A 54187-nucleotide genomic window follows, 5' to 3' on the forward strand; every position below is an offset into this window, starting at 1 on the left:
GGAAGCGCGAAGCGGGAAGCGCGAAGCGGGAAGCGGCGGACCGAGGCCAAGGCTGCGATGGAAGAGCGCTGGGCCGCTGGCGATTGAGTGTGGAGCGGCGTTGGTGTTAGGCGGGCTGGCGGGGCAAAACGACCACGCCCAGGACGCCGGGGCCGGTGTGGGCGCCTACTACCGCGCCTACTTCGGAGATGACGCAGCCGTCGCAGCCGGGGATGCGTTCGTCCAGGCGGCCGGCCAGTTCCGCGGCGCGCTGTGGGGAGCCCAGGTGGTGGACCGCGACCTCTACCGGGCCCTGGCCCGCGGCTTCGGTGGCCAGGTCGACCAGGCGGGACACGGCGCGGCTGGTGGTGCGGACCTTTTCCAGGGGCAGGATTCGGCCGTTTTCCACGTGTAGCAAGGGTTTTACCGCCAGGGCGGTGCCCAGGAGGGCGGCGGTGGGGGTGATGCGGCCGCCGCGGCGGAGGTGTTCGAGGGTTTCCAGGCAGAAGAAGGTTCTGGTGTGGGTGGCGGTGTGGGTGGCTACCGCTTCGATCTCGGCTGGGGTGGCGGACTGGGTGGCGGCTTTGGCGGCGGCCAGGACAGCGAAGCCCAGGCCCATGGCGGTGGAGCGGGAGTCGACGACGCGGACCCGGTCCGGGCCCACCTCCAGCGCGGCCAGGCGGGCGGCGTCCCAGGTGCCGGAGAGTTCGCGGGACAGGTGGATGGAGACGATGCCGGTGGCGCCGGTGGCCAGGGCTTCGCGGTAGGCGGTGGCGAACTCGGCGGGCGTGGGGCGGGAGGTGGTGACGGTGCGGCGTTCGGCCAGGGCCGCCGCCAGTTCGCTGGGGCCGATGTCCTTGCCGTCCAGGCCGCTTTCGCCGTCCACCGTGACGTGCAGGGGCACCTCGTGGATGCCGTGGCGGGTCGCGAAGCCCTCCGGCAGGTACGCGGTGGAGTCGGTGAACACGGCGACGGACACGGGGACGCAGCCTACGGAAGCATCGGGCGGAGCAGGGCGGCCAGTGCCGTGCCGACCTCGGCGTGTGCGGAATATCCCCAGTGCATGCCGTCGGGATTGCCCTCATCGCCGAAGATGTGCGGGCGGACCAGGGCAGGCAGGTCGAGCAGGGGGACCTCGGTGCGGGCGGACCAGGCGCGCAGGGCCGCGGCCGCGGGGGCGTGGCCGGTGTGCACGTGGCCGTAGTCAGGTGAGTTGTGCACCGACGGGAGGATGCCGACCACCGGGAGCCCCGGGCGGATGGCGCGGACCGCGCGCAGGCAGCGGTCCAGGTAGGCCACGGTGAGGTGCGGGGGCAGGGCCACCGGGTGGCCGCGGAGCAGCCTGGCCAGGTGCGGCTGGGCGGCCAGGTAGCTCGATCGGGCGAACCTGCGGAGGGGGTCCGGGCGCAGGTGGCGCAGGCCCTCGCGCAGGTAGGTCGGCAGCGGGCTGGGCAGCGTGTCCATGCTGCCCAGCCCGAGCACCAGGGCGTCGGCGCTGGGCATCAGGGACCACAGCCGGGGGTCGCCGGTGAGCGCCCACCAGCCGTGCCGGGCGGTCCAGCCGAAACCGGCGAACAGCTCCGCCGCGCGACCCAGCCCGGCCGCGGCGATGTTCGGCCACAGCCGGGGATCGTCGGCGGGCAGCGCGTGTTCCGGGCCGTGGAAGGCCAGCGAGTCGCCCAGGACCAGCAGGCGTCCCCGGCTCAACCAGTCGCCCCCACGTTGTGGCTGATCAGCCGCCACTTGGTGTCGTCGGCGCGGCGGGCGAGCACGGTCCAGTGGCAGTTGTGCAGGCCACCGAGGGACGGCCAGACCTCCACCGGCAGCGCCAGCAGCCTGGCGATCAGGCCGGTGATCAGGCCGCCGTGCGCGCACAGCAGCGCGGTGCCGTCGGTGGTCAGGTCCAGCTCGGAGACCACCTCGACCGCGCGTGCGGCGACCTCCAGCCGGTTCTCACCGCCGGGCGGGGCGAAGGTGGGGTCGGCCCGCCAGCGGTCCAGCGCGCCGGGCCAGTCCGCCTCGACCTCCGCGCCGGACATGCCCATCCACTGGCCGACGTCGGTCTCCCGCAGCCGCTTGTCCATCCTCGGCGCCATGCCGGTGGCCCCGGTGAACGCCGCCGCGGTGTCCGCGGCCCGCCGCAGGTCCGAGGTGACCAGCAGGTCCGGTTCCAGCGCCGCCACCAGGGGCGCGGCCCGCTTCGCCTGGGCCAGGCCGATGTCGTTCAACTCCACGTCGAGCTGGCCCTGGAGCCGGCCCGAGGCGTTGTGGCCGGTCTGCCCGTGCCGCCACAGGATCAGCCTGGACAGGGTCACGCCTGGACGTCCTCGTCCGCGGGCTGGTGCGCCACCACGTCCTCGAACTCGATCCGGGGGCAGTCCTTCCACAGCCGCTCCAGGCCGTAGAACGAACGCTCCTCGGCGTGCTGGATGTGCACCACCAGGTCCACGAAGTCCAGCAGCACCCAGCGCCCCTCGCGGGCGCCTTCCCTCCGCACCGGCTTGCTGCCGGCCTCGCGCATCTTCTCCTCGACGCTGTCCACGATCGCCTGCACCTGGCGCTCGTTGGGCGCCGAGGCGATCACGAAGACGTCGGTGATCACCAGCTGGTTCGACACGTCCAGCACCACGATGTCGTGGGCCTTCTTGTCGGCCGCCGCCAGCGCGGCGACGTGGGCCAGCCGGCGGGCCTCCTCGGTCGCTGACACGTTGCTCCTCCCCGTGCGACCTTCGGGGTCCGCACAGGTCACTCAGGGTACCGGGCGGTCAGGGCGCCGGGTCGCGGTAGAGGTTCCGCTTCGAGATGTACTGCACCACACCATCGGGCACCAGGTACCAGACCGGCATGCCCTTGGCCACGCGCTCCCGGCAGTCGGTGGAGGAGATGGCCATCGCGGGCACGTCGACCAGGCTGACCGCGCCGCGCGGCAGGTGGTCGTCGTCGAGCTGGTAGCCGGGCCGGGTGACCCCGACGAAGTGGGCCAGCTCGAACAGCTCGTCCGCCCGCCACCAGCCGAGGATCTGCTCCAGCGCGTCCGCGCCGGTGATGAAGAACAGCTGATCGTTCGGATGCTGTTGGTGCAGGTCGGAGAGGGTGTCGATGGTGTAGGTGGGGCCGGTGCGGTCCACGTCGACCCGGCTCACCGAGAACCGGGGGTTGGACGCGGTGGCGATCACCGTCATCAGGTAGCGGTCCTCGGGCGAGGACACCACGTGGTGTTCCTTCTGCCACGGCCGCCCGGTCGGTACGAAGATCACTTCGTCCAGGTCGAACCGGGCCTGCACTTCACTGGCGGCGACCAGGTGCCCGTGGTGCACGGGATCGAAGGTGCCGCCCATCACGCCAAGTCGACGCCCGGACATAACAGGTCAGCGTAGTTGGCGCTGGTCACAAAAGGCAGATCGGGAGAGCCGGGCCACAGCGCCGCCCGCAGGAGGCCCGCCGGTCGCTCTCCCCGGCCGGCGGCCCTCCGCGCGACCGGCGGCGGTGGCTGGGGGTCCCGGCCGCCGGGTCGCGGGCTGCTCCCCCGTGGGAGCCCGCGGCAAGGAGACGCTCGATCGGGTGACGTGTGACGCGGTTCGCCGAGAAGTTTCGCGTTCACTCGTTCGGCCCTGCTTACGTCCGAAGGCCGGGACAATACTGTCCGCCATGAGGACATGGACCCCGTTGCACGGCCAGCCCTACCAACCGGTTCCGTACTCCCCCGCGCGGATCCCGGCCGAGCAGGCGCTGAAGATCTCCACCGAGCTGCGGCACCGGATGGACGAGCGGCGCACGGTGCGCAGCTTCGCCCCGGACCCGGTGCCCGAGGAGCTGGTGCTCAACGCGATCGCGGTGGCCAACACCGCGCCCTCCGGCGCGCACCAGCAGCCCTGGACCTTCGTGCTGGTCGAGGATCCCGAGGTGCGGGCGCGCATCAGGGCGGCCGCGGAGGCGGAGGAGAAGGTCTCCTACGACGGCAGGCTGGGCGAGGAATGGCTGGCCGCGCTGCGGCCGCTGGGCACGGACGCGGTCAAGCCGCACCTGACCGACGCGCCTTACCTGATCGTGGTGTTCCAGCAGCGGTTCGGCCTGCGCGCGGACGGCACCAGCTACAAGCACTACTACGGCGACGAGTCGGTGGGCATCGCGGTGGGCATGCTGCTGACCGCGCTGCACCTGTCCGGGCTGGCCGCGCTCACCCACACGCCGAGCCCGATGCGCTTCCTGGGCGAGGTGCTGGGACGGCCGCGCAACGAGAAGGCGTTCGCGGTGATCCCGGTCGGGTACCCGGCCCGCGAGGCGCAGGTACCCGACCTGGTACGGAAATCGATGGACCAGGTGCTGGTCCGGATCTGATCAGTCGGCGGGCGCGAGGACCTTGCCGCTGCCGACCTCGGTCACCTGGATCGCCTCGGCCGGGCACTGGTCGGCCGCGTCGGTCACCACCTCGGCCGGGTCGATCTCCGGGTGCACGGGTTCGGCGTAGCCCTCGATCAACTTGAAGAACTCGGGCGCCGCGCCCGCGCACATCCCGGACCCGATGCAGTCGTGGGTCACCTCGACCCGCCAGCGTTCACTGCTCACCACATGCTCCCGTCACCAGGCGATCGGCAGGGACAACGGGCCACGTGCCAGCAGCCCCGCCTTCCACGGTATCGCTTCAGCCGGGACGGCGAGCCGGAGGTCCGGGAACCGCTCCGCGAGCTGCCGCAGCACCAGCCGCAGCTCCATCTTGGCCAGCAGCGCGCCAAGGCAGTGGTGCACGCCGTGGCCGAAGCCGAGGTGCGGGTTGTGCTCGCGGTCCAGCTTCACCTCATCGGGGTCGGTGAACACCTTCGGGTCGCGGTTGGCCACGGCGAGCTGGATCAGCACCGTCTCGCCCGCGCGCACCAGCACCTCGCCGAGCCGCACGTCCTCGGTGGCCACCCTCGGGAAGCTGCCGGAGGTGCGCAGCGGCGTGGTCCGCAGCAGCTCCTCCACCGCGCTGGGCACCAGGTCCGGGTCATCCCGCAGCTGGGCGAACAGCTCCGGCCGGTGCAGCAGCACGTAGGTGAAGTTGGCGAGCTGGCTGGCGGTGGTCTCATACCCGGCGATCAGCAGGTTCACCCCGACCCGGACCAGCTCCTCCTCGCTGAGCCGGTCCCCCTCGTCGCGGGCCAGCACCAGCGCGCCGAGCAGGTCGTCGCTGGGCTCGGTGCGCCGCCGCTCGATCAGCGCCCGCAGGTAGTCCTCCAGCTGGTCGCGCGCCTGGTTGACCTGGGCCGCGGTGTACTTGGTGGTCGCGCCCATCACCTCGGTGAAGGCCCGGAAGTGGTGCTCGTCCTCGGCCGGCACGCCGAGCAGGTGCGAGATCACCGTGATCGGCAACGGCAGCGCGACGTGCTCGACGAAGTCCGCGGGCGAGCCGTGCGCGACCAGGTCGTCGAACAGCCCGGTGACGATCCGCTCGGTGTCCGGGCGGAGCTGGTCCACCCGGCGCATGGTGAACTCCTTGGCCACCAGCCGCCGCAGCCGGGTGTGCTCCGGCGGGTCCATGGTCAGCATCATGCCGCGCCGCAACGGCCACGGCGTGACCCGAGGGGTCTCCGGCGCGGTGGCCGCGTCCCCGCTGAAGCGCGGGTCCACCAGCACCTGCTTCACCTCGGCGTACCCGGTCACCAGCCAGGCCTCCGCCGGTTCGCCGTCCCGGCCGCCGTAGGGCAGGCGCACCCTGGCCACCGGCTCATCCCGTTGCAGCACCGCGTATTCCGGGTACAGGTCGAGCTTGACCGCCTCCCCGAACGGGTAAGCGGGACAGGTCCTCGGTTCGACGCTCATCTCCCCCTCCTCACCAGGTCACCGGCAGCGACAGCGGCTGCCGGGCGAGCAGTCCGGGCTTCCACGGGATCTCCTCGGCGGGCACCGCCAGGCGCAGGCCGGGGAACCGGCTGACCAACGCGGTGAGCACCAGCTGGAGCTCCAGCCGGGCCAGCAGCGCGCCCAGGCAGTGGTGCACGCCGTGCCCGAAGGCCAGGTGCGGGTTGTGCTCGCGGGCCAGGTCCCGCAGCTCCGGGTCCGCGAACACCCTGGGGTCGCGGTTGGCCTGGCCGACGTTGATCAGCACCGCCTCGCCCGCGCGCACCAGCACGCCGCCGACCTCGATGTCCTCCTTGGCCACCCGGGGAAAACTGCCCGCCGAGCGCAGCGGGATGACCCGCAGCAGCTCCTCCACCGCGGTCGGCACCAGGGCCGGATCGGCGACCAGCCGCTGGTACAGCTCGGGCTGGGACAACAGGGTGTAGCCGAAGTTGCCGATCTGGCTGGCGGTGGTCTCATGGCCGGCGATCAGCAGGTTCAGCCCGACCCGGACCAGCTCCTGTTCGCTGAGCCGGTCGCCCTCGTCGCGGGCCAGCACCAGCGCGCCGAGCAGGTCGTCGGTCGCCTCGGCGCGGCGCTGGGCGACCAGCTCGGCCAGGTAGCCCTCCAGCTCACCCCAGGCGTGGTTGATCTCCGCCGGGGTGTGCGCGGTGGTCGCGGTGAGCACGTCGGAGAAGCCGCGGAACCGGTGCCTGTCGGCATACGGGACGCCGAGCAGCTCGCAGATCATGGTAATCGGCAGTGGCAGCGCCAAGTGCCGCACAAGGTCGGCGGGTTTGCCCTGCGCGACCATCTCGTCCAGGAACTGCGCGACGTGCTTTTCGGTGTGCGGGCGGAGTTTCTCCACCCGGCGCATGGTGAATTCCCCGGCCACCAGCCGCCGGATCCTGGTGTGCTCCGGCGGGTCCATGGTCAGCAGCGGGCCGGGGCGTAGTGGCAGCGGCTCGACCCTCGGCGTCGCCGGGTCCATCGCCAGCGCCATGCTGAACCGGTGGTCACCGAGGATCTGGCGCACGTCGGCGTGCCGGGTGGCCAGCCACGCCTCGGCAGGCTGACCGTCCCGGCCGCCGTAGGGCAGGCGGATGCGGCTCATCGGCTCCTCGTCCTGGAGCCGGGCGTACATCGGATGAAGATCGAGTCGAACGGTTTCCCCGAATGGGTAAGTCCGTGCCATGACTGGAAGTTAGAGACCGCCTGATTTAACGGTCAACGAAGGAAAGCCACGCTTCAGGATTTCGGTAACGGCCGTCCACTAATTCGCCCGGGTGGTATGCGCGCGGCTCACTCCGCGGTCTTCTCCAGCAGCGCGGCCACGCCGAGGCGCACGTAGCGCTCGACCACGGCGGGGTCGGCGTCGGCGAACTGCTCGGACTGGAGCACCGAGCGGGCCAGCCCGATGCCCATCAGCCAGGACAGCACCAGCGCGGCGCGCAGTTCGGCGTCCGGGCCGTCGGTCAGCCCGGTCAGCGCGGCCAGGTACTTCGCGCCGACCTCCCGGCGCAGGAACGCGGCGGCCTCGTCGTGCCCGGCCGAGCGCAGCAGCGCGGCGAACGCGCGGGCCTCCGCGTCGACCTCCTTGTCCAGCAGCTGGCGCAGCATCCGGACCGGGATGTCCTTGGCCGGACCGGCCAGCAGCTCCTGCGAGCTGCCCGCGACCACCTCGCGGAACAGGTCCTCCTTGGAGCCGAAGTAGCGGAACAGCAGCGCCTGGTTGGCCCCGGCGCGGGCGGCGATGTCGCGGACCGTGGTGCGCTCGAACCCGCGCTCGGCGAACAGGTCGGCGCCCGCGGCCAACAGCGCGGCGCGGGTGGCGGCGGCATCGCGGCGGCGTGGCTTGGCAGGCTCGGTCACCCGGACATTCTGAGTGACCGGGCTGGAAAAAAGGTGCATTCCGACCTGATCGGAAAGTCAGGAGACGCCGCGCACGTGCCCTTCGCCGAAGACCAGCCACTTCGAGGAGGTCAGCTCCGCCAGGCCCATCGGACCGCGGGCGTGCAGCTTCTGGGTGGAGATGCCGATCTCCGCGCCCATGCCCAGCTCGGCGCCGTCGGTGAAGGCGGTGGAGGCGTTGACCATCACCGCGGCCGCGTCCACCCGTGCGGTGAACTCGCGGGCGGCGCGCAGGTCGCCGGTGACGATGGCCTCGGTGTGCCCGGAGCCGTGCTCGTTGATGTGCGCGATGGCCTCGGCCAGCGAGTCGACCACCTTGGCCGCGATGTCCAGGCTGAGGAACTCGGTGTCCCAGTCCTGTTCGGTCACCGGCACGGTGGCGACCCCGGCCAGCGCGGCGAAGCGCTCGTCGGCGTGCAGGGTGACCCCGGCCGAGGACAGCTCGCGGGCCAGCTGCGGCACCACCTTGTCCGCGATCGCGCTGTGCACCAGCACCGTCTCGGCGGCGTTGCACACGCTGACCCTGCGGGTCTTGGCGTTGAGGGTGATCCGGGTGGCCATGTCCACATCGGCGGCGGCGTCGAGGTAGACGTGGCAGTTGCCGACCCCGGTCTCCAGGGTGGGCACGGTGGCCTCGGTGACCACGGCGGAGATCAGTCCGGCACCACCGCGCGGGATGACCACGTCGACCAGGCCGCGCGCGGTGATCAGGTGCCGCACCGAGGCGCGGTCGTGGCAGGGCAGCAGCTGCACCGCGTCGGCGGGCAGGCCGTGCTCGGCGAGCACGTCGCGCAGGATGGCGACCAGCGCGGTGTTGGAGCGCTCGGCGGTGGAGGATCCGCGCAGCAGCACCGCGTTGCCGGACTTCAGGGCCAGCCCCGCGGCGTCCACGGTGACGTTCGGGCGGGCCTCGTAGACCATGCCCAGCACGCCCAGCGGCACCCGCACCTGCCTGGTCTCCAGGCCGTTGGCCAGCACCCCGCCGCGCAGCACCTCGCCGACCGGGTCCGGCAGCCCGGCGACCGTGCGCAACCCGTCCGCGATGCCCTCGATCCGGGCCGGGTTGAGCGCGAGCCGGTCCAGCAGCGACTGGGTCAGGCCCGCCGCCTTGCCCGCGTCCAGATCGGCGGCGTTGGCGGTGAGCACCTCCTCGACGCGGGTGGTCAGCGCCTCGGCCATGGCGTGCAGGACGGTGTCCTTGACCGCGCGGGTGGCCACCGCGAGCTCGCCCGCGGCGACTCTGGCCCGGCGGGCGGCGCCGAGCACCTGCTCGCGCAGCTCATCGGTGGCGGGGACGGCTTCCTGCTCGGTGCTGCTGCTCACCCGGACAAGCCTACGGGGCGGCGGCAACCGGGTTCGCGGGGCCGCCGCGCCGCTGTCGGGGGCATGCGGCAGGGTGGGGGTGTGGACGAAGAGCTGCTTGCAGGGTCGAGCGTGGACACGGCACAGGGCTTGCGCGAACTCGCGGAGCAGCGCCTCCGAGCACTGGCGGGGCCGGAAGCCCGGCTGCGCGAGGACCAGTGGGCGGCGATCCGCGCGCTGGTGGTCGACCGCAGGCGCACGCTGGTGGTGCAGCGCACCGGCTGGGGCAAGTCGGCGGTGTACTTCGTGGCCACCGCGCTGCTGCGGGAGCTGGGCGAGGGTCCGACGGTGATCGTCTCGCCGCTGCTGGCCCTGATGCGCAACCAGGTCGCCGCGGCCGCGCGGGCCGGGGTGCAGGCGGCCACCATCAACTCGGCCAACGCGCAGGAGTGGAACACCGTGCAGGAGGCCGTCGCCATGGGCGAGGTCGACGTGCTGCTGGTGAGCCCCGAACGGCTGAACAATCCCGACTTCCGTGACTCCGTGTTGCCGGAACTGGTGCAGGACACCGGTTTGCTGGTGGTGGACGAGGCGCACTGCATCTCCGACTGGGGCCACGACTTCCGCCCGGACTACCGCAGGCTGCGCACCCTCATCGGCGAGCTGCCCGAGGACATCCCGGTGCTGGCCACCACCGCCACCGCCAACGACCGGGTGGTGCACGACGTGGCCGAGCAGCTCGGCCTCGGCGACCAGCAGGCCCTGGTGCTGCGCGGGCCACTGGACCGGGAGAGCCTGCGGCTGTCCGTGGTCCGCCAGCCGAACGCGGCGCAGCGGCTGGCCTGGCTGGCCAAGACCCTGCACGAGCTGCCCGGCTCCGGCATCGTCTACACGCTCACCGTGGCCGCGGCCACCGAGGTGTCGGCCTTCCTGCGCGAGCACGGGCACACCGTGGCCGCCTACTCCGGCCAGACCGACCCGGCCGAGCGGCAGCAGGCCGAGGAGGACCTGCTGGGCAACAAGGTCAAGGCGCTGGTCGCGACCTCCGCGCTGGGCATGGGTTTCGACAAGCCGGACCTCGGCTTCGTGGTGCACCTGGGCGCGCCGCAGTCGCCGATCGCGTACTACCAGCAGATCGGCCGCGCGGGCCGTGGTGTCCGGCGGGCCGAGGTGATCCTGTTGCCTGGCGCGGAGGACCGGGACATCTGGAACTACTTCGCCTCGATGGCCTTCCCGCCGGAAGCCCTGGTGCGCCAGCTGCTGGACACCCTCCAGTCCGCGGGCGGCACGCTGTCCACCGCGGCGCTGGAGCCCAGGGTGGAGCTGAGCCGCAGCAGGCTTGAGGTGGTGCTCAAGGTGCTCGACGTGGACGGCGCGGTGCGCCGGGTGCGCGGCGGCTGGGAGGCCACCGGGCAGGAGTGGCGCTACGAGGCCGACCGGTACGCCAGGGTGGCCAAGGCCCGCGAGGCCGAGCAGCAGGCGATGCTGGACTACCAGTCCACCAAGGGCTGCCGGATGGAGTTCCTGCTCCGCCAGCTGGACGACCCGCAGGCCGCGCCGTGCGGGCGCTGTGACAACTGCACCGGCCAGAACTGGTCCGCCGAGGTGCCCGCGGAGGCGGTGGCCGAGGCCGGCGCGCGGCTGCGGCGGCCAGGGGTCGAGCTGGCCCCGCGCAAGCAGTGGCCGACCGGCATGTCGGCCATGGGCATCGAGCTGAGCGGGCGGATCGCGGGCGAGGAGTCCGCCGAGACCGGGCGGGCGCTGGGCAGGCTCACCGACATCGGCTGGGGCAACCGGCTGCGCGGGATGTTCGCCGCGGGCGCGCCGGACGAGCCGGTCAGCGACGAGGTGTTCAACGCCTGCGTCACGGTGCTCGCCGACTGGAAGAACCACTGGTCGGCCCGCCCGGTCGGGGTGGTCGCGATCGAGTCCCGCACCCGCCCGCAGCTGGTGGCCAGCCTGACCAAGCGGCTGGCCGCGATCGGCAGGCTGCCGTTCCTGGGCCGGGTCGCGGTGGACGCCGGGGTGCGCCGCTCCGGCGCGAACAGCGCGCACCGGGTGGCCGGGCTCACCGCGGCGCTGCGGCTGCCCGACGACCTGGTCGCGAACCTGTCCACTGTGGACGGTCCGGTGCTGCTGGTGGACGACTTCACCGACTCCGGCTGGACCATGGCGGTGGCGGCCAGGCTGATCCGCCGCGCGGGCGCGAAGGGAGTGCTGCCGTTCGCGCTGGCCAGTACCAGCTGATCAGCCCCGGAACAGGCGCCGCAGCGGTGGCACGGCGGCCGCGGTGCGCAGCACGGTGCGGAACATGAGGCGGCCGAACCGGCTGGCGGAGACGAACTGGTCGGCCGCGCGCAGTGAGTCGCGCACGGCCTGGAAGCCGTAGTCGCGCATCTGGTGCTCGTAGTCGCCCACCGCGTCGAGCAGGCCGCGCTCGCCCCGGTGCGCGGCGATCAGGTTGTGGCACAGCACGTTGGCGTCGCGCAGCGCGATGTTGGCGCCGATGCCGCGGAAGGGCGTCATGCTGTGGATGGCGTCGCCGACCAGGGTGATGTTGGTGGCAGGCCAGGGATCCACCGGCACCGAGGTGCGGATCGGCAGCAGGGACACCACCGCCGGGTCGGTCTCGGCGACCAGCCGCCGCAGCAGCGGGTGCCAGTCGCCGATCAGCTCGCCCGCCCGCGCGCGCAGCCCGGCGGGGTCCAGCTCGGCCAGCCCGGACTCCTTGGTGGCCAAGGCCCACATCAGGTAGCTGCTGGTGTTGTCGAACAGCGCCGCGTCCACCGCGTAGGTCTCGTCGTTGCCGCCGATGCCGGTCATCCGGTCGCCATCGAGCTCGTGCGGGGCCAGGAACATGCCGTGGTCCCTGGCCGCGGTGACCAGCTTGGGCCCGGCGAGCAGCAGCTCGGGCAGCCAGGCCCGGTTCGCCGGGGTCAGCGGCAGCTTGCCCGCGATGCCGCGCACGCCGGTGTCCACCCGTCGCGCGTGCGGCAGGAACTGGCGGCGCACCTTGGAGTTGGCGCCGTCCGCGCCCACCAGCAGGTCGGCGGTGGCGGTGCTGCCATCGGCGAAGTGGCAGGTGATCTCGCCGTCCGGCGCGCGCTCGTAGCGCTCGAACACCTTGCCGTGCCGGACGATCCCGTCCAGTCCGGCGGAGAGCACCTGGTGCAGGGTGATCCGGCTGGCCGAGTGGTGCGCGTCCTGCGGGGCGGGCGGTTCGGCCGGGCCGTCCAGTAGCAGCAACGGTTCCATGCGCTCGGTGAGGAACCCGAACCCGCCGCCGTCGCGGCCCGCGGTCTCCAGGAAGGCCTGCCAGATCTCCGGCGGCAGGCAGCCGTGCAGCGCCCGCGCGCCCTCCGGGTGGATGTGCACCCGGTAGCCCTGCAACCGCTCGGTGCGCGAGGGCGAGCGCTCGTACACCGCCACCTCCACCCCGGCCCGGTGCAGGCCCTGGGCCAGGCACAACCCACCGGTCCCGCCGCCGACCACCGCGACTCGAAACGCCATGACCATCTCCCCAGTCCTCGAACTCTCGATGCCACCGATAATCAACCAGTTGGATGATTAAGTCAAACGACTGGCTGATTAGCCGGAGCGAAGTGATCGGTTACCGTGGCCGGGTGGCAGATCCGCAGGAGCCCCAGCGCAGGTCACGCCGCTCCCCCGCGGCGGGCGAGCGGCAGCGCGACGCCGAGCGCACCAAGGCCAAGATCGTGGCCGCGGCCATCGCCGAGTTCGCCGCCAAGGGCTACGCCGCCGCCAGGGTCAGCGAGATCGCCGACCGCGCCGGGGTGAACAAGCAGCTGATCTCCTACTACTTCGGCGGCAAGGAAGGCCTCTACCTGGAGGTCAACCGGAGCTGGGACACCGAGAGCAGGCCACTGGCCGCCCCCGGCCTGCCACTGACCGAGGTGGTCGCCGGATTTGTCCGGCACAGCGGCCAGAACCGCGACTACGGCCGGATCATGGTGTGGGAGAACCTGTCCGCGGACTTCCCGGACGACCCGAAGCAGCGTGAGTTCTTCCAGGCCAGGGTCGCCGAGATGCGCCGCCGCCAGGACGAGGGCGAGATCCCGGCCGACATCGACCCGGACTGCCTGCTGCTGGCCCTGATGGCGGCCGCCAGCGCCAGCCTGACCCTGCCCAGGGTGGCCAAGATGATCACCGGCGAGGACCCGGACTCACCGGAGTTCACCGCCCGCTACGCCGAGCAGCTGACCAGGATCGTCCGGCACATCCAGGGTTAGAACGGCACCAGGTCGTCGGCGTGCACGACCTCGCGCCGCTGCTCAGCGGGCAGCTCGTGGCTGGACCGGCCGATCAGCGCGGGCAGCTCGGCCGCGTCGAACCCGGCCACGCCCCTGGCCACCACGTGACCGCGCAGGTCGAGCAGCTCGACCACGTCCCCGGCCTCGAAGTCGCCGTCCACGCCGGTGATCCCGGCCGCCAGCAGCGAGCGGCGGCGGCCGACCACCGCGGCCACCGCGCCGTCGTCCAGGTGCAGCCTGCCCGCCGCGCCCGCGGCGTGGCCGAGCCAGAACCGGCGGGCGGACAGCCGGGGTCCGGTGACCGCGAAGGCGGTGCCCACCTCGGCCGGGCCGAGAGCGCGCGCCGCGTCGGCGGCGGCGGTCAGCAGCACCGGGATACCCGCGGCCGAGGCCAGCCGGGCCGCGGCGAGCTTGGAGGCCATGCCCCCGGTGCCCAGGCCCGAACCGGCCGCGGTCACGTCAACACCGTCCACATCGGACGATCCGGCGATCTCACGGATCAGCTGAGCCCCCGGCTGCTGGGGGTTCCGGTCATACACACCGTCCACATCGGACAGTAAAACGAGCGCGTCCGCGCCGACCAGGTGCGCCACCAGCGCGGCCAGCCGGTCGTTGTCGCCGAAGCGGATCTCGTCGGTGGCCACCGTGTCGTTCTCGTTCACCACCGGCACCGCGCCCAGCGCGAGCAGCCGGTCGAAGGTGCGCTGCGCGTTGCGGTAGTGCGCGCGCCGCACCACGTCGTCCGCGGTGAGCAGCACCTGCCCGACCACCAGGCCAAAGCGGGCGAAGGAGGCGGTGTAGGCGTGCGCGAGCTGGAGCTGGCCGACGCTGGCCGCGGCCTGCTGGCTGGCCAGGTCCCTCGGCCGCCGCCGCAGCTGCAGCGGGGCCAGTCCGGCCGCGATGGCGCCGGAGGAGACCAGCACCACCTGGCTGCCCGCCCGCTGCCGGGTGGCCAGCGCCTCCACCAGGGCGTCCAGCCGCGCCGGATCCAGCCCGCCCTCGGCCGTGGTCAGGGAGGACGAGCCCACCTTGACCACGATCCGCCGGGCGGCCGCGATCTGGCTCCGCGCCCGCGACTGCGTTGCCACCGGAGTTCTCACTCCTTGTCGTCAGCTTCCTCGTCGCCGAAGTCCTCGACATCGACCAGCCCGCGCCGGACCCGCTTGGCGTGCTTGCGCTCGGCCGCGCCGATCCGGTCGTTGGGCTCCAGCCGGGTGTCCGTGCCACGGCCGCTGGTCGGCCCCATCGCGGCCACGCCTGCCGGGGTGGAGGGCTCCCAGTCGAAGGTCATGTCGCCGATGGTGACCGGGCAGCCCGGCACCGCGCCCAGCTTGGCGATGGCCTCCTCGACGCCCAGCCGGTTGAGCCGGTCCGCGAGGTAGCCGATGGCCTCGTTGTTGTCGAAGTTGGTCTGCCGCACCCAGCGCTCCGGGCGCTCGCCGCGGATGATGAAGCCGCCCTCCCGCTCCGGGTCCGCGACCACGGTGAAGTCCTTCTCGTCCACCGCGCGGGGGCGCAGCACGATCCGGGTGGCTTCCTGCTTGGGCTGGGCGGCCCGGTAGGCCTGCACCTCGGCGGCCAGCGCGAAGCTCAGCTCGCGCAGGCCCTCGCGGGTGGCGGTGGAGACCGGGAACACCTTCAGGCCGCGCGCCTCGAACTCGGCGGTGACCATCTCGGCCAGCTCCCTGGCATCCGGCACGTCGATCTTGTTCAGCACCACGATCCGCGGCCGGTCCTCGAGCTTGGTGCCCAGCGACGGCGTGTAGCGGGCCAGCTCGTTCTCCAGCGCGTCCACATCGGAGACCGGGTCGCGGCCGGGCTCGAAGGTGGCGCAGTCCACCACGTGCACCAGCACCGCGCAGCGCTCGATGTGCCGCAGGAAGTCCAGGCCGAGGCCACGGCCCTCGCTCGCGCCGGGGATCAGGCCGGGCACGTCGGCCACGGTGTAGACGGTCTCGCCCGCGGTGACCACGCCCAGGTTGGGCACCAGCGTGGTGAACGGGTAGTCCGCGATCTTGGGCCGGGCCGCGGACAGCACCGCGATCAGCGAGGACTTGCCCGCCGACGGGAAGCCGACCAGGCCGGCGTCGGCCACCGACTTGAGCTCCAGCACCAGGCTGCGGGTCTCACCCGGCTCGCCCAGCAGCGCGAACCCCGGCGCCTTGCGGGCCCGGTTGGCCAGCGCGGCGTTGCCCAGCCCGCCGCGGCCGCCCTGGGCCGCGATCAGCCGGGTGCCCTCGCCGACCAGGTCCGCGACCACCTCGCCGTCCTCGGTCATCACCACGGTGCCGTCCGGCACGTGCAGCTCCAGGTCGGCGCCTGCCGCGCCGTCCTGGTGCGAGCCCTTGCCGAACTTGCCGTTGCCTGCGCGGGCGTTCGGGCGGAAGTGGAAGTCCAGCAGCGTGTGCACGTTGCCGTCCACGACCAGCACGACGTCGCCGCCACGGCCGCCGTTGCCACCGTCCGGTCCGCCGAGCGGCTTGAACTTCTCCCGGTGCACCGAGGCGCACCCGTTGCCGCCGTCACCGGCCGCCGCGTTGATCACCACGCGGTCGACGAACCGAGACACTGCTCCTCCAACTTTCCTGTACTGCCTGTACACGACGCGAGGGGCGGGCCGGATATTCCTCCGGCCGCGCCCCTCGCCAAGGTCGTGCTGTGTCTCGAGACGAAGCCTCAGGCCTCGACCGGGACGATGTTCACGGTCTTGCGACCACGCTTGATGCCGAACTTGACCGCACCGGCGGACAGCGCGAACAGCGTGTCGTCCTTGCCGCGGCCAACGTCCACACCCGGGTGGAACTTGGTGCCGCGCTGACGGATGAGGATCTCCCCGGCCTTGACGACCTGGCCACCGAAACGCTTCACGCCCAGGTACTGGGGGTTCGAGTCGCGGCCGTTACGGGAGCTGGATGCGCCCTTTTTATGTGCCATGGCTAGTCAGATCCCTTACTTCGCGATGCCGGTGACCTCGACCTTGGTCAGCCGCTGGCGGTGACCCTGGCGCTTGTGGTAGCCGGTCTTGTTCTTGAACTTGTGAATGCGGATCTTGGGGCCCTTGGAGTGCTCCACGACCTTGCCGGTCACGGCGATCTTGCCCAGGGCGTTCGCGTCGGTGATGACGTCGTTGCCGTCCACGACGAGCAGCGCGGGGAACGAGACCTCAGCGCCCGGCTCGCCGGTCAGCTTCTCGACCTCGACGACGTCGCCGACAGCCACCTTGTACTGCTTGCCGCCGGTCTTGACAATCGCGTACATAGGTCCGGAAGTCTCCTGCTACTCGGTGTCGGTGTTTCCTCGCAGTCAGCACCCGGACCCACAGGTCCCAATCCTGACTGATCGGGCGCGCCTTACGCCCTGGGTGGTGCTCCTGGGCGGGCTGCGCTTCATGACCGAAGGCCATGATTCAGCCCGCCTGACGGCGGGCCGTACATCAGGTTACGGCCCCGCCGTCAATCGGGTCAAACCGGGGTGGCTCAGCCCTCTTTGATGCCGGTCACGGGCGGGCCCGCGGCCCGTCGGACGGCTCGCCGGGGCTGGCGCCGCTTGGCGGTCGCGGGGACCGTCACCGGCTCCCGCTGCTCCTCGTGCTGACCGCCGTGGCCGTTGAGCGCCGCGCCGGCGGGCTCCTGGGCGGCCACCGCGGGCTGCTCAGGGGCCTGCTCGGCCGCCGGGGCGGCCTGCTCGGCCTTGGCGGCCTCGCGCTTGGCCTCCCGCCGCTTGGCGGAGTCCTTCTTGGCCGGCTCGGCCTTGGCCTGCTCCGGCCGCTCCGCCTCGCTCTTGGCTGGCGCGGTGCGCTCGGTCTCGGCCTGCGGCGTGGTCACCGGCGCGGTCTCGATGTGCGTCTCGGTGGCGACCTCGGCCGCGGGCTGGTCCTGCCCACCGCCGCGGTTGCGCTGCCGGGACCGGCGGCCTTCCTTGCCGGAGCCAGCGGCGGAACCAGCGCCGGAGCCGGAGCCCCCGCTGGGCGCGCCGGCCGCGGCCCCGTTGCCATTCCCGCTGCCATTGCCGTTGCCGCTCTTGCTGTTGCCGTTCTTGGCCCCGCCGTTGCCGCCGCCGTGGGAGTGCAGCGGCTCGGTGGAGACCACCAGGCCACGCCCGCGGCAGTGCTCACAGGTGGCGCTGAAGGCCTCCAGCAGCCCGGTGCCGACCCGCTTGCGGGTCATCTGCACCAGGCCCAGCGAGGTGACCTCGGCCACCTGGTGCCGGGTGCGGTCCCGCCCGAGGCACTCGGTGAGCCTGCGCAGCACCAGGTCGCGGTTGGACTCCAGCACCATGTCGATGAAGTCGACCACGATGATGCCGCCCACGTCCCGCAGCCGGAGCTGGCGGACGATCTCCTCGGCCGCCTCCAGGTTGTTGCGGGTCACCGTCTCCTCGAGGTTGCCGCCCGACCCGGTGAACTTGCCGGTGTTCACGTCGATCACGGTCATCGCCTCGGTGCGGTCGATGACCAGGTAGCCACCGGAGGGCAGCCAGACCTTGCGGTCCAGCGCCTTGGTGATCTGCTCGGTGATCCGGTGCTCGGTGAACACGTCGTTGGCGCCCACGTGCTTGCGCAGCCGGGAGGCCAGGTCGGGAGCCACGTGCTGCACGTAGTTCTCGATCACCTCGCCCGCCTGGGCGCCCTGCACGATCAGCGCGGAGAAGTCCTCGGTGAACAGGTCGCGGATGACCTTGATCAGCAGGTCCGGCTCCTCGTAGAGCAGCTGGGGGGCCTGCGCCTTGGGCACGTCCGCCTTCTCCTTGATGATCTCCCACTGCGCGCGCAGCCTGCCGACGTCGCGGCCGAGGGCGTCCTCGCTGATGCCCTCCGAGGCGGTCCGGATGATCACACCGGCGTCCTCGGGCACGATCCGCTTGAGGATGTCCTTGAGGCGCTTGCGCTCGGTGTCCGGGAGCTTGCGGCTGATGCCGGTGGCCCCGCCGCCCGGCACGTAGACCAGGAAGCGGCCCGGCAGGCTGATCTGGGTGGTCAGCCGGGCGCCCTTGTGCCCGACCGGGTCCTTGGTGACCTGCACCAGCACGCTGTCACCGGTGGAGAGCGCCTGCTCGATCTTGCGCGCCTTGCCCTCCAGCCCGGCGGCGTCCCAGTCGACCTCACCGGCGTAGAGCACCGCGTTGCGGCCCTTGCCGATGTCGACGAAGGCGGCCTCCATGCTGGGCAGCACGTTCTGCACCCGGCCGAGGTAGACGTTGCCGACCAGCGAGCCGCTGCCGGCGGAGGTCACGAAGTGCTCGACGAGCACCCCGTCCTCCAGCACCGCGATCTGGATCCGGTCCTCGCGCTCGCGGACCACCATCTTGCGGTCCACCGCCTCGCGGCGGGCGAGGAACTCGGCCTCGGACAGGATCGGCGCGCGGCGGCGACCGGCCTCCCGGCCGTCCCTGCGGCGCTGCCGCTTGGCCTCCAGCCGGGTCGAGCCCTTGACGCTGCGCACCTCGTCGTCGGAGGACAGCGGTCCGGGCGGGGCGTCCTGGCGGTTCTCCCGCACCTCGCGGACGTGCACCACGGTGTTCGGCGGGTCGTCGGCGCGCGGCGAGGGCTCGTCCTCGCCACCGCCCTTGCGGCGACGGCGGCGGCGACGGCGGCGGGTGCCCCCGGCCTCGTCGTCCTCGTCGTCGTCCTCGGCCATCGGCTCCTCGGCCGACGCGGCGGGCTGCTGCTCGTGCTCCTCCGGCCCGTCCTCGCCGTCCTCGCCGTCCTCGGCGGCGCCCCGGCCACGGCCACGACCCCTGCGGCCACGGCGACGGCGGCGGCGGTTGCCCGCCTCGTCGTCGTCGGCGTCGCCACCGGCGTGCTCGTCGTGCTGGTCCTCGTCCTCGGCCTCAGGCTCCTCAGCGGGCACGGCCACCGGCTCCGGCGCCCGCTTGCGGGCAGGCGCGGGAGCGGGCTGGGCCGGGGCCATGAACAGCGGCTGCGGCGCGGCGAAGACCGGGGCGAGCGGGGCCGCTACCGGCTCCGGCTCGGCCTCGGCGACCGGCGCGTCCAGCGTCGTGTCGTCGAGGTCGACCTGGTCTTGCTCGGGCAGCAGCGCTTCGGCGACCCGTTCGGCCACGTCCCTGCTGATGCTGGACTGGGCACTGCGCACGGATTCGCCGAGCTGCTCGAGCGTCGCCATGACGTCCCGAGAGCTGGCGCCGAGCAACTTGGCCAGCGCGTGTACCCGCAGCTTGGGGGGCAGACCTGCCAGTTCCCCGGATGCGGTGCTATCCCCGCCGGTGTGGCCGGCAGGGCTTTCCATGTTCGACATGCAGCTCCTCCGCCCCCGGGCGCGTCCAACTCGGACGCGGCCGCGCAGGGGCCTTTCTGTTCAGTCACCGCCGCGCCGCTTGGGCAGCCCGGCAGGAATCCTCCACAACCCCCTGTGTCCCCGCACGTGTGTCCGGGCGCCAGGCGGTCAGGTCATTTGACGACGTTCTGCGCCGTCTTCCACTGACCTACCGCGGTGCGTCGAGCACCGGCGGGGTTGCCTCCCGGTCAGGGGCGAGCGGATCAGTGAGGTCACCGCGGTCGTCAAGCCGTCCTTGGGCCAGTCGGCTCGCTTTCGCGGGTACCGGTGACACGAGGTCGGCGACGACGCGCAGCGCGCTCAGCACGTCATCCGGCCGGACGGTAGGTGTTGTCTGCCGTACGACCGCTGTGAGTATCCCACACCGAAGGCCGGGTTGCGGCCCATCACCCACATGGGTGGTTGTCGTCTCAACTTCCGAATCCACCCGAAGATCGACCACCGCGGCCCTGGCGTCGATCATCCGGCGACCGTCCTTGGTCAGCCGTTCGACCTCGACCACGTCCCTGGCCAGCAGTTCCTCGGCCGCCTTGGCCAACTCGGCCGGGTCCACCCCGGCCAGTTCGATCCGCCACCGGCTGGCCTCGATCCGCTCCGGCAAAGTGCCCGGACCAGCCTCGACGGCCTCCAGCACGTCCAGTCCCGGCGGCAGCGCCGCGTCCAGCTCGGCGCGCAGCACCTCCGGGTCGACCCGCTGCACCACCTGGATCTCCACGTACTCCGCCTCGCTGGCCACCCCGGTCGGCGCGGCGCCGATCCAGGAGACCTTCGGGTGCGGGCTGAAGCCCTGCGAGTAGGCCATCGGCACCCCGGCCCGCCGGAGCGCGCGCTCGAAGGCGCGAGCGACGTCACGGTGTGAGGTGAAACGCAGCCTGCCCCGTTTGGCGTAGCGCAGGCGCAGCTTCTGCACCGCGGACGCGGAGGGGTTGGGCTGGTGCTGAGTGGACAGGTTCGCTCCTCGGGCGGGCTGTTGCGGTCTGACTGGTCGAAGAGGCTACCGGCCCAAGCCGGTCGACACGCTTGTCTGGCCGGTCCACCATGGCTACCGTCCGGGCGGAATCGGTAAGTGGGCACCCCCGAGAAGCCCCAATTGCCGAGACGACGAACACGATGACGGAGGTCCCCCCGTGCCTCTGCCCCTACGTGTCCGGTTGAGCGTGTCCCTGCTGGCCGCGCTGACCGGGGCGGGGCTGGTCACCGTGCCCGCTGGCGCCACCCCCGAGGCGCTGGAGCGGGCCGGTGAGTCGGCCGCGCCCTGCCGGACTGGGCTGACGCTGCGCTACCTGGTGCTCTTCGACGCGGGCACCACGCCCGCCGAGGCGGACGCCCAGGTCAAGACGCATTGCGGCAGCACGATCGCCTACTACCCGGAGATCGGCGTCGCGGTGGCCACCGCGGCCGATCCGGACTTCGTCAGCCGGGTCGGCGCCGACCGCGCGGTGAGCGCGGAGGCGCAGATCAGGGCCGCGCGCAAGAAGTCACCGGCCCGCGGCCCGGCAGGCCCCCGGCTGGCACTGGCCCCTGACCGCCGCCCGGCAGGCGCGGACCGCGCCGACGAGCAGTGGGACATGGCCGCGATCCGCGCGGACAAGGCCAACCAGATCGCGCTGGGCAGCAAGGACGTGCTGGTCGGCGTGCTCGACTCGGGCATCGACGCCGAGCATCCCGACCTGGCCGGCGCGGTCGACCCGGCCGCCTCCGCGAGCTGCCTCACCGGCCGCGCTGACCAGCGCCGTTCCGCCTGGCTGCCCACCGAGTCCCCGCACGGCACGCACGTGGCCGGGACCATCGCCGCGGCCAAGGACGGCAAGGGCATCACCGGTGTCGCGCCCGGCGTGCGGCTGGCCTCGGTGAAGGTGGTCGAGGACGACGGCTACGTCTACCCGGAGTCGGTGGTCTGCGGGTTCATGTGGGCCGCGGCCAAGGGCATGCGGGTGGTCAACAACAGCTTCCTGGTCGACCCGTGGGTGCTGACCTGCCGGGACCGCACTGGTCAGCGGGTCGTGCACGAGGCGGTCAGCCGCGCGGTGCGCTACTCGGTCGGCCGGGGCGTGCTCGCGGTGGCCGCGGTCGGCAACGACGCGGTGGACCTGGCCAACCCGGGCGCGACCGCGGCCAAGCTCGGGCTGCCCGGCGGCCGGGTGGACAACCGGTGCGAGGCGCTGCCCGCGGAGTTACGCGGCGTGGTCGCGGTGTCCTCGGTCGGCGCGGAGTCGGTCAAGGCCAGCTACAGCTCCTACGGCCTGGGTGTGGCGCAACTCACTGCTCCCGGCGGTGACCACCGGCAGACCCCGCAGGGCGCGGAGAACGGCTGCGTGCTCTCCACGGTCCCGCACGGCGGCTACGGCTATCTGTGCGGCACCTCGATGGCGACCCCGCACGTGACCGGGGTGGCCGCGCTGCTGGCCTCCCGCTACCGCTCGGCGACCCCGGCGCAGCTGACCAGGCTGCTCGGCCAGCAGGCGGTCTCGCTGGCCTGCCCGGCCGACTACGACCTGAACTCCGACGGCGCGCAGGACGCCACCTGCAACGGCTACGCCGGCTACAACGGCTTCTACGGCCACGGCATGGTGGACGCGCTCGCCGCGGTGCGGGACTGACCCCCGAACGGCTCGATTTTCCGCGCGGCTCTGGGAAAACAGGGTGCACCGTGATCAACTGTGCCCGCTTTTCCATGCTCGCGAGGAGGTTCGGATGTCGAAGCTCGGCCGCCTGGGGGCGGCGACGCTGGCCGTGACGACCGGGGCGGTGCTGCTGGCCGCCGCACCCCCCGCGGGAGCCGCGCCGACCGGCGCGCCGTGCGCCACCACCGGCACGTCGTACCAGTACGTGGTGGTGGGCAGGCCGCACGCCAGGGAAGCCAAGGTGCGGCGGGAGATCACCGGCAACTGCGGCGCCCTCGACCACTACTACCCGGAGATCGGCGTGGCGGTGGCCACCTCGGTGGACCCCTCCTTCGACCGGCGGCTCGGCCTGGATCGGGCCTACAGCGCGAAGAAGGCCAAGGACGCGCTGAGCGGCGGCCGCAGCCGGGTGGAGAAGCTGGAGACCCTGCGCTCCACCGTGGCTGACGAGGACTTGTCCGCGCAGTCCTGGGACATGCGCGCGATCAAGGCCGACCAGGCCAACAAGGTCAACCCCGGCTCGCGGGACGTGGTGGTCGGCGTGCTCGACTCCGGCGTCGACCCGGAGCACCCCGACCTGGTCAAGGCGCTGGACCCGAAGCTGTCCGCGGGCTGCGAGACCGGCAAGCCGGTCAACGAGGTCGGCGCCTGGTCGCCGCTGGGCTCCGCGCACGGCACGCACGTGGCTGGCACCATCGCCGCCGCTGACAACGGCAAGGGCATCACCGGCGTGGCTCCCGGCGTGCGGATCGCCTCGGTCCGGGTGATCAACGACGAGGGCATGATCTACCCGGAGTCCGCGGTCTGCGGGTTCATGTGGTCGGCGGCGAAGAAGTTCACCCTGACCAACAACAGCTGGTTCGCCGACCCGTTCTTCTTCTGGTGCCAGGACAAGCCGGGCGAGCAGGTCGGCTTCGAGGCCATCCGCCGCGCGGTCGCCTACGCGCACCGCGCGCAGGTGCTCACCGTCGCGGCCGCGGGCAACTTCGCGCTGGACCTGACCGACCCGACCTCCGACCCGGCCGCCGAGCACCCGGTGAACCGCAAGTGCAAGCTGCTGCCCGGCGGCCTGCCCGGTGTGGTGACGGTGTCCTCCACCGGCTACGACGGCACGCTGTCCAGCTTCAGCGACTACGGCCGCGACGCGATCACGGTGAGCGCGCCCGGCGGTGACTTCTCCCCCGAGCCGCCGCCCGGCGAGGGCCCCGGCTGCCCGCTGTCCACGGTGCCCGGTGGTCAGTACGGGTCGATGTGCGGCACCTCGATGGCCTCCCCGCACGCGGCGGGCGTGGCCGCGCTCCTCGCCTCCCGGCTGCCCTGGCGGTCCGCGGACCACCTGCGGTTCCTGCTGGCCGCCAACGCCGACCCGAAGCCGTGCCCGAGCGGCGACGAGCGCTGCACCGGCTCCCGCTTGAACAACTCGTTCTTCGGATCCGGGCAGGTCAACGCGTTGCGCGCGGTCCGCTGAGCCATCCGGCCGCTGTGCCGGGTGGTCTCCGCCTTCTAGGTTCCTTCTCCGGAAGAGTCACCTAGTTGGGGAGGCAGTGTGTCGGCTACTCGTCGATGGACCACCGCGTTGGCGGCGACGGCCTTGATCGGCGGCGCGCTGGGGGCGACCCCGGCCGCCGCCGATCCGGCTGGCGCGCCCTGTGACCCCAGCGGCACCAGCTACCGGCATGTCGTGCTGTTCGCCCCTGGCACGCCGGAGTGGGCGGCGACCAGGGAGATCACCCGGAAGTGCGGCAGCACGGACGCCTACTACCGGGAGATCGGCGTCGCGGTGGCCACCTCGGCCGACCCGAGCTTCGAGTCCCGGTTCACCCTGGAGCGCGCCTACAGCGCCGAGAAGGCCGCCAAGACCATCGCCGCGCGCTCCCGGATGGTGGAGACCACCGCGGAGGTCAGCGCCCGCGGCGCGACCGAGGACCTCTCGCCGCGGTCCTGGGACATGCGCCAGATCAAGGCCGACGAGGCCAACAAGATCAACCCGGGTTCCCGGCGGGTCGTGGTCGGCGTGCTCGACTCCGGCGTGGACGCCGACCACCCCGACCTCAAGGCCGCGGTCGACCCCGCGCTCTCCGCGGGCTGCACCACCGGCCGCGCTGACCAGGACAAGCCCGCCTGGATGCCGAGCAACTCCTCGCACGGCACGCACGTGGCGGGCACCATCGCCGCGGCCAAGGACGGGCAGGGCATCACCGGCGTCGCGCCCGGGGTTCGGCTGGCCTCGGTGAAGGTGGTCAACGACGACGGGATGATCTACCCGGAGTCCGCGGTGTGCGGGTTCATGTGGGCGGGCGCCAAGGGCTTCGAGGTCACCAACAGCAGCTGGTTCATGGACCCGTGGATGTTCTGGTGCAAGGACGTGGCCGGCGAGAAGGTCGGGCACGAGGCGGTCCGGCGCGCAATCGCGTACTCGGTGCGCAAGGGCTCGCTGCACGTGGCCGCGGTCGGCAACAGCGCGGTCGACCTGGCCAACACCACCAAGGACCCGGCCAAGCCGCACCCGGTGAACGAGAACTGCGACGAGGCGCCCGCCGAGTTCGCCGGCGTGGTCGGGGTGTCGGCCACCGGGTACGCGAAGAAGCTCTCCGGCTACTCCAGCTACGGCAAGGGTGTGGTGGACGTGACCGCGCCGGGTGGCGACGGCGCGCAGCCACCGCCCGCCGGTGAGGGCTCGGGCTGCCCGCTGTCTACGCTGCCGGGCGGCCGCTACGGCACCGCCTGCGGCACCTCGATGGCCTCGCCGCACGCGGCCGGCGTGGCCGCGCTGCTGGCCTCGAAGTACCGGGGCGCGCCGCCGCAGGCGCTGGCCTGGCTGCTGGGGCACCAGGCGGACGAGCTGCCCTGCCCGGCCGGTGACGCCCGGTGCACCGGCGCGGCCAAGGACAACGCGTTCTTCGGCAAGGGTCTGGTGAACGCGCTCAAGGCAGTCAGCTGAGCATGACGAAGGCCCCGGTTTTTCCTTGTCGGACAAGGGAAACCGGGGCCTTCGTATTGGCTCAGCCCTGGCTGAACGCCGGGTTGCGCACCGGGCTGCCGGTGCCGACCGGGGTGATCGGCAGCAGCACCTTGCCGGTCGGGCCGACCTGGATGTCGGTGTTCATCGCCGGGCACACGCCGCAGTCGAAGCACGGGGTCCAGCGGCAGTCGTCCTGCTCGCGCTCATCCAGCGCGTCCTGCCAGTCCGACCACAGCCATTCCTTGTCCAGGCCCGAGTCGAGGTGGTCCCAGGGCAGGACCTCCAGCTCCTCGCGTTCCCTGGTGGTGTACCAGGCCAGGTTGACGCCCACCTGCTCCAGCTCGACCTTGGCGGCCTCCACCCAGCGGTCGTAGGAGAAGTGCTCGCCCCAGCCGTCGAACTGGCCGCCCTCGCGCCACACCCGCTCGATCACCCGGCCCAGCCTGCGGTCACCCCGGGAGAGCAGTCCCTCGATCAGCGCGGGCTTGCCGTCGTGGTAGCGCATACCAATGTTGCGGCCGATCGAGCGGTCGGTGTTGATCTCGTCGCGGAGCTTGCGCAGCCGGTCGTCCACGGTGTCCGGATCGCACTGCGCGGCCCACTGGAACGGGGTGTGCGGCTTGGGCACGAACCCTCCGATGGAGATCGTGCAGCGGATGTCCTTGCGCCCGGACGCCGCCCGCCCAGCCTTGATGACCTCCTTGGCCATCCGGGCGATCTGCAGCACGTCCTCGTCGGTCTCGGTGGGCAGGCCGCACATGAAGTACAGCTTCACCTGCCGCCAGCCGTTGGCGTAGGCGGTGCTGACGGTGCGGATGAGGTCTTCCTCCGACACCATCTTGTTGATCACCTTGCGCAGCCGCTCGCTGCCACCCTCCGGGGCGAAGGTGAGCCCGGAGCGGCGGCCATTGCGGGAGAGCTCGTTGGCCAGGTCGACGTTGAAGGCGTCCACCCTGGTGCTGGGCAGGCTCAGCCCGGTCTTGGTGCCCTCGTAGCGGTCCGCGAGGCCCTTGGTGATCTCGGCGATCTCGGAGTGGTCCGCGCTGGAGAGGGACAGCAGGCCGACCTCTTCGAAGCCGGTGTTGGCCAGTCCGCGCTGCACCATCGCGCCGATGCCCTCGATGGAGCGTTCCCGCACCGGGCGGGTGATCATGCCGGCCTGGCAGAACCGGCAGCCGCGGGTGCAGCCGCGGAAGATCTCCACGCTCATCCGCTCGTGCACGCTCTCGGCCAGCGGGACCAGCGGCTGCTTCGGGTACGGCCACTCGTCGAGCTCCATCGTGGTCCGCTTGAACACCCGGTAGGGCACCCGGTCGCGGTTGGGCACCACGCGCTGGATCCGGCCGTCCGGCAGGTACTCCACGTCGTAGAACCGGGGGATGTACACCCCGCCGGTCTCGGCGAGCCTGGTCAGCACCTCGTCCCGGCCGCCGGGGCAGCCCTCGGCCTTCCAGGCGCGGATGATGTCGGTGACCTCGAGCACCGCCTCCTCGCCGTCGCCGAGCACGGCGGCGTCCAGGAAGTCGGCGATCGGCTCCGGGTTGAACGCCGCGTGCCCGCCGGCAAGCACGATCGGGTGATCCTCGGTGCGGTCCTTCGCGTGCAGCGGGATCCCGGCCAGGTCCAGCGCGTTGAGCAGGTTGGTGTAACCCAGCTCGGTGGCGAAGCTGACCCCGAGCACGTCGAAGGCGCCGACCGGCCGGTGCCCGTCCACGGTGAACTGCGGCACGCCGTGCTCGCGCATCAGCTTCGCCAGGTCGGGCCAGATGGCGTAGGTGCGCTCGGCGAGCACGTCAGGCTGCTCGTTGAGGATCTCGTAGAGGATCATGATGCCCTGGTTGGGCAGGCCGACCTCGTAGGCGTCGGGGTACATCAGGCACCACCGGACCACGGCCTCTTCCCAGGGCTTGACGGTGGCGTTCAGCTCCCCGCCGACGTACTGGACGGGCTTGGACACCTGCGGAAGCAGCGGTTCAAGCTGGGGGAAGACAGACTGCACACTCACGCGACCAGGGTAACGCCCATCGGCCCGTGCCTCCGCCCGGCCAATCCCAAGATCGCTACTTATCCACAAGTGACCAGTTGTCCACAGCCCGGCCGACACCCGCTGGCCCCACCCACCCCCACCCGGCCAAGCTGCCCTCATGCCCGCCCCCAACACCGCCCCCACCACCCCGAACGGCCTCCTGACCCGCCCCCTTGACCTCTCCGGCGCACGCCGCGGCGGCCACCCGCCCCGAGGCCCGCACGGGTGCCACCAGGACCTCCGCCAGACTCCCCGCCTGCGCGCCCGCACCGCTCTGCTGGCCACCGGCACCAGGGCCGCGGTGGCCAGCCACCACACCGCCGCCCGCCTGCACGGCCTCGCCCTGCCCTCGACCGAGGGCCCGGAGCACGTCACCGTCCCCCGCACCTACCGCTACCTGCGAAGACACGACCTTCGCTCGCACACCCGCGCCCTGCCCGGCCACCACGTCACCAGGGTCAACGGGCTGCCCTGCACCACCGTGCCCAGAACGGTCCTGGACCTGGCCCGCGAGCTCCCCCGGTTACCCGCCATCTGGCTCATCGAGGACGCCCTGCACCGCCGCCTGGTCACCCGCCCCGACCTGGAGACCTGCCTGGCCGAGCTGCCCCGCTCCCCCGGCGATCGCGACCTGCGCGCGCACCTGGCCGCAGCCACCGGCACGACGGGCACTTTCCTCCAGTGCGCGGCCAGAATCGCCCTCGCCGACGCGGGCCTGCCCCCGTTCACCCCGAGCTACGACCTGGTCGCCGACGGCGTCACCCTGTGCACGGCCGACGGCGCCTACCCGGAACAGCGGCTGGCCCTGGAGTTCCAGGACCCGGCCCGCGCCCCGCACTGGCGCTGGCTACCCCTCGGCTGGCGCCTCAAGACCTTCACCTGGCGCGATCTGGTGCACGAGCCGGCCCGCTTCACCACCGCGGTCAGCGAGTACCTGAGCGCTCATCAGGAGCCGGACTGAGCTCAGCGCAGCAGCAGCTTGTCCAGCCGCCGGGTGGTCACCCACATGCCCACCGCCGCGATCACCATGAAGTACCCGAGGTGGCCCAGCATGCCGATGCCGACGTGCCCCGTGGTGAGCCCGCGCATCAGCTCGACCGCGCGGTAGAGCGGCAGCCACTCCACGATCCACTGGAGCGGCCGGGGGTAGACCGACAGCGGGTAGAAGGTGCTGCAGAACAGGAACATCGGCATGATCGCCAGCTGCACCAGGTCGAAGTCCTGCCAGGACCGCATGAACGTGGTGCAGGCCATGCCGGCCGCGGCGAAGGCGAAGGCCACGAACAGGGCCACCGGCAGCGCCAGCAGCGCCCACGGCGAGGAGATGAGGTCCATGCCCAGCATCACCAGCAGGAACCCGGTGGAGTACAGCCCACCGCGGATCACCGCCCAGGTGATCTCCCCGACCGCCACGTCCAGCGGCCCGAGCGAGGTGGCCAGCACCGCGTCGTAGAGCTTGGCGTACTTGAGCTTGAAGAAGACGTTGTAGGTGGCGTCGTTGATGGCGCCGTTCATCGCCGAGGAGGCCAGCAACGCAGGCGCGAGGAACATCGCGTAGTCCATCGGCTGCCCGTCCGGACCAGCCACCTGCCCCACCATGCTGCCGAAACCAACGCCCAGCGAAAGGAGGAAGAACAGTGGCTCCAGAACGCCCGACACCAGATTGAGCCAGGACCGCCGGTTCACCAGCAGCGCCCGCTCGACCATCATCCGGCCCCGCCCGGCGTAAAGCCCCGCAGGCAGGATGCGCAGCAACGGCCCAGCAGACCGCTCCACCACCGGATGCGCACCGTCCAAGCGCTCACCGACCATCAGACCCCCACCCACCCGGTCACCAGCCCCGCGCCCACCACTCCGGCCACCACCAGTCCGGTGGCCACTACCGCCCACCTGCGCACCACCGGTCGGGGCGTCACCGGCCACGCCACGACTCCCGCGCGACTGCTCGCCGCCGACGCGGGAATCGCCAGCCGTCTGGCTGCTCCCGCGTGACCGCTCGCCACCGGCCCGGGCATCGCTGGCCGCCTTGCTGCCAGCGCTCGACTGCGCACCGCTGCTCTGGGCGTCGCCAGCCGCGTGGCCACCCCCACCCGGCTGCGCGCCACCAGACCGCGCGCCACCGGACTGGGCGCCACCGGACTGGGCGTCGCGGGCCGTGTGGTGGTCCGCGATGCCGTCCGCTGTCCTGTCGTCGTTCGTCATGTCAGTTCGCCAGCCTTCGGCGGAAGTTGCGGGCAGCCAGCGCGGCGCCGCCGGCCAGCAGGGCGAGCAGATAGGCGGCGTGGCCCAGCGCGGGCCACAGCTCCAGGCCGCCGAGGACGGTGCCGCGGGCGAGCTCGGTGCCGTGCCACAGGGGGGTGATCCAGGCGATCGGCTGGACCAGGTCGGGTAGGCGGTCCAGTGGGAAGAAGGTGCCTGCGAACAGGGTCATCGGCATCAGCACGAAACGGAAGATGTTGCTGAGGGACTGGCCCTCGTCGTCGACCGTGGCGACGTAGGCGACCAGTGGCGCCGCGAAGGCCATGCCGGCCAGCGTGGCGAACAGCAGGGAGACCAACACCAATGGGCTGCGGACTCCGCCGAAGAAGGCGGCCACCACCAGGTAGATGCCGCCGGAGAGCAGCAGGCGGGCCGCTGTCCACAGCAGTTGTCCGCCGACGATCTGATAGGGGGTGATGGGTGAGGCGTTGATGCCCCAGTAGACCCGCTGCCACTTGAACGAGGACAGCACCGGGAAGGTCGACTCACCGGTGGCGTTCTGCACCGCCGCGACCACCAGCAGCGCAGGTGCCAGGTACTCCAGATAGGACACTCCGCCGGGCACCGACCCCGGCTTGACCTGGGAGCCGATGCCCAGGCCCAGGGCGAGCAGGAACAGCAGCGGCTGTCCGACGCTGGAGAAGAAGGTGGCCCGCCAGTTGCGCTTGTACCAGGTCCACTTTCCTTCCACCACAAGGAAAGCGGCCCGCCACGCGCCGACCGGCCGTCCCGTGGCGCGACGGCGCGGCCGGGTGCCGATCGGTCCTTCGGCCGGGTCGGTGGCCGGGTACGCGGAGGCGGCGGGTGCCGGGTGGGTGGCGCCGGTGGGCGCCGGGTGGGTGGAGTCGCTCATCAGTCCACCAGCGTTCGGCCGGTGAGCCGGAGGAACACGTCCTCCAGCGAGCTGCGGCGGACCAGGCTGGACACCGGGCGGATACCGCGTTCGACCGCGGCGGCCAGGGCCGACTCGCCGTCGGCGGTGTAGAGCAGCAGGCGGTCGGGCAGGATCTCGACGCGGTCGGCCAGGTCGGCGACCGTGGGCGCGGCCTCGCTCTGGTGGCCGGGGGCGAAGCGGAGCTCGAGGACCTCGCGGGTGGAGTGCGCGGCGATCAGGTCGGCCGGGGAGCCTTCGGCGACGATGTGGCCGTTGTCCATCACCACCAGGCGGTCGCAGAGCTGCTCGGCCTCGTCCATGTAGTGGGTGGTGATGATCAGGGTGACGCCTTGCTGCTTGAGCCGGAACAGCCTGTCCCACAACAGGTGCCGGGCTTGCGGGTCCAGGCCGGTGGTCGGCTCGTCGAGCAGCAGCAGCTCGGGGTCGTTGACCAGGGAGCGGGCGATGGTGAGTCGTCGCTTCATGCCGCCGGAGAGGGACTCGACCTCGGCGTCGGCGCGGTCGGTGAGCTTGGCGAAGTCCAGCAGCTCGGTGGCCTTCTCCCGCACGTGCGCGCGGGAGAGGCCGAAGTAGCGGCCGTAGAGCTGGAGGTTCTGCCGGACGGTGAGCTCGTTGTCCAGGTTGTCCTGCTGCGGCACCACACCGATGCGGGCGCGGATCTGGGGGCCGTGCACGTCCGGGTCGAGGCCGAGCACGGACAGCTCGCCGCCGCTGCGCGGGGACACGCAGGCGATCATCCGCATGGTGGAGGACTTGCCTGCGCCGTTGGGTCCGAGGAAGCCGAAGGCCTCACCCGCACCGACCTTCACGTCGATGCCGCGGACCGCCTCGAAGTCGCCGAAACGTTTGCTGAGCCCGTTCGCCTCGACCAGCCAACCGTCGCCGTTCACGCAGGCGACGGTAACCGAGAGCACCGACAGAACAGAACGAGTTTTCCGCCGGACACAGCAAGGGCGCCCTCGCTGACCTGCGAGGACGCCCTGCCGAGTGCTACCAGGCCGGACTCAGCCGGCCAGGTTGGGGAACCAGAGCTTGATCTCGCGGGCGGCGGACTCCGGGGAGTCGGAGCCGTGCACGAGGTTGAACTGGGTCTCCAGGGCGAAGTCGCCGCGGATGGTGCCGGGGGTGGCCTTCTCGACCGGGTCGGTGCCACCGGCGAGCTGACGGAAGGCCGGGATGGCGCGGGTGCCCTCGACCACGGCGGCCACCAGCGGGCCGGAGGTGATGAAGTCGAGCAGGCTGCCGAAGAACGGCTTGCCGTCGTGCTCGGCGTAGTGCTGCTCGGCAACGCCGCGCTCGACGTTGCGCAGCTCCAGCGCGACCAGCTTCAGGCCCTTGCGCTCGATGCGGGAGATGACCTCGCCGACCAGGCCACGGGCAACGCCGTCGGGCTTGACCAGGACCAGGGTGCGCTCGCTCACGACGTACTTTCTCCTTGTTCGGGGTACCGGCGCGGTTCGGGGTACCGGCTGGGGATGCTCGCGCGCAGGGTACCTGGCGCGACCCGTTCAGCCCCGCCCGCTCCCCCGCTTCGCGCTCCGGCGCAGCTGGATGATGCGCGCGTACCCGGGCACCGCGACCAGCAGCACGCCCAGGATCGCCGCCAGCAGCAGCGCCACGCCCAGCGGCAGCGTGCCCGTGATGCCGAAGTAGGAGATCTGCACGTCCTGGCCGTTCTCCAGGATGAACACCAGCAGTAGCAACAGCACCACGGCCGCCACCACGAACACCGTCCACAGCCCGCCGAGGCGGTTCCGCTTGGGCTCGGTGGTGGTGCTCTGCGCGCCCCGCTCGGTGGCGGCGCGCTCGGTGGCGTGGCGGCGGGCCGCACGCGGGTCGGCGACCGGGTCGGGGCGCTGGTGCTCTCCGGTGCGGTGACCGGGGCTTTCGGGGATGTGGGCTTCGCTCATCGTGGTGCCTGCCTTCCAGCGCGGGATCTCCCCAGGTACTTCGGCTACCCACGGCGGGGACTCGATTCACCAGTTGGGCGAAACAGCGCTCCGGTCAGCGCGTCAGCACCGCCACCGTCCGCCCCGGCACCCTGGCCGCCTCGCCGCTGACGCTGGTCTGCCGCACCACCGGATCCCCGCCACCGGCCTGGATCTCGTGCAGCCGCCACCCGCCACCGGGCGGCAGCGCGATCTCCTGCGCCGCCGGATCCGGGTTGATCAGCACCAGCACGCCCCGCCGCGCCGGATCGAGGTCAGGGCCGACCGTGTCGTCCAGGTGCGCGACCACCACCCCCGGCGCGGACCTGGGGTCCGGGAAGGACAGCTTCTGCTGAACCAGGGCCTGCTCGGGCAGGGTGAACAGTGGGGAGGACTGGCGCAGGCGGAGCAGGTCCAGGGTGCGGTCCAGCGCGGTGCGCAGGTCGGCGGGGGCGGGTTTCAGGGCCGGGTTGGCCAGCAGGGGTTTGGCGTAAGGCCACTTGTCGCGGTTGTCGTGCGCGGGTGGCAGGCCGGAGCCGAAGACCGAGCCGCGCAGGGCCGGATCGTAGCGGTTGAACCAGTCGCCGGAGTCGTAACTGTTGCGGTCCAAGGACTTCGAGCGCAGGAACTCGGTGCCCGCGTGCACCAGGGGCTGGCCCTGGCCGAGCAGGGCGGGGGCCAGCGCGACGGTCTGCATGCGCACGCGGTCGGCCATCGAGGTGCCGGGCGGCAGCTTGTAGGCCAGCGCGTCGTAGAGGGCCTCGTTGTCGTGCGCGTCCACATAGGTGATCGACTCGGCGGGACCGGCGGTGTACCCGGCGCGGGCGCCGTTGTAGCGGACCTCGCGGCCGGTGACCTCGGCCCCGCCGGTGCCGCGGAAGCGGAAGTCGGCGGCGTTGCCTGCCAGGCCGAGTTTGACCAGGTCCGCGTAGTTGGTCAGCCGGGCCTGCTGTTCGGCCGGGGTGCCGTTGGCCGGGCTGCCGTTGGGATCGCCCGCCAGGCCGGAGCCCAGTCCCTGCACCCTGGGGTCGGCGTCGAACGGGCCGCCGCCGCGGACGCCGTCGCGCAGGCGGTCGTTGAAGGTGCCGACGCCGGTGCCCGCCATGTTCGCCTGGGTGGCCTGCTCGAACCGGGCGTTGCCGCCGACCTCGCCGAAGTCCCAGCCCTCGCCGTAGATCCGGATGTTGCGCCCGTCCACCCCGTCGGCGGCCACGGTCAGCCGGTCCAGCGCGGCGCGCACCGCGAGGATGTTGGCCTTGGGGTGGTGGCCCATCAGGTCGAACCGGAAACCGTCCACTTTGTACAGTCGCGCCCAGCGCAGCACCGAGTCGACCACCAGCTTGCCCATCATGGCGTTCTCGGTGGCGGTGTTGGCGCAGCAGGTGGAGTTGGCCACCGAGCCGTCCTCGGTGAGCCGCTGGTAGTAGCCGGGCACGACCCGGTCCAGCACCGACTTCGGGTCGTTGCCGGCGGCCGCGGTGTGGTTGTAGACCACGTCGACCACCACCCGGTTCCCGTTGGCGTGCAAGGCCTGCACCATCTCCCGGTACTGCCGGGCGCGAGCCTGGCCGGACTGGGCGTCAGGGGTGGCGTAGGAGCCCTCCGGCACGTCGTAGTGCCACGGGTCGTAGCCCCAGTTGAACCCGTCCTTGGCCGCGGTCTTGGCCACGCAGTCCTGCTGCTGCTCGGAGTCCGCGGGCAGGCTGGACAGGTCGCAGGCGGGTTTCTGCTGGTCGGCGCGGCGTTCCGGAATGGTGGCGATGTCGAAGGTGGGCAGCAGGTGCACGGTGTCCATACCGGCCTGGGCCAGCGTGCGCAGGTGCCGCATGCCGGTGGAGTCGCGGTGGGTGAACGCCTTGTAGGTGCCGCGATCCGCCTCGGGCACGCTGCTGTCGCCGATGGAGAAGTCCCGCACGTGCAGCTCGGTGATGGCGTGCCTGGCCGGGTTCGGGCCCAGGCCCTTGGCCACCTCGCGGTCCCAGCCGGGCGGGGCGTCGCGCAGGTCGGTGAGCTGGGAGTGGCTGGAGTCCACGGTCAGCGCGAGCGAGTACGGGTCGGTGACGATCACGGTCTCCACCTTGCCGGTGCGCGGCTGCCAGGCGGTGACCTCGTACTGGTAGTAGCGGTCCAGCCAGTCGCCGAACCCGGTCCACGCCCCGGAGGCCGGATCACGTTGCAGGGCAAGGGTTTGACTCGGTTGCGTGGTCGCGGCGGGCGGGGTGCGGTCGAACAGGCGCAGGCGCACCGACTTCGCGGTGGGCGCCCACAGCCGGAGGCCGACCGGCTGGGCCAGCGGGCCGTAGGTCAGCCCGGCCGCGGCCGGCGCGTAGTGCTCGTCGAGCACCCCGGCCAGCTGCACCCCGGTGGCGTGCCGGAGCGCGCCGCCCGCGTCCCGGTGCACCGCGACCACCTGCCCGCGCACCGCGTCCCGTCCACTGTCCACATCGGACGCTCGCAGCCGGTACACCGGTTTTCCGCGCAGGTGCGGGAACTTCGCGGCCAGCTCGGCGGGCAGTCCGCCGGGATCGGGCGCGAGGCGCAGCACCCGGCCGCCCTGCACCTGCCCGGCCACCACCGCGATCCGCCCGTCCGGGTCGTGCCGCAGCTCGTAGCCGTCGGTGTCGGCGGGCGGCACGTCCCACACCACCCGGTCCTTGCTGACCCAGATCGCCTTGGCCTTGCTCAGATCCGCGTCCGCCGGGGCCGCGGCCGTGGGTGGCAGCACGTAGGAGACCGCCCCGTCCGGCCGGGTGACCCCGCTGGCGTACCACACCTCGTGGCCGGTGGCGCCCAGCTGGATCCGCTGGTCCGGCCCCGGGTCCTTGGTGTCGCCGCGGTGCAGCAGGTAGCTGAGGCCGGTGGCGCCCTCGGCCAGCGGCACCGACCAGGTCAGCCCGAACCCGTCCCGGCGGTCCGGCCGCTGGGACTCCTGCCAGGACGGGCTGGGCGTGGCCGAACCACCCCAGTGGTACAGCGTCCAGTCCTCGTAGTCACCAGCGGGCCGGTGGTAGTGCAGCACGATCCGGCGCTCGGCCGCGGCGCGACTGGCGTGCACCGCCTGATCCCCTTGCCGCAGCCAGGCTTCCGCCCCGCGCGCGGGTTCGATCCGTCCGCTGACCTCGGTCGCGCCGTCCTTGAGCACGGTCAGCTCGACCGGCGCACCGGTGCCGTTGACCCGCACGGCAGCCCGCACGCCGTAGTCGTCCCTGCTATCCAGGGGGATCTCGGTCGGCTGGTCCGGCGCGATGCCGCCGCCGAGCCGCAGTCGCAGGCCGCCGTAGTCGCCGCCGGGCCGGTGGTAGCGGACCTCGACCGCGCCGGTGGCCGCAGCCTGCCCGGGGAACACCGGCGCCTGCCCCTGTTTCAGCCACACCTGCGGCGTGATCGAGGGATCGACGAAGCGATCACTCGCCACGTCCTTCTCCTCGCCCTTGTGCACCAGGAAGCCGACCTGTTTCGCGCCCGGCTTGAGCCGCACCCAGGCGAAGCGGCCGTAGCCGGTCTCGCCCGCGAACGGCAGCGGCCGCTCCCACGCGGTGGGTTCGGCGACCTCGCCCCAGACGTGCAGTCCCCAGCCGTCGTAGTCCCCGGCAGGCCGGTTGTAGTGCACCACCAGCCAGTCCGGACTCGGCTGCGCGCCGGTGCCACCGCCCGGCGCGGCGACCAGGGTGACCTCCGCGCCGTCCGCGCTCAACCGGCCGGCCGCCTCCTTGACCACGGTCCGCAGCTCGACCCGCGCCCCGGCCTTGGCTCCCGGCAGCGCGGCCAGGTCGGCGAAGACCCGGTACGGCCCGGCGTCGTCGGTGCCGAGCACGGTCCAGTCCCGCTGCCCCGCCACCCGCGCGGCGAAGGTGGCCTGCGCGTACGGCGCGGCCACGTGGTCCGCGCGCAGTTCGACCCGATCGCGCAACGCGGCGCCTGCCGGTGGCACCACCAGCGTGGGCTGCGCGGAAGCGTTGGCCGGCACCGGAATCCGGCCGGTCGAGCGCAGCACCAGCGCGGACAGCGGCGGCACGGTGACCCGCACCGCGCCGTCCACCCCGCTGACCGGCGCGGTCTCGCCGCCCCAGACCGCACGGAAACCCAGTCCCGGCGCGGAAACCGGCACCGTGACCTCGGCCGCGCCGGTGCCGGCGTTGGCCACCACCACGTGCTCGACCTGGGTTTCCCGGTCGATCCGGCTGAAGGCCAGCACATCCCGCTCGGCCAGCCGCAGCACCTGATTGCCCCGCCGCCACACCGGGTCACCGTCCACAAAGGACGCCAGCTGGCCGAGGTGCCGGTACAGCGGGTGTTTCTGGTCGAAGTTGTCCGCCGCCGGAGTCGCGCCGGTGCCCACCTGGTCCTGGTCCCGCCATTCCGGCACCTTGCTGGGGAACATGTCCTGCCGTGCGTCCTTGTCCCCGCCGGCGCCCGCGAACCCCTGCTCGTCGCCGTAGTAGACCACCGGGTTGCCGCGCCAGAAGTACATCAGGCTGTGCGCCAGCCGCAGCCGGTCCAGCGCCTCCGGATCGGCCATGCCGGGCCGGTCCTGGCGCAGCATGCCCGCGATCCGGCCCATGTCGTGGTTGCCCAGGAAGGTGGGCAGCGAGGAGGCGTTGGAGTCGGCGTCGGTGTAGCGGTCGTCGGCCAGCAGCACCTGGGCCAGCCGGTCCGCGCCCTGCCCCGCGGCGAAGGAGCGCGCGCCGCCCTGGAACGGGAAGTCCAGCACCGACTGGAGTTTCCCGCCGGTGGTGTACTTCGAGGTGATCGCCGGGTCGCCGTCGTAGACCTCGCCGAAGACGAAGAAGTCCTTCTTCCCCTTGCGCTGCGCGTACTCCCGCACCCTGGGCGCCAGCGCCTGCCAGAACTCCAGGTTGACGTGCTTGACCGTGTCCACCCGGTAGCCGTCGATGTCCAGGGTGTCGATCCAGCTGGTGAAGATCTCGGTCATCCCGTCGACCACCCTGGGATGCTCGGTCATCAGGTCGTCGAGCCCGTCGAAGTCGCCGTAGGTGGACGACTCGCCGGCGAAGGTGGAGTTGCCGCGGTTGTGGTAGAGCGTGACGTCGTTGAGCCACCGGGGTTTCTTCGCCCCGGCGTCCCCACCGCGCAGCACCGGCTCGTACGGGAACGAGCGGCGCGCGTCCAGTCTGGGGAAGTCCTTGCCCCCGGCCAGCGCGGCCAGGTCGATGGGCCGTCCGTCCGCGTCCAGGTAGGGCTGGGCGCCGATGCCGCGGTAGTCGTGCTTGCCGCCGGCGTAGTCGATGACGTCTGCGGTGTGGTTGGCCACGATGTCGAAGAAGACCTTCATGCCGCGCGCGTGCGCGTCCCTGATCAGCGCGCGCATCTCGTGCAGGGTCCCGAAATGCGGGTCCAGCTCGGTGTAGTCGGTGGTCCAGTAGCCGTGGTACCCGGCGGAGGCGGTGCTGCCGCTGCCCTGCACCCAGCGGTTGCGGAACATCGGCGTCAGCCACACCGCGGTGGTGCCCATACCGCGCAGGTAGTCCAGTTTTGACCGCAGCCCGGCCAGATCGCCGCCGTGGTAGTAACCCTTGTCCGCCGGGTCGAAGCCGTGCCGGGACCGGTCTCCCGGGCTGCCCGCGGTGTCGTTGCGGGGGTCGCCGTTGGCGAAGCGGTCCGGCAGCAGGAAGTAGAACCGCTGTCCGGTCAGGTCACCGCGCAGCGCGTCCCGGCCGAGCCGCCGGTCGCCCTCGCGCACCCCGGCGGGCAGGTCCGCGACCGCGCCGATGGCCAGCGGCGCGGCGGGCGGCAGCGCGGCCGCGGAACCGCCGAGCGCGGGCAGCGCGGTCACCGCCAGCGCTGCGCTCAGCACGGCTCCGATGGACCTCCGGCGCCACCTACGCTGCCGCACGGCGACCTCCTTGTCGCAAGCTTTTGCACACCCGAACGGGCGGGTCGGCAGAAAACCACGCGGCTCTCCGGAAGGCAATACTCCATTTACCTGCAAGGATTTTCAGCGCAGGACCGGAGGATGAACCAGGGGTCTACCCAGTCCAGCTGGCGGAGACTGGGGCGATGAGTCGAGCGCCCATCCGCGTGCTCGTCGTCGACGACGAGCGGTACCTGGCCGACCTGGTGGCCATGGCGTTGCGCTACGACGGGTTCGACACCGCCGTGGCCAGCAGTGGCGCGGAGGCGCGGGCGGTGACCACCAGCTTCGCCCCCGACCTGATCCTGCTGGACGCGCCGCTGCCGGAGATCTCCGGCCGGTCCTGGCGGCGGGACGGCCGGGACGTGCCGGTGGTGTTCCTGGCCAAGCCGTTCAGCCTGCAGGAGCTGACCGTACGGGTGCGCACGGTGCTGCGCGCCCGTACGGACCACACGCTCTCCCTTGCCGATCTGGAGCTCGACGCGCAGGCGCACGAGGTGCGCAGGCACGGCGAGGTGGTCGACCTGACGCCGACCGAGTTCACCCTGCTGCACTACCTGCTGGCCAACGCGGGCCAGGTGCTGACCAAGCAGCAGATCCTGGCCCACGTGTGGCAGTACGACTTCAACGGCGACGCCGCGGTGGTGCAGACCTACATCTCCTACCTGCGCCGCAAGATCGACCGTCGGCCGCCGCGGCTCATCCACACCGTGACCAGGGTCGGCTACGTGCTGCGGCTGCCACCGGGCTGAGCGGTCAGCGCCGCTCCGGCTTCAAGGTGGTCGACCACAGTGAGCGGGCGTCCTGGTCGCGCAGGTGCACGGTCAGCCTGCCGCTCGGGCCGTCGATCTTGACCTGGCCGAAGTGCTGGAACCCGGCCATCGGCGAGGTGTTCGGCGCGGGCGGCGCGTTGACGAAGACCGCCCGGGGACCGAAGGTGGGGTCCAGCTTGTTGGGGCCGAACGCGCCCGCGTGCAGCGGCCCGGAGACGAACTCCCAGAACGGGCTGAACTCGGTGAAGGCGGCCCGTTCCGGCGCGTAGTGGTGCGCCGCGGTGTAGTGCACGTCCGCGGTCAGCCACACCACGTTGCGCACCCGGCGGCGGTGGATCTCCCGCAGCACCAGCGCGAGCTCGGCCTCCCGGCCCGCGGGCGCGCCCGGCTGGCCGTTGGCCACGCCCTCGATGTTCACGCCGTCCGGCACGACCAGCCCGATCGGCAGGTCCGCGGCGATGATCTTCCAGGTGGCCCGGGACCGGTCCAATTCCCTGGTCAGCCAGCGGGTCTGGGCCGCGCCGAGGATCGGCTCGAACGGCGCGGTGCCCGGGGTGTTGGCGCCCTTGTAGGTACGCATGTCCAGCACGAAGACGTCCAGGTGCGGACCATAGGAGATCTTGCGGTAGACCCGGCCGTCCACCGCGTCCGCCTTGCGCACCGGCAGCCACTCGTGGAAGGCCTGGAAGGCACGCTGGGCCAGCACGTCCACCCGCTTCTCGGTGTAGCGGGCGTCGTCCAGGATCTCGCCGGGATACCAGTTGTTGGTGACCTCGTGGTCGTCCCACTGGTTCAGCTGCGGGACCTGGGCGTTGAACCGGCGCACGTGCTCGTCGAGCAGGTTGTAGGCGAACTGGCCCCGGTACTCAGCCAGGGTCTCGGCCACCTTGGTCTTCTCCGGGGTGACCAGGTTGCGCCAGGTGCGGCCGTCGGGCAGCAGCACGGTCTCGCTGAGCGGGCCGTCGGAGTAGACGGTGTCGCCGCTGCACAGGAAGAAGTCCGGGCGCAGCGCGGCCATCCGGGAGTAGATGGTCATGCCGCCCAGGTCGGGGTTGATGCCCCAGCCCTGGCCGACGATGTCGCCGGACCACAGGAAGTTGACGTCCTGGCGGCTGCGCGGGGCGGTACGGAAGGAGCCGAGCACCGGCTCGCTGGCCGCGCGGCCGTCGAGCTCGCAGGCGGTCACCCGGACGTGGTAGTCGCGACCCGCGGTGAGTCCGGCGACCCGGAGCTCGCCGGTGCCGTCGGTGGCCGGGGTGAGCGCGGGACCCCAGAACTGGCGGGCGTGCCGGAAGTTCTCGTCCCTGGCCACCTCGACCCGCAGCCGGGACGGGCGGTCGGCGCGGGCCCAGACGACCGCGGAGTCGCCGTCGACCTCGCCGAACTGGATGCCGTGGCTGAGTCGGGGGCGGGTGCTGGGCACGAGCGGGGCGGCGGAGACGGTGGTGGGCAGCAGCAGGCCGGTGGCGATCGCCCCGGCGCCCGCCGCGCCGTAACGCAGCAGGGAGCGTCGGTTCAGTCCTGGGGTTTCGGGCACTCCCGGGTTGTAGTCGCCGAGTGCGACCGCTGGTCAACCGGCAGGCGGACAGCAGGTGAACCTGTCCTCCGACCGAATGAAGCCGCGCAACCCGATTGGGCTCTTTTCCGTCTAGAGATGTGACGGGCTTGTCGGGGGCCCGGCGAGAAGGGGTTGCGCATGGAGAAACACATGACCGCCCTCCGTTTCCTGGTGGCCGCCGGCTGGTCCGGCACCCCACTGGGCGATGCACGCGATCCGGACGCCCTGCTGTACGTGCGCAGGCTCGGTGTCATCGCGGACGCGGTGCTGGTCCTCGGGCCCGAGGAGGCCGAGGCGAAACGGATGATCGACGGCCGGGTGACCTGGCAGGTCAGCGGTTCGGTCGCCGAGGTCGTCGACGCGGTGCTGGAGCTGCCGCATCTACTAGTCGCCGGCTGACTGTGCAAGCCGGGACTCCCCGGAACCGGGCACTTGTCCACAACCGGGGAGTTGTCCACAGCCAGCCACGCTCCCCCTGGTCCCACTCCAGTCGACTGTGTGAAGGTCCTGGAGTGGGACCCCCGGCTCAGCCCTGAGCCGCCGCAGCAGCCAGGCTGCGGGCCAGTTCCCGCCGGAGCCAGAGGAGGTACGCCCAGATCAACGCGAAGATGACCCCGAGCACGCCGAGGGTGAACACGACGAAGCCGCCCGCGATCATCGCTGCCTGAAGCGCCACCGCGACCCACACTCCCCAGGGGAAGCGGATCAGCCCGGCGCACAGCAGCATCGCCACTGCCAGGCAGGTGACCAGGACCCCGCCGGTGGTGCCGATGCCGCCGCCGAGCTTGGCGATCACCGGCAGCGCCAGGGCCACCACGATCGCCTCCATGATCAGGGTGCCCATCATGATGCCGCGGAGGGCCTTGGCCGGGTTCTTCATCGGCTTGGGTGCGCCGTGGCTCATGGCCGAACCTTCCTGCTCATGCTGGGGCCTTTCCGAGCAGCGCGCGGGTCTCGCCCGCGGTGACCACGGAGCCGGTGACCACGACGCCGCCGCCGTAGACCGGCTCGTCCGGGTTGTCGGTCTCCTCGGCCAGGCGGATCGCGGCCTCCAGCGCGTCGGGCAGGTGCGCCTCGACCAGCACCCGGTCCTCGCCGAAGATCGGCGTGGCCAGGACGGCCAGGTCGTCGACGTCCATGGCCCTCGGCGAGGAGTTCTGGGTCAGCACGATCTCGTGCGCGACGGCCTCCAGCTCGGTGAGGATGCCGGTGGCGTCCTTGTCGCCCATGACGCTGACCACCGCGACCAGCTTGCGGAAGCCGAACTCGGCCTCCAGCGCGGCGGCCAGTGCCTTGGCCCCGTGCGGGTTGTGCGCGGCGTCGACCAGCACGGTCGGCGCGGTGCGCAGGCGTTCCAGCCTGCCGGGCGAGGTGACGCTGGCGAAGGCCTCGCGGATGGTCTCGATGTCGAGCTGGCGGTCCGGGCCCGCGCCGAAGAACGCCTCGACCGCGGCCAGGGCGAGTGCGGCGTTGTCGGCCTGGTGCGCGCCGTGCAGGGGCAGGAAGACGTCCTCGTAGACGCCGCCGAGTCCTTGCAGGCGCAGCAGCTGGCCGCCGACGGCGATCTCGCGCTGGAGCACGCCGAACTCCGCACCCTGACGGGCGATGACGGCGTCCGCCTCGGCCACCTGCCGGAGCACCTCGGTGGCGGCCTCGGGGAGCTGTTCGGCCATCACCACGGTGGCGCCGGGCTTGATGATCCCGGCCTTCTCCTTGGCGATGCCTGCCAGGTCACCGCCGAGGTACTCGACGTGGTCGATGGCGATCGGGCAGATCACCGCGACCCGGCCGTCGGCGACGTTGGTGGCGTCCCAGCTGCCGCCGAGGCCGACCTCGACCACGGCCACGTCCACCGGGGCGTCGGCGAAGGCGGCGAAGGCCATGCCGGTGAGCACCTCGAACTTGCTCATCGGCACCGGCTGGCGGCCGTCCACCAGGGACACGTACGGCTCGACATCCCGGTAGACCTCGACGTAGCGGTCGGGGCCGATCGGGGCGCCGTCCACGCTGATCCGCTCGGTGGCGAGCTGGAGGTGCGGGCTGGTGTAGCGGCCGGTGCGCAGACCGATCCTGGTGAACAGGGCGTCGATCATGCGTGAGGTCGAGGTCTTGGCGTTGGTGCCCGCGATGTGCACGACCGGGTAAGAGCGCTGGGGGTCGCCGAGCAGCTCGGTCAGCAGGCGGATCCGGTCCAGCGAGGGCTCGATCTTCGTTTCCGGCCAGCGGGTGTCCAGCTCTGCCTCGACCGCGCGTAGTGCGGCCAGCGCCTGCACCGCGTCGGTCTGACTGTCTGTCACGTCGTCCGAGTCTACGTACCCGCCATTCAGGCCAGCGGCAGGCCCGGCGAGCTGAACACGGTCCGGTCGGCGCGCACCGCGAACACCGAGCAGCCCGGCTGCTCGGCCGCCCAGCCGATGCCCTCCTCGCCGAGGGCGAAGGCGGCGGTGGCGGTGGTGTCCGCGGTGGTGAGGTCGGCGGCGAGCACCGTCACACTCAGCAGCGGGCGGCGCGGCGGCAGGCCGGTGCGGCCGTCCATGATGTGCGCGCCGCGTTCGTAGGCGGCCGAGGTGGCCACCGCGGCGTCGCCGAGGGCGAGCACGCCACAGAGCTGGTCGGCCTGGTCGGGGTGCCGGATGCCGACCCGCCAGCGCCGGCCGGGGGCGGGTTCGCCCGCGGTGACCACGTCGCCACCGGCGTTGAGGCAGAAGTCGCGGGCCCCGCACCGGCGCAGCAGCCCGACGGCGCAGTGCACGGCCCAGCCCTTGACCACCGCGCACGGGTCCAGCTCGCGGCCGGGTAACCAGGCGCGGAAGGCGCCGCCGGTGCGGTGCTGGTAGTCCACGCACACCCCGAGCACGTACCGCAGGTCCACGCTCAGTTCGTCCTCGGTCAGCTCGCCCCGGCCGAACCGGCTGACCTCGCTGTCCGGCCGGAACGGGCTGAACCGGGAGTCCACCTCGCGCAGCCAGTCGAACACCCGCCGCACCGGTTCCTCGCCGAGCCGCTCGTCCCGCAGGTCCACCGACACCGGCAGGCCCATCACCTGCTCCACCCTGCGCACCGTGCCGGTCACGCCCATCAGCGCCCCTTCGCGTCGATCGCGGCCTGCAACGACCGCGCGTAGGCCTGGCTGGTCTGGGTGGCGCCGGAGACGGTGTCGATGTCGGCGCTCTGCGCGGTCAGCGCGGACTGCCGCAGCTTGGGCAGCGCGCCCTGGGTGCGGGTGCTGGTGGGTGCGCGCAGCGTGCGGACCTCGGTGATCCGGTCGCCGGCGAAGGTGACCTGGACCTGCACCGAGCCGTAGTTGGTGGCCTCGGTGGAGCCGGTGGCGCTGGTGGTGGCGGACTGGCCGGAGCCGTCGGGCGTGGTGGTCGCGCCGGGCTGCGGGGTGCCGGGATCAGGGGTGCCGGGGTCGGCGAGCACGGCGGTGCTCTCGTGCGGGGTGGCCTCGAAGCGCCACAGCGGGATGAGCCCGGCGACGGTCAGCAGCAGGGCGGGGATTACCCGGCGCATGGGGAGTTCCTCTCAGAAGTGGGGTGGTCAGCCGGCGAGGCTGAAGCGCTCCGCGTGCACCTGGTCGCGGGGCAGGCCGAGCTCGCGCAGGCCGCGCAGCACCGCGTCGGTCATCGGCGGCGGGCCGCAGACGAACACGTCCCGGGAGCCGATGTCGGGCACCAGGGCGGCCAGGTTGGCCGCGCCCAGCAGCGGGCCGTGCTCGGTCTCCGCGTCGTTGGGGCCGGTGAGCAGGTGCAAGATCGCGCCGCGCGCCTGGGCCAGCTCGGCCAGCTCCCGGAACAGCACCGCGTCGCCCTGGGCGCGGACCCGGTACAGCACCACCACGTGACCGCTCATGTCCTCCAGCAGCGCGCGCACCGGGGTGACGCCGACGCCACCGGCGACCAGCACCGCGTTCGGGGTGCGCTGGTGCAGCGTGGTGAACGCGCCGTAGGGCCCCTCGGCGAAGACCCTGGTGCCGGGCTGGATGTGCCGCAGGCCCGCGCTGCCGGGGCCGAGGGCCTTGGCGGTCAGGCGCAGCGTGCGGCCGTCCGGCGCGGCGGAGAGCGAGAACGGGTTGGCCTGCCACCAGCGGTCCTTGGTCAGGAAGCGCCACAGGAAGAACTGGCCGGCGCGGGCGGGCAGGCGGTGCAGGTCGCGGCCGGTGAGGTAGACCGAGACCACGTTGTCCGACTCGGGCACCACCGCGGTCACCCGGAACTGGTGCCGCAGGTTGCGCCACAGCGGCAGCAGCAGCCTGCCCAGCACCACCGCGCCGAGCGCGACACCCCACAGCGTCCACCAGTAGCCGCGGGCGAAGGCCGAACCGGCGAAGGTGCGCCCGGCCGAGATCTGGTGGCCGAAGGCCAGCACCACCGCGAGGTAGGTGTAGAGGTGGATGAAGTGCCAGGTCTCGTAGGCCAGCCTGCGCCGGGCCGCGCGCACGGACACCGCGCCGACCATGATGATCAGCAGCAGCGCCACGATCGCCCGCAGCACACCGTCCACAGTGGTCGCCAGCTCGGCGAACTGGGTGACCACCGGCAGGTTCTCCGCCTGCGCGTAGCCATAGGTGATGAACACCGCGTGCGCCAGCAGTGTCCACAACAGACCGAAGCCGGTCCACCGGTGCCAGGAGGTCAGCCGGTCCATGCCGATCCGCCGGTCCAGCCAGGGCAGCCTGGCCACCAGCAGCAGCTGGAAGGCCATGATCAGCGCGGCGTAGAGGCCGGTGAGGCGGCCGATGAGGACCAGCGCGTTGTCGTCGAAACCGGCGTTGGCGAACAACACCGCGACCACGGCCGCGTTCGCCGCCAGCAGCAGGTACAGACCGGTGCGGGCGAGCACCCTGGGCCGCACGGTCGGCGCCTGCGGGGCGGGCGCGGGGGCTTCAAGCGTTGTCACGGGTCTGCTCCTGCTTCGGCTCGGCTGGGGGTCGGCTTCGGTTGCGAGCCTGGTCGGCGAAGCTGTGTCCACGCTGTCCCGAAGCTGTCGACTTGCTGTCTCGTGACCGTGCGGGCCGGTCACGGCCTCGCCGCGGGGCCCGGACTGACGCACCATGGGCGGGTGAGCAACGACAACCAGGTCCGTCTGCTGGTGGTGGACGACGAGCCGCACATCGCCGACCTCGTGGCCACGGTGGCCCGCTACGAGGGCTGGCGGGCGGCGACGGCGGGCACCGGCGCGGAGGCGCTGCGGCAGGCGGCCGCGTTCAGCCCGGACATCGTGGTGCTCGACCTGATGCTGCCCGACCTGGACGGGTTCACCGTGCTGGACCGGCTGCGGGAAAGCGGTTCACTGGTCCCGGTGGTCTTCCTCACCGCCAAGGACGGCACCGCGGACCGGATCGTCGGCCTCACCCGCGGCGGCGACGACTACCTGGTCAAACCCTTCTCGGTGGAGGAGCTGATGGCCAGGCTGCGCGCGGTGCTCCGGCGCAGCACCGCCCAGGCCTGGACGCCACAGGCGCGCTCGGTGCTCCAGGTCGCCGACCTGACCCTGGACGAGGACACCAGGGAGGTCCGCAGGGCCGGGAAGCTGGCCACCCTGACCCCCACCGAGTACGAGCTGCTGCGCTACCTGATGCGCCGCTCCCCCGCGGTGCTGACCAAGGCGCAGATCCTGGACCACGTCTGGGAGTACGACTTCGGCGGCCGCTCCAACGTCGTCGAGCTGGTCATCTCACACCTGCGCCGCAAGGTCGACAACGGCCACGAGCCGCTGATCCACACCATGCGCGGGGTCGGCTACGCCCTGCGCCAGGCCGTCCAGTGAGCCTGTGGGGCCGCTGGCGGACGGCCTGGCGGCGCACCCGGCTGGGCACCAGGCTGTCCCTGGCGCTGGGCGCGCTGTCGCTGGTGGTCTTCGCCGTGGTGGGCACCGTGATGGTGACCAGCATGGAGGAGTACCTGGCAGGCAAGCTGGACGAGCAGATGAAGAAGAGCCAGGTCGAGCAGACCGCGGCCTGGCGGGACAAGGGCGCGCCGCAGCCGCCGTGGTCCTGGCAGTCGGTGCTCTTCGACATGCGCGACGGCAAGCCGCAGCCGGTCTCGGCCACCAACGGCACCAGCCAGCAGGACATCGACAAGCTGGCCAAGGTCGCCCAGGAGGTGCACGGCCAGGACGAGGACGTCTACAAAACCCTGAACCTGCACGGGAAACAGGGCTCCTACCGGGTGCGCGCCTGCACCATCACCAACACCCAGGTGCTGGTCAGCGCGGCGCCGAGGGACGACCTGGACAACACGGTCAACTGGTTCATCACCGTGTGCGTCGCCATGTTCCTGGTGGCGCTGCTGGTGCTGGTGGTCACCGGCCGCCTGGTGCTGCGCCGGGGCCTGCGCCCGCTGGCGCAGATGGCGGGCACCGCGCATGACATCCGCTCGCACGACCTCACCGACTCCGCCCAGCTCCCGGTGCGCGCCACCGGCGACGGCGGCGGCGGGGTGGAGGTGGAGGAGCTGCGCAGCGCGTTCAACCTGATGCTGGAGCACATCGACTCCTCGCTGGCCGCCCGCACCGCCGCCGAGCAGCGGCTGCGCCGGTTCGTCGCGGACGCCTCGCACGAGCTGCGCACCCCGCTGACCTCCATCCGCGGCTACGCCGACCTGTTCAAGTACGCCGCGGCCAACGAGCCCGCCGAGCGCGACCGGCACCTGGCCCGCATCCGCGAGGAGGCGGGCAGGATGACCCTCCTGCTGGACGACCTGCTGCTGCTGGCCCGCCTGGACGCCGCCGAGGTCGAGGAGCCCCTGCGCCCGGAGGACATCGACCTGGTCGCCCTGGCCAACGCCGCCGCCGACGCCTTCCGCGCCGCCCGCCCCTCCCACCCGCTGACCGTGGTGCTGGCCCAGGACCACCTGGCCCTGCGCGCCGACCCGATGCGCCTGCGCCAGGTCCTGGACAACCTGCTGACCAACGCCGCCACGCACACCCCACCCGGCACCGAGGTCGAGCTCGCGGTCTGGGTCGCCGACGGGCACGCCCTGGTCCGGATCACCGACAACGGCCCCGGCATCGCGGCCGCCGACCAGGAACGCGTCTTCGACCGCTTCTACCGGGTGGACGACTCCCGCTCCCGCGACAAGGGCGGCAGCGGCCTCGGCCTGGCCGTGGTCCGGTCCCTGGTGACCGCGCACGGCGGCACGGTCGAGCTGACCAGCGAACCGGGCCGCACCAGCTTCCTGCTCCGCTTCCCGCTGAGCTAGTCCGACGCCCCCGGCGCGCGCGGCGTGGCCGGGCCCAGATCCGAGAGCTGATATCCGTCGGGATAGGCCTTCATCTGTCCGCCCGGCGTGAACGAGCTGGTGCTGCGCGGCTTCAGGAACCGCTGCACCACCGCGCGCAGCCGGAAGCCCAGCTTCACCGCGGTGCGCAGCGCCCACGGCGTCCTCGGCACGCCCAGGGCCCGGCGCAGGGGTTCGTCGTCGATGACGTCGAGCAGGGCCAGGCCGAGCAGGCGGCCCAGGGGGCGGGCGCGGGGTGGGAAGCGGTCGGCGATGAGTTGCTGGGAGGCGCGCAGCAGGCGGGTGTTGGCCGGGGTGTGCGCGAAGTGCTCGCGTTCGTAGGTGTCGAACCAGTGCTCGTACTTCGCCCAGCTGTCCGGGATGTCCCTGATGCCCATGCGGGCGCCCAGCTCGCGGTAGAAGTGGTAGGCGGCGATGCGTTCGGCCTCCACCGGGCGGCGCCAGCCGTAGCGGTCCAGCCAGCGGAACGGCACGAACATGAAGGTGCCCAGCACGTACAGGTAGTCGTCGTTGCTGATGGTCCACGGGCGGTGCGCGCCGTTGGTGACCCGCAGTGCGGTGCGGGCGCGGGGGTGGTCGAAGCCGTGCTCGACCATCTCGAAGATCAGCAGGCCGGTGTCCTCGGCGCGTTTGACCGGGTCGTGCTCGATGTGGCCGGTGTGCGCGAGCAGGCCGGAGATCGAGGGCACCGCGTAGGTGCGGTAGAAGGCCAGCTGCAGGGCGATGCTGACGTCGAAGCTGAACTCGTACAGCGCGGTCAGCCGGTAGATCTCGGCGTAGTCGCGTTCGGGGTCCAGCTCCTGGATGCGCGCCAGGTGCACGAGTCGTCGCTTCATCGTCCGGCTTTCTCCCGTGCGCTGGTGGTCTCGGCGAGCACCTGCCGGACCACGGGGTCCCGGCTGAACGCGCGGGTGATCGCGCGCCACCGGTCCACCAGGTCGGCCAGGTCCTCCGCGCCCGCGGCGCTGCCGAGGGGATTGTCCGTCACGTCCGGCAGGCCCAGTTCGCGGCGGCGCAGCGCGACCGCGTACCCGGCGGCCGCGGTCAGGGCGGGCAGGGCTTCCTCGGGCAAGCCCCGCGCCCGGCCCAGCTCCCCGGCGCGGGCCAGGGCCTCGGGCGGGATGGCCGAGCGGAGCTGTTTGCCGCCGTCCTCCAGCTCGATCAGCCTGCGGTAGAGCCTGCGCCGGCCGTGCCGCAGGTCGCGCAGGTCGGCCCAGCGGGACCGCGGCGGGTCCAGGGTGATCTCCGGCAGCACCGCGGCGAAGCGCGCCCACAGCGGGTAGAGCGCGTGGTGCGCGCGCAGGAACCGCCACCAGGCCGCGGTCGCGCTGATCAGCCGGACCAGCGGCGCGCAGTGCGTGCGCAGCCACCTGGCCACCGTCTCGCCCAGCGCGCACGCGGTCACGCCCAGGGTGGCCAGCGCGCAGGCCGCGGGCATCAGCCAGCCCTCCACCGAGTCCGCGGTCCAGGCCGGGGTGACGCGGAGCAGCACCATGAGCTGGAAGGCCAGCTTGTGCGCGCAGAAGGCCAGCGTGAACACGTGCGCCAGGACCTGCAACCGCAGCCCGATGAACAGCCACCACAGGTCCCTGGCCTTGGTGGACCACTGCCAGGCCAGCCGCATCAGGTTCAGCGCCGCCCAGCCCAGGTACAGGCTGAAGGTGGCGAAGGCCAGCGCGGCCACCGGATCGCCGGGCCCACCGGCCTCGTTGCGACCGGCCGGGCCGTGCAGGAAGTCGCGGGCGTGCGGGGCCTCGGCGAAGAGCAGCAGCATCACCGAGGTGACCACGAGCAGCACCAGCGCCTGCCGCGCGGCCCGGCGAGCGGCCTCGGCGGGCTCCTCGATGGAGTACAGGAAGAACACCTGGATCAGGTACGCGGTGCCCAGCACCAGCACGTGCTGCACCGGCCAGGCCAGGTTGAAGCCCACCTGGTTGATCACCGGGTAGACCACCGGCAGCTGCACCGACAGCGCGAGGGCCAGCGCCAGGCAGCCCAGCAGCAGCGCGCGCACCGCGGGGTTGCCCGCGCGGCCGATCAGCTGGCGCAGCCTGGTCAGCACGGTGGCCATGGTGGCCAGCACCACGGCCAGCACGAGTAGCCCGGTCGCGCTCACTGCTGGCCTGGCCCCAGGCCCTGCGCCAGCCGGTCGATCACCTGCGCCTCGTGCGGTGGCAGCCGCTTGGCCTTGCGGCCCAGCACCCGCCCGCCCTCGGCGTCGAGCAGCCGGGCGGAGAACTGGGTGGCGAAGCTCTCCGCCTCCCGCTCCTGGATGTCCTGGAACCCGGCCCGGCACAGCGCCTTGCCCAGCAGTTCCTCCCGCCGGGCCTCGTTGAAGTGCGGGAACAGCAGCCGCAGCATCGGCAGCCGGGGCTGGCCGCTGTCGCCGATGCTGCGGTGCTCCAGCACCAGGTGGCCGATCTCGTGCAGGATCGTGTTCTGCTGGTGCAGCGCCGAGGTGGTGTCGTCGTAGAAGACGTAGTCGGCGTCGAAGGCCGAGACCAGCAGCCCGTCGAAGGGCGCGACCCGCCCGCCCAGCACCTGGCTCAGCGGCATCAGCTCGATCGGATGGCCGCGCGCCGCGCCCAGGTCCCGGCAGAACGCGCCGACCTCGAACGGGCGGGGCGGCGCCACCGAGGAGAACACCTGGTCCAGGGCGCGTTCCACCCTGGCGTGTGCTTCGGTCATGCGCTCGCCCCCTCACCGTCCAACAGGCTCGGGTGGCCAGCTAATCAGGCTGGGGGCAGAGAAGCCAACCGCGCGGTGATCCGTTCGATCTCGGCCTCGGCCGCCGCCTTGCGCTCGGTGATCTTCTCCACCACCGCGGCGGGCGCCTTGTCGGTGAACGCCGGGTTGTTCAGCTTGGCCACGCAGCCCGCGAGCTCCTTCTCGTTCACCGCGAGGTCCTTGGCCAGCCGCTTGCGCTCGGCCGCGACATCGATGGTGCCGGAGGTGTCCAGCTCGATGGTGACCGTGCCGGTGGGCAGGTTCAGCTCGAAGTCGGCCGAGGCGGTGAAGCCCTCGCCCGGCTCGTCCAGCTTCACCAGCGCGCGGACCGAGGCGGTCAGCGCGGTCAGCCCGGCGGCGTCCATCCCGGCGAGCCGGGTGGCCACCCGCTGACCGGGCTTGATGCCCTGGTCCGAGCGGAACCGGCGGATCTCGGTGACCAGCTGCTGCACGGCCGCGATCCGTTCCGCCGCAACCGGGTCGGCCGTCGCGCCGGAGACCGTCGGCCAGGCCGCGACGACCAGCGACTCCTCGCCGGTGAGCGCGGTCCACAGCGTCTCGGTCAGGTACGGGGAGACCGGGTGCAGCAGGCGCAGCACGACGTCGAGGACGTGGCCGAGCACCGCGCGGGTGGCCGCCGCCCGGTCGTCGCCCAGCTGGACCTTGGCCAGCTCCAGGTACCAGTCGCAGAACTCGTCCCAGACGAAGTGGTAGAGCGCCTCGGTGGACTTGGCGAACTGGTAGTCGTCCAGCAGGCCGTCCACTTCGGACACCAGCGAGTCCAGCCGGTCCAGGATCCACCGGTCGGCGTCGGTGAGCGACTCCCGCGCGGGCACCGGCTCGGCGACCGTGGCGCCGTTCATCATGGCGAACCTGGTGGCGTTCCACAGCTTCGTGCCGAAGTTGCGGGAGCCGGCCACCCACTCCTCGCTGATCGGCACGTCGGTGCCGGGGTTGGCGCCGCGGGCCATGGTGAAGCGCAGCGCGTCGGTGCCGAAGCGGTCCATCCAGTCCAGCGGGTCGACCACGTTGCCGATGGTCTTGGACATCTTCTTGCCGTGCTGGTCCCGGACCATGCCGTGCAGCGCGATGGTGTGGAACGGCGGCACACCGTCCATCGCGTACAGGCCGAACATCATCATCCGGAGGACCCAGAAGAACAGGATGTCGTAGCCGGTGACCAGCACGCTGGTCGGATAGAACTTGGCCAGGTCGTCGGTCTGCTCCGGCCAGCCCAGCGTGGAGAACGGCCACAGCCCCGAGGAGAACCAGGTGTCCAGCACGTCCTCGTCCTGGCGCCAGCCCTCGCCGGCAGGCGGCTGCTCGTCAGGGCCGAGGCAGACCTGCTCGCCGTCAGGGCCGTACCAGACCGGGATCCGGTGGCCCCACCACAGCTGCCGGGAGATGCACCAGTCGTGCAAGTTGTCGACCCAGTCGAAGTAGCGCTTGGCCATCTCCGGCGGGTGGATCGCGACCTTGCCCTCGCGGACCGCGTCGCCGGCAGCCTTGGCCAGCGGGCCGACCTTGACGAACCACTGGAGCGACAGGCGCGGCTCGATCGGCTCCTTGGACCGCGAGCTGTGCCCGACGCTGTGCAGGTACGGCCGCTTCTCCGCGACGATCCGGCCCTGCGCGCGCAGCGCCTCGCGGATGGCCACCCGCGCCTCGAACCGGTCCATGCCGTCGAACTCGGTGCCGCTGTCCGCGATCCGGCCCTGCTCGTCCATGATCGTCGGCATCGGCAGCTGGTGCCGCTTGCCGATCTCGAAGTCGTTCGGGTCGTGCGCCGGGGTCACCTTGACCGCGCCGGTGCCGAACTCCGGGTCGACGTGCTCATCGGCGATGACCGGGATCTTGCGCCCGGTCAGCGGCAGCTCGATCAGCGTGCCGATGAGGTGCTGGTACCGCTCGTCGGCCGGGTGCACCGCGACCGCGGTGTCGCCCAGCATGGTCTCCACCCGGGTGGTGGCGACCACGATCGAGGCGTCCCCGTCGCCGTAGCGCATGGAGACCAGCTCGCCCTCGACCTCCTCGTGGTCGACCTCGGCATCGGAGAGCACCGAGCGCAGCACGGGCGACCAGTTGACCAGCCGCTCGGCCCGGTAGATCAGGCCCTCGTCGTAGAGCTTCTTGAAGATGGTCAGCACCGCGCGGTTGGACTTCTCGTCCATGGTGAAGCGGTCCCTGGTCCAGTCCACGCTGTCGCCGAGGCGGCGCATCTGGGCCAGGATCTTGCCGCCGTACTCGGCCTTCCACGCCCAGGTGCGCTCGATGAAGGCCTCCCGGCCCAGCTCACGACGGCTGGTGCCCTCGGCCGCGAGCTGCTTCTCCACCAGCGCGTGCACCGCGATGGAGGCGTGGTCCATGCCCGGCAGCCACAGCGTCTCGAAGCCCTGCATCCGCTTGCGCCGGATGATCAGGTCGATCAGCGTGTGCTCGAAGGCGTGCCCGATGTGCAGGCTGCCGGTGACGTTGGGCGGCGGGATGACGATGGTGAACGGGGGCTTGTCACTGCCCGCGTCGGGGGTGAAGTAGCCGCGCTCGACCCAGCGCTGGTACAGCTCGCCCTCTACCTCCGCCGGGGAGAACTGGGCGGGGAGATCGGTGCGGGCCTGCTGCGGAAGGGTCTCGGTCACAGTCGTAGATTCTACGGGGGCTGCGGAAACGGGATTCCCGCTGGTCGCACCGAGCCCCACCAGCGGCAAGGCTCGCTGGTGACAGCCGGGCGCTGCTAACCTCGGCACGTTTTCACTCGATCGGGGGGTGACATGGGCGAGGACCCTCAGGTTCGCGCGACAAAGCGCCGTGCCTTCTGGCGTCGCAACGGCGGCCGTTTCCTGGGATTCGGCCTGGTCATCGCCCTGGGCGCGACCGGAGTCGTGCTGCAGCGGGCGGGCCTGCTGACCGGCCTGACCCCCGACGCCAGCGGCTCCTCCGCCACCAGCACCCCCAGGGTCAACCTGACCACCCCGTTCCTGGGCACCGAGGCCGGGCCGTGGCCCGACGGCGCGGCCGGGATCACCGTGCCGGAGACCGGCCCGCTCGGGAAGTACAGCGCGGCCCAGGTGAAGGCCTTCGGCGAGCGGGTGCGCCAGGTGCTGATCACCGGCAGGCTGGACCGCAGGGTGATCGTGGAGGGGCAGACCGAGCACGTGTTCAAGCTGCTCGCGCCCGAGGCGCAGGAGCAGTACGACGAGCACCGGGAGAAGGAGAAGCTGCCCGTCGACGGCGGCTCCTACCTGTACACGCGGATCGCGCCCGGGTACAAGCTGCTCAAGGCCGAGCCCAAGGTCAAGGGCGAGATGAAGCTGTTCGTGGACGGCAAGGGCAAGCTGACGGCAGGCACCAACTACGTCTTCGCCTTCGCCTTCGAGCCCGAACAGCCGGAGAAGATCAGCGACCCGCACGAGATCATCGCCATCCAGCGGCGCGCGGGCGAGTGGACGCTGGAGGACAACCCGCAGATCCGCAAGAGCCAGCACGGGCTGTGGTGGGGTGAGAAGTTCGACGGCTACGACTACCTGATGAGCTGCGCGGAGTCGGAGAAGGAGCTGCTGGCTCCGACTTATCGGGAGAAGCAGAAGCCGGGTGGGCCGACGGCCAAGCATGATCGGAAGCATTATTTCGACCCGAACAGCCCGTTGGACGATGAAGACGGGTGCAAGTAGGGCTTCGGTGACGGGAGCCGCGCCGTGAGGTGCTCGCGAGCCGTTTGCTGTGACATTGGCGCGCTCCGCGCGCGGGATTTT

The 54187-nt window shown here is 72.0% G+C and carries 47 protein-coding genes; 13 read left to right on the forward strand and 34 right to left on the reverse strand.

Annotated features, from left to right (window positions below; genetic code table 11):
- Window positions 1–106: 106 nt before the first annotated feature.
- From M8C13_RS39880 to nadD, 5 genes are read right to left on the reverse strand one after another with little or no spacing between them, the layout of a single operon-like run.
- Window positions 107–958, reverse strand: coding sequence for a DegV family protein (locus M8C13_RS39880; RefSeq protein ID WP_252486016.1), 852 nt, complete (start codon window positions 956–958; stop codon window positions 107–109).
- A gap of 11 nt (window positions 959–969) precedes the next feature.
- Complete coding sequence (gene octT / locus M8C13_RS39885) at window positions 970–1686, reverse strand: diglucosylglycerate octanoyltransferase (RefSeq protein ID WP_252486017.1); 717 nt, start codon at window positions 1684–1686, stop codon at window positions 970–972.
- Complete coding sequence (locus tag M8C13_RS39890) at window positions 1683–2294, reverse strand: histidine phosphatase family protein (protein WP_252486018.1); 612 nt, start codon at window positions 2292–2294, stop codon at window positions 1683–1685. Before M8C13_RS39890 ends, octT begins: the two co-directional genes overlap by 4 nt.
- Window positions 2291–2686, reverse strand: coding sequence for a ribosome silencing factor (gene rsfS / locus M8C13_RS39895; RefSeq protein ID WP_252486019.1), 396 nt, complete (start codon window positions 2684–2686; stop codon window positions 2291–2293). Before rsfS ends, M8C13_RS39890 begins: the two co-directional genes overlap by 4 nt.
- A 58-nt stretch (window positions 2687–2744) precedes the next feature.
- Window positions 2745–3341: a nicotinate-nucleotide adenylyltransferase gene (gene nadD / locus M8C13_RS39900; RefSeq protein WP_252486020.1), complete on the reverse strand. Its 597-nt coding sequence runs from the start codon at window positions 3339–3341 to the stop codon at window positions 2745–2747.
- Window positions 3342–3627: 286 nt separating this feature from the next.
- Between nadD and M8C13_RS39905 the strand changes: the two genes are divergently transcribed.
- A complete protein-coding gene (locus M8C13_RS39905; protein WP_252486021.1) occupies window positions 3628–4317 on the forward strand; it encodes a nitroreductase family protein in 690 nt (229 codons plus the stop codon).
- On the opposite strand, the gene M8C13_RS39910 is transcribed toward M8C13_RS39905, so the two are convergent.
- The 5 genes from M8C13_RS39910 to M8C13_RS39930 all read right to left on the reverse strand — a co-directional run bounded on the left by M8C13_RS39910 (window position 4318) and on the right by M8C13_RS39930 (window position 9030).
- Window positions 4318–4545, reverse strand: a complete 228-nt coding sequence (locus M8C13_RS39910; RefSeq protein ID WP_252486022.1) for a ferredoxin — start codon at window positions 4543–4545, stop codon at window positions 4318–4320. It abuts the gene before it with no gap.
- A gap of 12 nt (window positions 4546–4557) precedes the next feature.
- Window positions 4558–5778 (reverse strand): cytochrome P450, encoded by a 1221-nt coding sequence (locus M8C13_RS39915; protein WP_252486023.1) that lies wholly within the window; start codon window positions 5776–5778, stop codon window positions 4558–4560.
- A gap of 10 nt (window positions 5779–5788) precedes the next feature.
- Window positions 5789–6940, reverse strand: coding sequence for a cytochrome P450 (locus M8C13_RS39920; RefSeq protein WP_252486024.1), 1152 nt, complete (start codon window positions 6938–6940; stop codon window positions 5789–5791).
- Window positions 6941–7098: 158 nt separating this feature from the next.
- A complete protein-coding gene (locus tag M8C13_RS39925) occupies window positions 7099–7668 on the reverse strand; it encodes a TetR family transcriptional regulator (RefSeq protein ID WP_252486025.1) in 570 nt (189 codons plus the stop codon).
- Window positions 7669–7725: 57 nt separating this feature from the next.
- Window positions 7726–9030 (reverse strand): glutamate-5-semialdehyde dehydrogenase, encoded by a 1305-nt coding sequence (locus M8C13_RS39930; RefSeq protein ID WP_252486026.1) that lies wholly within the window; start codon window positions 9028–9030, stop codon window positions 7726–7728.
- 63 nt (window positions 9031–9093) lie between these two features.
- Between M8C13_RS39930 and M8C13_RS39935 the strand changes: the two genes are divergently transcribed.
- On the forward strand, window positions 9094–11256 hold the full coding sequence (locus M8C13_RS39935; RefSeq protein ID WP_256510521.1) for a RecQ family ATP-dependent DNA helicase: 2163 nt from the start codon (window positions 9094–9096) through the stop codon (window positions 11254–11256).
- Here the strand turns inward: M8C13_RS39935 and M8C13_RS39940 are convergent, their stop codons facing one another.
- Window positions 11257–12519, reverse strand: a complete 1263-nt coding sequence (locus tag M8C13_RS39940) for an NAD(P)/FAD-dependent oxidoreductase (protein ID WP_252486028.1) — start codon at window positions 12517–12519, stop codon at window positions 11257–11259.
- 113 nt (window positions 12520–12632) lie between these two features.
- Here M8C13_RS39940 and M8C13_RS39945 point away from each other — a divergent pair, with 113 nt between their 5' ends.
- A complete protein-coding gene (locus M8C13_RS39945; RefSeq protein ID WP_252486029.1) occupies window positions 12633–13259 on the forward strand; it encodes a TetR/AcrR family transcriptional regulator in 627 nt (208 codons plus the stop codon).
- Here M8C13_RS39945 and proB read toward each other — a convergent pair.
- From proB to M8C13_RS39975, 6 genes are all read right to left on the reverse strand, one after another.
- Complete coding sequence (gene proB / locus M8C13_RS39950; protein WP_252486030.1) at window positions 13256–14368, reverse strand: glutamate 5-kinase; 1113 nt, start codon at window positions 14366–14368, stop codon at window positions 13256–13258. The genes M8C13_RS39945 and proB overlap by 4 nt on opposite strands.
- An 8-nt stretch (window positions 14369–14376) precedes the next feature.
- Window positions 14377–15849, reverse strand: coding sequence for a GTPase ObgE (gene obgE, locus M8C13_RS39955; protein ID WP_252486031.1), 1473 nt, complete (start codon window positions 15847–15849; stop codon window positions 14377–14379).
- 107 nt (window positions 15850–15956) lie between these two features.
- A complete protein-coding gene (gene rpmA / locus M8C13_RS39960) occupies window positions 15957–16214 on the reverse strand; it encodes a 50S ribosomal protein L27 (RefSeq protein WP_185002165.1) in 258 nt (85 codons plus the stop codon).
- Between the two features lie 15 nt (window positions 16215–16229).
- Window positions 16230–16538 (reverse strand): 50S ribosomal protein L21, encoded by a 309-nt coding sequence (gene rplU / locus M8C13_RS39965; RefSeq protein ID WP_185002164.1) that lies wholly within the window; start codon window positions 16536–16538, stop codon window positions 16230–16232.
- 218 nt (window positions 16539–16756) lie between these two features.
- Window positions 16757–19534 carry a translation initiation factor IF-2 N-terminal domain-containing protein gene (locus tag M8C13_RS39970; RefSeq protein ID WP_252486032.1) on the reverse strand — a complete coding sequence of 926 codons (2778 nt, stop codon included), beginning with the start codon at window positions 19532–19534 and terminating at the stop codon, window positions 16757–16759.
- Window positions 19535–19721: 187 nt separating this feature from the next.
- The gene (locus tag M8C13_RS39975) at window positions 19722–20483 is read right to left on the reverse strand and encodes a TIGR03936 family radical SAM-associated protein (protein WP_252486033.1); all 762 of its coding nucleotides are present in this window, start codon (window positions 20481–20483) and stop codon (window positions 19722–19724) included.
- A 247-nt stretch (window positions 20484–20730) separates the two neighbouring features.
- On the opposite strand from M8C13_RS39975, the gene M8C13_RS39980 reads away from it, so the two are divergent.
- The 3 genes from M8C13_RS39980 to M8C13_RS39990 all read left to right on the forward strand — a co-directional run bounded on the left by M8C13_RS39980 (window position 20731) and on the right by M8C13_RS39990 (window position 25138).
- Window positions 20731–22173, forward strand: a complete 1443-nt coding sequence (locus tag M8C13_RS39980) for a S8 family serine peptidase (protein ID WP_252486056.1) — start codon at window positions 20731–20733, stop codon at window positions 22171–22173.
- Between the two features lie 94 nt (window positions 22174–22267).
- Window positions 22268–23665, forward strand: a complete 1398-nt coding sequence (locus M8C13_RS39985; RefSeq protein ID WP_252486034.1) for a S8 family serine peptidase — start codon at window positions 22268–22270, stop codon at window positions 23663–23665.
- Window positions 23666–23743: 78 nt separating this feature from the next.
- The gene (locus M8C13_RS39990; protein ID WP_252486035.1) at window positions 23744–25138 is read left to right on the forward strand and encodes a S8 family serine peptidase; all 1395 of its coding nucleotides are present in this window, start codon (window positions 23744–23746) and stop codon (window positions 25136–25138) included.
- A 61-nt stretch (window positions 25139–25199) separates the two neighbouring features.
- Here M8C13_RS39990 and M8C13_RS39995 read toward each other — a convergent pair whose 3' ends face one another.
- Window positions 25200–27164 carry a TIGR03960 family B12-binding radical SAM protein gene (locus tag M8C13_RS39995; protein ID WP_252486036.1) on the reverse strand — a complete coding sequence of 655 codons (1965 nt, stop codon included), beginning with the start codon at window positions 27162–27164 and terminating at the stop codon, window positions 25200–25202.
- Window positions 27165–27303: 139 nt separating this feature from the next.
- Here M8C13_RS39995 and M8C13_RS40000 point away from each other — a divergent pair, with 139 nt between their 5' ends.
- A complete protein-coding gene (locus M8C13_RS40000; protein WP_252486058.1) occupies window positions 27304–28146 on the forward strand; it encodes a hypothetical protein in 843 nt (280 codons plus the stop codon).
- Window positions 28147–28148: 2 nt separating this feature from the next.
- Here M8C13_RS40000 and M8C13_RS40005 read toward each other — a convergent pair whose 3' ends face one another.
- A complete protein-coding gene (locus M8C13_RS40005; RefSeq protein ID WP_374213326.1) occupies window positions 28149–28964 on the reverse strand; it encodes an ABC transporter permease in 816 nt (271 codons plus the stop codon).
- Between the two features lie 3 nt (window positions 28965–28967).
- On the opposite strand from M8C13_RS40005, the gene M8C13_RS40010 reads away from it, so the two are divergent.
- Complete coding sequence (locus M8C13_RS40010; RefSeq protein ID WP_252486059.1) at window positions 28968–29177, forward strand: hypothetical protein; 210 nt, start codon at window positions 28968–28970, stop codon at window positions 29175–29177.
- Between the two features lie 211 nt (window positions 29178–29388).
- On the opposite strand, the gene M8C13_RS40015 is transcribed toward M8C13_RS40010, so the two are convergent.
- The 5 genes from M8C13_RS40015 to pulA all read right to left on the reverse strand — a co-directional run bounded on the left by M8C13_RS40015 (window position 29389) and on the right by pulA (window position 38082).
- Window positions 29389–30297, reverse strand: coding sequence for an ABC transporter permease (locus M8C13_RS40015; protein ID WP_252486037.1), 909 nt, complete (start codon window positions 30295–30297; stop codon window positions 29389–29391).
- The gene (locus tag M8C13_RS40020) at window positions 30297–31229 is read right to left on the reverse strand and encodes an ABC transporter ATP-binding protein (protein WP_252486038.1); all 933 of its coding nucleotides are present in this window, start codon (window positions 31227–31229) and stop codon (window positions 30297–30299) included. Before M8C13_RS40020 ends, M8C13_RS40015 begins: the two co-directional genes overlap by 1 nt.
- A gap of 114 nt (window positions 31230–31343) precedes the next feature.
- Window positions 31344–31760 carry a nucleoside-diphosphate kinase gene (gene ndk, locus M8C13_RS40025; RefSeq protein WP_185002156.1) on the reverse strand — a complete coding sequence of 139 codons (417 nt, stop codon included), beginning with the start codon at window positions 31758–31760 and terminating at the stop codon, window positions 31344–31346.
- 87 nt (window positions 31761–31847) lie between these two features.
- Window positions 31848–32249 carry a lipopolysaccharide assembly LapA domain-containing protein gene (locus tag M8C13_RS40030; RefSeq protein WP_252486039.1) on the reverse strand — a complete coding sequence of 134 codons (402 nt, stop codon included), beginning with the start codon at window positions 32247–32249 and terminating at the stop codon, window positions 31848–31850.
- Between the two features lie 94 nt (window positions 32250–32343).
- Window positions 32344–38082 (reverse strand): pullulanase-type alpha-1,6-glucosidase, encoded by a 5739-nt coding sequence (gene pulA, locus M8C13_RS40035; RefSeq protein WP_252486040.1) that lies wholly within the window; start codon window positions 38080–38082, stop codon window positions 32344–32346.
- Between the two features lie 203 nt (window positions 38083–38285).
- Here pulA and M8C13_RS40040 point away from each other — a divergent pair, with 203 nt between their 5' ends.
- Window positions 38286–38891 (forward strand): response regulator transcription factor, encoded by a 606-nt coding sequence (locus M8C13_RS40040; RefSeq protein WP_252486041.1) that lies wholly within the window; start codon window positions 38286–38288, stop codon window positions 38889–38891.
- Between the two features lie 4 nt (window positions 38892–38895).
- On the opposite strand, the gene M8C13_RS40045 is transcribed toward M8C13_RS40040, so the two are convergent.
- The gene (locus M8C13_RS40045; RefSeq protein WP_252486042.1) at window positions 38896–40449 is read right to left on the reverse strand and encodes an alkaline phosphatase; all 1554 of its coding nucleotides are present in this window, start codon (window positions 40447–40449) and stop codon (window positions 38896–38898) included.
- 171 nt (window positions 40450–40620) lie between these two features.
- On the opposite strand from M8C13_RS40045, the gene M8C13_RS40050 reads away from it, so the two are divergent.
- Entirely contained in the window at window positions 40621–40869 is a 249-nt protein-coding gene (locus tag M8C13_RS40050; RefSeq protein WP_252486043.1) for a hypothetical protein, read from the forward strand.
- A gap of 127 nt (window positions 40870–40996) precedes the next feature.
- On the opposite strand, the gene M8C13_RS40055 is transcribed toward M8C13_RS40050, so the two are convergent.
- The 5 genes from M8C13_RS40055 to M8C13_RS40075 are packed head-to-tail and all read right to left on the reverse strand — an operon-like array spanning window position 40997 to window position 45369.
- The gene (locus tag M8C13_RS40055; RefSeq protein WP_252486044.1) at window positions 40997–41374 is read right to left on the reverse strand and encodes a DUF4233 domain-containing protein; all 378 of its coding nucleotides are present in this window, start codon (window positions 41372–41374) and stop codon (window positions 40997–40999) included.
- Between the two features lie 16 nt (window positions 41375–41390).
- Window positions 41391–42767 carry a folylpolyglutamate synthase/dihydrofolate synthase family protein gene (locus M8C13_RS40060; RefSeq protein ID WP_252486045.1) on the reverse strand — a complete coding sequence of 459 codons (1377 nt, stop codon included), beginning with the start codon at window positions 42765–42767 and terminating at the stop codon, window positions 41391–41393.
- Window positions 42768–42793: 26 nt separating this feature from the next.
- Window positions 42794–43549 (reverse strand): FAD:protein FMN transferase, encoded by a 756-nt coding sequence (locus M8C13_RS40065; RefSeq protein ID WP_252486046.1) that lies wholly within the window; start codon window positions 43547–43549, stop codon window positions 42794–42796.
- Window positions 43549–43983 (reverse strand): FMN-binding protein, encoded by a 435-nt coding sequence (locus M8C13_RS40070; protein ID WP_252486047.1) that lies wholly within the window; start codon window positions 43981–43983, stop codon window positions 43549–43551. Before M8C13_RS40070 ends, M8C13_RS40065 begins: the two co-directional genes overlap by 1 nt.
- A 27-nt stretch (window positions 43984–44010) precedes the next feature.
- The gene (locus tag M8C13_RS40075; RefSeq protein WP_252486048.1) at window positions 44011–45369 is read right to left on the reverse strand and encodes a ferric reductase-like transmembrane domain-containing protein; all 1359 of its coding nucleotides are present in this window, start codon (window positions 45367–45369) and stop codon (window positions 44011–44013) included.
- A gap of 162 nt (window positions 45370–45531) precedes the next feature.
- On the opposite strand from M8C13_RS40075, the gene M8C13_RS40080 reads away from it, so the two are divergent.
- On the forward strand, window positions 45532–46239 hold the full coding sequence (locus tag M8C13_RS40080) for a response regulator transcription factor (RefSeq protein ID WP_252486049.1): 708 nt from the start codon (window positions 45532–45534) through the stop codon (window positions 46237–46239).
- Window positions 46236–47672: a cell wall metabolism sensor histidine kinase WalK gene (locus tag M8C13_RS40085; RefSeq protein WP_252486050.1), complete on the forward strand. Its 1437-nt coding sequence runs from the start codon at window positions 46236–46238 to the stop codon at window positions 47670–47672. The genes M8C13_RS40080 and M8C13_RS40085 overlap by 4 nt, the downstream gene beginning before the upstream one ends.
- Here M8C13_RS40085 and M8C13_RS40090 read toward each other — a convergent pair.
- From M8C13_RS40090 to M8C13_RS40105, 4 genes are read right to left on the reverse strand one after another with little or no spacing between them, the layout of a single operon-like run.
- Window positions 47669–48547, reverse strand: coding sequence for an oxygenase MpaB family protein (locus M8C13_RS40090; protein WP_252486051.1), 879 nt, complete (start codon window positions 48545–48547; stop codon window positions 47669–47671). The two genes, M8C13_RS40085 and M8C13_RS40090, sit on opposite strands and share 4 nt — an antisense overlap.
- Entirely contained in the window at window positions 48544–49827 is a 1284-nt protein-coding gene (locus tag M8C13_RS40095) for an MAB_1171c family putative transporter (RefSeq protein ID WP_252486052.1), read from the reverse strand. The genes M8C13_RS40090 and M8C13_RS40095 overlap by 4 nt, the downstream gene beginning before the upstream one ends.
- Window positions 49824–50399 (reverse strand): ImmA/IrrE family metallo-endopeptidase, encoded by a 576-nt coding sequence (locus tag M8C13_RS40100; RefSeq protein WP_252486053.1) that lies wholly within the window; start codon window positions 50397–50399, stop codon window positions 49824–49826. The genes M8C13_RS40095 and M8C13_RS40100 overlap by 4 nt, the downstream gene beginning before the upstream one ends.
- 44 nt (window positions 50400–50443) lie before the next feature.
- Window positions 50444–53074, reverse strand: a complete 2631-nt coding sequence (locus M8C13_RS40105) for a valine--tRNA ligase (RefSeq protein WP_252486054.1) — start codon at window positions 53072–53074, stop codon at window positions 50444–50446.
- Between the two features lie 132 nt (window positions 53075–53206).
- Between M8C13_RS40105 and M8C13_RS40110 the strand changes: the two genes are divergently transcribed.
- Window positions 53207–54106, forward strand: coding sequence for a hypothetical protein (locus M8C13_RS40110; protein WP_252486055.1), 900 nt, complete (start codon window positions 53207–53209; stop codon window positions 54104–54106).
- Window positions 54107–54187: the final 81 nt, after the last annotated feature.

It is taken from the genome of Crossiella sp. SN42, assembly GCF_023897065.1.
In the GTDB taxonomy this organism is placed as follows: Bacteria; Actinomycetota; Actinomycetes; order Mycobacteriales; family Pseudonocardiaceae; genus Crossiella.

Coding starts and splice junctions, on each gene's coding strand:
- M8C13_RS40090 (WP_252486051.1), bottom strand. CDS start 48,547: ATGAAGCGACGACTCGTGCACCTGGCGCGCATCCAGGAGCTGGACCCC.
- M8C13_RS40010 (WP_252486059.1), top strand. CDS start 28,968: ATGCGCACCGTCCAAGCGCTCACCGACCATCAGACCCCCACCCACCCG.
- M8C13_RS39935 (WP_256510521.1), top strand. CDS start 9,094: ATGCGGCAGGGTGGGGGTGTGGACGAAGAGCTGCTTGCAGGGTCGAGC.
- M8C13_RS40110 (WP_252486055.1), top strand. CDS start 53,207: ATGGGCGAGGACCCTCAGGTTCGCGCGACAAAGCGCCGTGCCTTCTGG.
- M8C13_RS39940 (WP_252486028.1), bottom strand. CDS start 12,519: ATGGCGTTTCGAGTCGCGGTGGTCGGCGGCGGGACCGGTGGGTTGTGC.
- M8C13_RS40030 (WP_252486039.1), bottom strand. CDS start 32,249: ATGAGCGAAGCCCACATCCCCGAAAGCCCCGGTCACCGCACCGGAGAG.
- M8C13_RS39970 (WP_252486032.1), bottom strand. CDS start 19,534: ATGTCGAACATGGAAAGCCCTGCCGGCCACACCGGCGGGGATAGCACC.
- M8C13_RS40040 (WP_252486041.1), top strand. CDS start 38,286: ATGAGTCGAGCGCCCATCCGCGTGCTCGTCGTCGACGACGAGCGGTAC.
- M8C13_RS40070 (WP_252486047.1), bottom strand. CDS start 43,983: ATGCGCCGGGTAATCCCCGCCCTGCTGCTGACCGTCGCCGGGCTCATC.
- M8C13_RS39985 (WP_252486034.1), top strand. CDS start 22,268: ATGTCGAAGCTCGGCCGCCTGGGGGCGGCGACGCTGGCCGTGACGACC.
- nadD (WP_252486020.1), bottom strand. CDS start 3,341: ATGTCCGGGCGTCGACTTGGCGTGATGGGCGGCACCTTCGATCCCGTG.
- M8C13_RS40015 (WP_252486037.1), bottom strand. CDS start 30,297: ATGAGCGACTCCACCCACCCGGCGCCCACCGGCGCCACCCACCCGGCA.
- rpmA (WP_185002165.1), bottom strand. CDS start 16,214: ATGGCACATAAAAAGGGCGCATCCAGCTCCCGTAACGGCCGCGACTCG.
- M8C13_RS40100 (WP_252486053.1), bottom strand. CDS start 50,399: ATGACCGAAGCACACGCCAGGGTGGAACGCGCCCTGGACCAGGTGTTC.
- M8C13_RS40050 (WP_252486043.1), top strand. CDS start 40,621: ATGACCGCCCTCCGTTTCCTGGTGGCCGCCGGCTGGTCCGGCACCCCA.
- M8C13_RS39920 (WP_252486024.1), bottom strand. CDS start 6,940: ATGTACGCCCGGCTCCAGGACGAGGAGCCGATGAGCCGCATCCGCCTG.
- rplU (WP_185002164.1), bottom strand. CDS start 16,538: ATGTACGCGATTGTCAAGACCGGCGGCAAGCAGTACAAGGTGGCTGTC.
- M8C13_RS40065 (WP_252486046.1), bottom strand. CDS start 43,549: ATGGGCGTGACCGGCACGGTGCGCAGGGTGGAGCAGGTGATGGGCCTG.
- M8C13_RS39905 (WP_252486021.1), top strand. CDS start 3,628: ATGAGGACATGGACCCCGTTGCACGGCCAGCCCTACCAACCGGTTCCG.
- M8C13_RS40055 (WP_252486044.1), bottom strand. CDS start 41,374: ATGAGCCACGGCGCACCCAAGCCGATGAAGAACCCGGCCAAGGCCCTC.
- M8C13_RS39915 (WP_252486023.1), bottom strand. CDS start 5,778: ATGAGCGTCGAACCGAGGACCTGTCCCGCTTACCCGTTCGGGGAGGCG.
- M8C13_RS40000 (WP_252486058.1), top strand. CDS start 27,304: ATGCCCGCCCCCAACACCGCCCCCACCACCCCGAACGGCCTCCTGACC.